This window comes from Pseudomonas sp. KBW05, assembly GCF_003852405.1.
Lineage (GTDB): Bacteria > Pseudomonadota > Gammaproteobacteria > Pseudomonadales > Pseudomonadaceae > Aquipseudomonas.
This window is the reverse complement of record NZ_QAJM01000047.1, coordinates 1-57671: the sequence shown is the minus strand read 5'-3', so window position 1 is coordinate 57671 and position 57671 is coordinate 1. Positions and strand designations below refer to the sequence as shown.

Below are 57671 nucleotides of genomic sequence, written 5' to 3'. Positions count from 1 at the left end.
TCCGCAAATAGTGATAAGCGTGACCTTGCGCAATCGCCTCCCGCTCAACCGGCGAAAACCCCGCGCGCTGCGGCCCATACACAGGCGTACGGTCCCCTATTCCCGGTCGGGGCGGTTCCGCACGTACAGCACGCAAACGTCGGGTTTGCAGTTGCTCGGCCAACGGGTCTGCCTCCATCCGCAACGTCATGGCCAATGGGTGCAGCCCCTCCAGACGAATCACGCCCTCGGCATCGCTGTATCCCACGAACGCAGGCACATAGCCCCCGCGCGAAGCCTCGTTCGACGCTCGATAAGGCAGATTCGCCAAAGGTTGGCCTAGTTCGTCCAGGAACTGGAACTCGACCCAATGCTGTATCTGTTTGCCGCCAATAAAGTCCTTGAAGGGATTAAGCGTATCCGTGTAATGCAGGGCGTCGTTCATTGTTCAAGACCTCTCCTGTGAGCCCGACTTGATCCATACGCGTTACGTTTGCCACCGCACGAAGGAACGACCTGGCTACCATCCGCCAAGAGCCTGTACTGAAGAAATTCCACAGCGCCCGTCGCCGTCTGCACAACACAAAAAATGGCTTCATAGCTATCTGTAGGATGGTCTGCGCTACTCAACGAAAAGACATAGGTTCGATTGACCGCAAGCACCTGAAGCGCTTCGTTAGTTTTAAAATCATTTAACTTGTACCCTTCAGGCAAGTGACCAAACACTAAACATGCGCCGGGCATTAGTTTCAGTGGCTCGCCCGCCGGTAGAAGTGATGCCCCCCAGGAGGGCGGGTTTCGCCTATAACTTTCGGTCAACGAAAACCCACCCACTGCAAATCCTTCACGCGCATTGTCAGGCAGACAAATTGCCGGTCTATCATTGATCGAAACAATATTGCCAACCTCCCTGCGCCCAAATGAAGTTGCATAGGCAATAGAGGAAACCATCCAGTAGATAACGAACATCAAAACCATCACATATTTCATACAACCCCCTTTCACCTTGGAAGATGCTTTTTATCCGCAGGATTTCTCAAGAACGATTCAAGCGTTGCAGCAAGGAGTTCCGGACTCTTGCTGCTATTGGAAGCGCTCCACACCGCACTGGGATTGCCCAACACACAGATCACGTAGTAATCCGAGATAATTTCGCCTTGCTGTTCCATGTTGTAGTCGCAAAGCGCACTGGTTTCAGTCAAGGTATAACGATAAGCCGGTGCTCCACGACTGGTAACAAACAGGCCCATTAACTTGACTGGATAACCCAGCTGGTATTGCCATACATGGGTCATTTCATGCATGAACAATGCTTTGTCTTTATCACTGGCCGTCGTGGAGAAGTCATCCCTGTAATACCCCGTACTGACGGGGTAGTACATTTCACCATTAGGCGTTACCGCTGTATTTTGTATGCCTGCGAACACCCACCAACCACTGTGATGCACCTTGACCTTGGTGTAATCGATGGCATCCCTGAACAGGGTGCCTGCCATTGCGATCTCTCCTGGCGTCAAAGAACGTTTTTTGCCTTTAGGCAATGACACCTCTTTGGTTGAACGTCCCACGTCAATGTCATTCGTGGAGACACTGCTGGATGCCAGGTCAATAACAATCGGCGCTTGATCGGTTAACGCCGCGCAACAGAAAACCCCGGCAGTCTCTGGCGGGTATAGCGCGACCTGGGTAATCGGCGTCGGCGTCTTGGTCTCGATGCGCTGCGTATAACCTTGAGTGTCCGTAACCCCCTCGAACGTCAGTCCATCTGCGAGCGTCGCCGAATACTTCAGTTCGCTGGCTGGCTCACCGTTCGGATCGACCAAGCGCAGTTGTTCGTCAAAGGTTGCCGAGTCTGGCAGTTCAATGCTCAGCGCCCCCGGCAAAAGCGTATGAACACTCATCGTCTTGCCGTCTTTATCCGTCACCCCACTGAACACCTCCCCTTGTGCCGTGGTAATCCGGTAACGGCTGAAGCGCATGACCGCCTCTGTCGCATCTTTCAGCGTGTAGCCACCGGCATAACCCGTTGGTAACGGCGATGCGGGCGCATCGAGGCGAGTGCCACCCAGTTTCTGTACGGCGGCGGCCTTCAGGTAGATATTGCCCGGAGCCCCCAGCTCGATATCGCCGCCCTTGAGGCGGATGTAAGCGCCGCCGCAATTGAGCAGCAGCTCATGTGGGGAGCTGATCTCAACGCGACCTGCAACGCTTTCGATCTTGATGTCGGTCTTGGCCAACGCGTGGAGGATGTTGCCTCGGGCATGCAATTGGACTTTGCCTTGATCCGCCTTCAGTTGCAGGTCGGCCTGTTGCGCAAGCACGCTGACACCGCCCTCCGCTGCGGCGGTGATGTTGCGCCCGGCGCTGATGTCGGTGTTGTGTGCAGCCATGATGCCGACGCTTTCCGTACCCGACGACAGGCAGACGGCCTTGGGGCTGAGCATGCCAATCCCCTCTGGCGCATGGAGCAACACACAGGGTTGTGCCAATCCGTTGAGGCGCTCGTGCAAGCCTTGTTGGCTGTCGATGTCACTGGCGGCCACTTGAGCGCTACTGGCGGCGTGGGCCATGGAGCGAGCCAGGGACAACGCGCTTTCAAGTTGCAAGACGGCGGCGGCCATATCGAGTTGTTGCCCCCCGGCCTGGCCTTGCTCATCCGCACTGATAAACACCCCTTTCCCACCCCGAACCGCCCCCCAGCCATCCGTGCGCAGCTCAAACCCTTCGCCGCGTTTTTGCTTGCGTGCATCCACCAAATGCCCCAGGTTCAACTGGCTCTTGCCACTGTGCTCCGTACTCAACTTGACGTGCTCCTGCCCCCGCGTGTCGTCCATGCGCAACTTATTGTTGGCCGGGGTGCGCAGCACGTTGCGTTTGTAGTTGCGCAGGGTCACGTGGTCGACGTGCTGGCTGTCATGCAGGGCATGGGCGATGTAGGGGCGGTCGGGGTCGCCTTGTTCGAAGGCGATGGCCACTTCGGTGCCGAGGATCAGGGGCAGGTGCAGGCCGTGGGTGTCGCCGGCGTAGGGGCGGGCCAGGCGTAGCCAGAGGCTTTCTTCGCCGGGTTTCCAGGTGTCGCGGTCGAAGAGGAAGCTCACGCGGTAGCGGCCTTCCAGGTCGATATGGGCGTAGGGGTCGTTCGCCTGGGGGCTGGTGACGCGGGCCGGGACGGTGCCGGCAATTTGCGGTCTGGCTTGTGGGGCTGGGCGAAAGCAGACGGTTTCTGAATAGGGGATCGCTTCGAATGTGCCTTCGAAGCTGCTGTCGCGCGCGGCCTTGGTGGTCAGGCGGGTAATGACTGCGCCGGGCTTGAACGCATGGGGGGAGCCGCCGCTGATCTTGAGGACCTGCCCCGGCGCCAGGGTGGCGCTGCTGCTGATCCCGCTCAAAAGCGTCTGCTGGTTCAGGTACTGTTCGTGGCGCAGGCGTGCGTAGAAGTAGCCGCTTTCACTTGGCAGGTCTTCGTTTTCATCCAGCCGATTGCCGAGGACCGTGTAGGGTTCGGCGTAGTGGTAGGCATCGCCGTAGGTAGTGGTGGCGCCACGGCTGTGGTCGATCTCGCCGTTGAGCTGGGCGCTGGCGTCACGGTGGTGGTAGGCGCGCACGCTGACGTGTTGCTCGACGACCTGGTGGCTGGATTGCAACGCCCACACACCGTCCTGTCCGCTGCTGCCGAGCCCGGATTGCGGGCGATGTGGCAGCTCAACGTCGAACTGGTAACCGCGCTGGCTATCGAAAAACTCGACGACATCGATGCGCAGGCGTTCGTCGCTGGTGAAGCGATACCAGATGCCCACGTCGGCCAGCAGTCGGCTGATGAAGGCCAGGTCGCTTTCGCCGTATTGCATGACGTGTTCGCGCCGGGGGTAGTCGCGCTTGAGGTTGAACAGGAAGTCCTGGCCTTCAAAACCGTGGCGGCTGCGCAGAATATGTTCGACGATTTCGGGCACGGATTGGTGTTGGTAGATGCGGAACTGTCGGCCGCGTTCAAGCAGGGCGATTCGGGGTTGCAGGGTGAGTGCGTAGGTGGCCTGGTCGTTGGAGCCGGACTGGCGCGCGAAGTGGGTGACCACGCCGTGCAGGGTGCGCAACGGTTTGATCTTGGGCGGGGTCACGCTCAGCAACGGGAGTTTTTGCGGTGGGGCGTACAGGCTGAAGCTGGCCGTTTTGCCAAGCATGGAGCCGGCGGCGAGGTCGAGGTCAGTGCTGGTGAACTCCACGCAGTAGCTAAAAGGTTGGCTGAGCCGTTCCTCGCCGTCGAAGGCCAAGACGTCAAGCTGCGCTGTAACCTTGGTCACCCACAGTGTGTGCCGGCTATGATCGAAGAAAACACTCATCCTCAGGCCTCCATGACGGCGGTTTGAGATTCAGGATCGCCATCCGTAAAGCTCAGGCTGATGCCGTCTGCTTCGCTGTACTCAACGCATACGCTTTGGCAGCGCTGTTGCGCCGCCCGCCGTTCCAGCAGTTGCTGGCTGAGTACGGGCAGGATCTGTTCGTTGAGCAGGCTGTCGATGTTGCGTGCCCCCGTGTCCGGCAGCAGGCAGGCGGCAACCAGAGCGTCGTTGAGTGAGTCGCCCAGCCGGCAGTCGAGGTCGTAGTGCAGGCGCAGACGCTTGGCCACCTGGGCCAACTTGAGCGCAACGATGCGTTTGAGGGCGTCGGCTTGCAGCGGGCGATAGATCAAGGTCTGGAACCGTGCGAGCAACGCCGGCTGAAAGTGCTCCCGCAGGATTGGCCGCAGTTGTTCGTGCAGCACGCTGTCGGGGGCGTCGGGTTGGGCCTGCAAGCAGTTGTGCAGGAGATCGCTGCCGAGGTTGGAGGTCATGAGGATGACGGTGTTGCGAAAGTCGATCTCGCGCCCTTCACCATCGCGCATGAAGCCGCGATCAAACACTTGATAGAACAGGTTGAGCACGTCGCGGTGGGCCTTTTCGACTTCGTCCAGCAGCACGACACTGTAGGGCCGCTGCCGCACGGCTTCGGTCAGGACACCGCCCTTGCCGTAGCCGACGTAACCGGGCGGCGCGCCTTTGAGTTGGCTGACGGTGTGGGCTTCCTGATACTCGGAAAAGTTAAGGGTGATCAGTGATTTTTCACCGCCGAACAGGCTGTCGGCGAGGGCCAGGGCGGTTTCGGTTTTACCCACGCCGCTGGTGCCCACCAACAGGAATACCCCCAGTGGCGCATGCTCATGGGTCAGCCCGGTCTTGGCTGCGCGCAGCCGTTGCGCCAATGCATTGAGCGCAGGGGCCTGGCCAATCACGCGTTGCGCCAGGTGTTGTTCCAACGCCAGGAGGTGGGTTTGTTCGTCCTTGAGCAGACTGCCCAGCGGAACCCCGGTCCAATCGGCAACGACGTGCGCCACGCTGCGCACATCGACATCCAGTGACAGCAACGGCTGAGCGCCTTGAAGGCTGTGCAGTTGTTGTTGCAACTGCGCACATTTGTCTCGCTGCAACGGCTGCGCTTGGCGCGCTTCAAGCAGTTGCTTGATCAGGTCGAGCTCTTGCCGGTGTTGCTGTTGCAGTGCGGTGTACGCACGTTGCAAATCCGCGTACTGCGCGTCAATCAACGCCAGGCGCTCATCGATGTTCTCGTCACCGAGGGCCTGCTCTTGCTCCAGTGCCTGGCGCTCCAGTTCCAACGCCATACACCGGGCGTGCAGACGCACAAGCGCTTGCGGCTCACAGTCCAGGCTCATGCGCACACGGGCGCTGGCGGTATCCAGCAGGTCCACCGCCTTGTCCGGCAGTTGACGCCCAGTCAGGTAGCGCCGCGACAGGCTCACCGCAGCCTGCACCGCCGCGTCCTGGATATGCACGCCATGATGGCTGGCGTAGCGCAACTTCAGGCCGCGCAGCATCAGGCTGGCGTTGGCGTCGTCCGGCTCATCGACCTTGACCATTTGGAAGCGTCTTTCGAGGGCCGCGTCGCGCTCGAAGTACTGCTTGTATTCACTCCAGGTGGTCGCGGCGATGGTGCGCAATTCGCCACGGGCCAAGGCCGGTTTGAGCAGATTGGCCGCGTCGGCACCGCCGGCCTGGTTGCCGGCGCCGATCAGGGTATGGGCCTCGTCAATAAACAACAGCACGGGGATCTCGGACTGTTGCACGGCATCGATGACGTTTTTCAGGCGTTGCTCGAACTCACCTTTGACACCGGCGCCTGCTTGCAACAAGCCCAGGTCCAGGGTGCGTACGCAGACTGATTTGAGGCTGTCAGGCACGCGCCCCTGGGCTATGTTCAAGGCCAGGCCTTCCACCAAGGCCGTTTTGCCAACCCCGGGTTCGCCCACCAGCAGCGGGTTGTTTTTCCGCCGCCGGCTCAGGATGTCGATGACCTGGCGGATTTCTTCGTCACGGCCAAACACCGGGTCGATCTTGCCTTGTGCAGCCTTGGCGGTGAGGTCTTGGGTGAACCGGTCGAGCGTTGCCTGCCCTGCGGTATTTTCCGTCGGTTCAATGGCTAGCGGTTCAGTGGCACTTCTTGATTCGGGGCACTCCTCAGAGGTTTGATCCAGCAGCACCATCAAGCGCTGCAGTTGCGCCTGGCTGAGACTGAGCAACGGCCATGCGGCTTCGCATGCCAGCAGGCTGGGCGTCTCCATCAAGGCCCCCAGCAGGTGTGCCGAGCGCAGGCTGTCGTTGTTATCGTCGAGCGAGGCAAGGAGCCAGGCATTCCTGATCAATTGCTGCAAAGGCTCGGACAACTGCGGCTTGCCCTGCATGCTGCGTGGCAGGCTGTCGAGGTGTTCAAGCAAGCCATGCCACAGCGCGTCCAGATCCCATTCGTAACGCCGCGCGATGACCGTCAGGTCGCCCTCCCCCTGGCCCAGCAGCTTGAGCAGCCAGTGCTCGATGGTGATCTGCGCGTGCGCACTGCCGTGGCACAACGAGGCTGCCGCACTCAACGCCTGGGCACAGTAGGGATTGAGTCGTCGCAGCAAACGGGTGGAGTGATGAGCCATACGAAATACGTCCTCGCCAAGGGGCTGGTTGTGTCATCCGTCTTGAAGCGCGATGTGTTCGGTTGAGCGCCCGCTTACGGACGCTCACCCCATCACCGCCATCAAGCGCTTTGGCGTTCGCTCCAGGCATCGGAGTGAATGATGTTGCCGTCCTTGTAGGTCCAGGTGACCTTCTCGTAGCGCAACTCGATCTGCTCAAGGTGGTTGTGTTTCTCTTTGCCGGGGTCTTTGACGTCATGCATTTTCGGCGCGACCTTCACCACCTTGACTTGCTCCAGCTTGGTGATGAAGTACTCGACCTCCTGCCCCGCATCGTCGATGCGGTACCACTTGAACTCGGCACTCTTGAGGGTTTGTCCGGTGGTGACCGCTTTGTAGAGGTACGGGCTGGAAGCATCGATCTCCTTGCAGAACAGGAACGGGGTATGCACCCGCGTCCCGGTCAACTTGCCGGTGTTGTTGTCCGTCGGGATGTAGAGGCTGTGGTCCTGGGCGATCACTTCGATACTGCCCTCGCGCTTTTGCACATCCACCGAACCTTTGATGTCTGCACCGCCGTCGTCTTGTAGCCAGAGGTAAACGGGAATTGCCATGTGAAGCTCCTTTTCTTGGGACTCAAACGTCGCGATAGGCGACAGGGGGTTGCCTGTCTGGTGCCTGCGTCGGGTGCGAACACGCCCCCGCCGAAGGCACCAGACGGATATCGACGCGGCGGTTGGCTGCTCGCCCCGCGTCAGTGTCGTTGCTTGCAATCGGCTGGCTGGCGCCGAAACCCTGCACCGCAAAGCAGCTGTCGGGGATCCCGCCCATTTGCTGCATCCAGCCATGGACGGCAGCGGCGCGGGCGTAGGACAGGCGGAGATTGTTCTGCGCATCGCCGGTGGCATCGGTGTGCCCGGCGATCACAATCAGCAGGCCTGGTTGCGCCTTGATGCCGACCAGAGCATTGATCAGGACCTTGGTCGACCCCGGCTTGAGCCGGGCGCTGCCGCTGGCGAACAGCGAAAGGCTGTCCAGCCGCACCACACGGGCCGGCCCCGTGGGCAAGGCAGTCAGGGGTGGCTCGACATGTGCAGCCAGCACGGCCAGCAAAGGCGCACGCAAATGCTCGCCGCGATACAGGCCCAGCCCCAGGGCCAGAGGCTCGCCCTGTCGGTAGTAGGTGTCCAGGCGCCGAGCCGCATGACGCAGTGCGGTGATGGCGTCTTCACGGAGCAGGAACGCGCGTTGTTCACGGTGTGTCGGTGGCGGGATCGAGGTATAGCGGCGCAGGTCATCGCTGACCTGGCGTAGCAAGAGCGTGTTCTGCCAAGCGGAGCTGGCCAGGGCAACGGCGCTGGCGATTCCCCATAACCACACCGCCACGACGCTTGCACGTTGCAGTGAGGTGTACGCGGGGTCGCGTTTGAACACGCTGAGCAACGCATCGGGAAAGGGCAATGCCGCGCTCGCATCGCTCACCCGGCTGTCGACCAGCGCCACCTTCTGCGCAAGCCATTGACACCACAGGTTCCCTTCCACCCCATGGGCAAGCGCCGGGACCATTTTGATCGCATACACACAGGCTGCATCCGTGTCGTGCTGACCGAGGCTGGGCAACACCCCATCGTGCAGCCACTGCGCGACACTGTTCAGTTGAATGCAGGCGTGCAGTCGTGCGGCGCGGGTGGGCGTATCAACGGCTTGCTGCTGCCACTCGTCCAGCGTGGCGCACTGGTTGTTGTCCCGGGCGCAAGGCTGGGCCTCACCCCGCTCCCAACTGAACCACGGATCAGCGCCTTGCGCGGTTTGCAGGTAACTCACCAGCAACAGCGGCAGCGCGATCCCTCGCTTGCGTGCCAGGGCAGCCTGGTAGCCAAAGGTTCGCACCCGGCCCTGCAACGCAGCGCTGTCACCATGGGCACTGGGGTTGACGACAAACATCACGCAAAGTTGAGCCCCCCAACCGGGACGCAATGCGAGGATGGCGTCGCTGATCGCCGGCAATTGTTCCAGGCTTGGCACGCGCACATAACAACCCGACGGAACCACCCGCAGGGCCAACCGATCGGCGCAGGCCGGGGTAAACAGTGCATCGAGCCCATCACCACAGACCAGCAGCACCGGATGCCGGAAGGACGCCGCCGGCAAGGCGGCTGTATCGTCAAACTGCACGGATGCGCGTAATGCGGCTGCCCTGCGGTTCACGGCGATCCAGGCCAAGCCGATGCCAGCCATCCCGAGCAAGACCCCGGTGGCGCGTGCCCAGACGGTGAGTGGAACGATGGCCAGCAGCGCCAGGAGCAATCCCCCAGCCCACAGGACGAGCATTCGGTGAGAAGTGATGCTCATCTGGCCCTCACGTTTGATCAGGCAAGAGCGAAACCACCATATCGCTCAACAGTTGATTCAATCCCCACCACATCGCCGCCAACACCACGGCGGCAGCGAGCACATGCAGCAACGGCGATTGCAGCCAGCCCAGCCCCGCGACAACGCCGCCACGCGCTTGGGTAATCAGGCCCTGGCTGGGCCTCAAGGGCGCGACATGGGCATTGAGCGCGTTCAACAGGCGTTCGCGCTCGGGGTCGTTCTGATCACGATAACGGCCCTGGAACCCGAGCATCAGCACACGCTGGAACACCGTCAGGACCTGCCGATCAGGCGCGGGTTCGCCTAATACAGCCTGCATGTCTTCGTATAAGAACTCGCCCGCCTGATGGTGGTTGAAAAACTCGGCCTGGAGCGGTTTTGCCCAAGCGGCCTGATCGTCCTTTTGCGCAAAGGTGAGCACCGTCTCGTCCAGCAACGCACATTGCGCGTGGGAGATGTAGTCGATGGCGCGCGGGGCCATGCCTGCCGATGCGAGACGCTGCCGCACCCGTTCGACCTGCTCGACGCAAAGCGGCCACAACTGCGGCTGCCCCTCGGAGCAAGCGCCCTGGCGCAACTCGACCACCAGTAGATAGGTGTCCTGTAACAGCTCATCGATGTCCACAGGCAACACATTGCGCCCGTTCGAATTGACCCGGCTCATGTGCGCAACACCGCAAACAGTTCGAGTTTGACCTCGACCAAAGTGCTGGGGACGTAGAACGCACACACCCCTTCGGCCAATACCGCCTGCCCTTTCGGGTGCGCGAAGTTGAGCGCGAAATACTGGTTTTCCAGACGCAGCGGAATCGCCGCTGGCACATGAGCGAGCGCCAGCAAGGGCACACCGTCGAGTGCCGCATTGATCAAGTAGTCGACTTCGTCCGGCGTGCCGACCTTGCACAGTTGCGGGAACTGCTCCTGCAACTGCGCAGCCGGCAAGCGGCTGCGCACTGACAGGTAGAAATCGGCGCCGTCCCGCTCGCGCAGGCGCGGGTCATTCAATTTCACCTGCCAACGATTGGCGCCGTGCACCTCCAGTTCCAGGGCCACCACCCGCGACGGCAGGCTGGCTTCCAGCAGCAACGAAATAGTGTTCATCAACGGCGCGAACACCGCTTCCAGCTCGCCGTGACGGTAGGCCGGTACCTTGTCGATATCGTGTTCCAACGAAAACGTCAGCAGGCTGCCTGCGAGCTTGATCAGTTCCCCATAGACCTGCTCGGGATGCCTGGCAGGAAAGTCCCGCAGATCGGCCAGGACCGGCTGATAGGTATTCAGCGCATTGAGCAGCCAGAACAACGAAACGTCAGCCACGGCAAAGTCGGCCATGCGTTGGTTGCTCTCACGCCGCATGCCCATGAGCCGTTGCCGTTTGGCAGCCAATTGCGTCAACAGGTTGTCCAGCTGGCGCAGCAAGCCTGGATGCGCCGCAAAGCTCAGCAGCGGCGGTACATAGACCGGGTCAAGGCACCAGGCGCCCTGCCCGTCGCGGGCCAGGCGTGCAACGGGACAGGTGACGTAATCGGCGTTGTCATCACTGTGCAGGCGCAGGCTCAGGGTGTGCTCCAGCACGCCGATGGACTGCTTCTCATCGGCGTAGAGGTCCTGGACTTCACGCCAATCCTGGCGATAACGGGTCGGCCGGTCGGGGTTGCCACCGTCAAACTGGCAGTTGTTGCCATTGGCCTGCTCCAGCGGCAACGCCACGTGCACGAGCAGCGCTTGAGCTTCATCGGCCGGCAACGGTGCCAACGCCAAGGCAGGTGGCAGGCGGTCCACAACATCGGTATCGACCCACGTCCCGTCAGGCAGCCGTACGCACAATCGGGTGGCCTTGAGTTTGCCCAGGCGCAAGGCGCCCAGATCAAACCCCACCGCCTGGACACCCCAAGGGTGCACCAGGCTCAGGTGAGCGAGTTGTTCGTGGGCCCAGGCCTCCCAACGTGCCTGTTGCTGAAATTGCTGCGCCGACAGCAATACGCCGCTGGCCCACAGTGGGCGATCGATCTTCATGGCATCGTTTCCCTACGATTGACTCAGGCCTTGGCCTTGGGCATTTGCGAAACCAGCGAGAGGTTCACGTCCATGCCCTCCACCTGAAAATGCGGCACGGCGTACAACTTGACGCGGAAGAAGCCCGGGTTGTCTTCAATGTCCTCCACCGTCACCTTCGCCTCGCGCAACGGGTGCGACGCCTGCAGGTCGTCGCCGGGATCGGTCATTTCGGTGACAAGCCCGCCAATCCATTTGTTGAGTTCCAGCTCCAGCAGGCGCCGGTCTTTGGTGGTACCGATGTTTTCGCGCTGGATCAACTTCAGGTAGTGGGCGATGCGCGACAGCAAAAAGATGTAGGGCAGGCGCGCGTTGATGCGACTGTTTGCCGTGGCATCGGCGGTGTCGTACAAGGCGGCTTTCTGCGCGGAGTTGGCGGAAAAGAAACACGCATAATCGCGATTCTTGTAGTAGGACAGTGGGATAAACCCGAGGTTGGCAAATTCGAACTCACGGGTTTCCGGGATCATCACCTCCGACGGAATCTTCACCTGGTTGCCAGTGCCCAGGTCGTACAAGTGAATGGGCAACTCCGTCACCGCACCACCGGACTGCGGCCCGCGAATCTGCACACACCAGCCATTGGCGATGAAGCTCTTGACCATGTTGGCGGCGAACGCGAAGGAGGCGTTGGTCCACAGGTACTTGTGGTGATCCGGCCCCTTGACGCTTTCGATGTAGTTGAAACTGCGCACGGGAACGGTGTCAGGACCGTAGGGCAGCCGCCCCAGCACACGCGGCATTGTCAAGCCGATGTAGCGCGCATCATCACTGTCCCGGAACGACTTCCACTTGATGTACTCGGCACGGTCAAAGTAATTGCCGATGTCCTTGATCGCGGCCACTTCTTCCATGGACGTCTTGCCAAAGAATGCCGGCCCCACAGCCCCCACAAAGGGCATATGGGCAGCGGCCGCCACTTTCGAAATATTGCGCAGCAGGGCGATGTCCTGGGGGCTGCGGTCGAATTCATAGTTGGAGATGGCGGCAGCGATGGGCTCGCCGCCCGGCGTGTCGTACTCCTGGGTGTAGGTATGCAGGTAGAGGCCACTCTGGGCAATTTCCGGCGCGTCTTCGAAGTCCTGTACCAGATGCTCTTTACTGATATCCAACAGTTCTATGCGCACGTTCTGGCGGAAATCCGTCTGGTCGATCAGCGATTTCACCCCTCGCCAGGTCGATTCGACGCGTTGAAAGTCCGGGTGGTGCATGATTGCATCGAGTTGACGGCTTATTTGCCTGTCCAGCGCGGCAATATGTTCATCCAACAGCACCTTGTCCAAGCGTTCGACTTTATGGGCGGACTGTTTCAGCAACTGCAGAAACACATTAACTGCCGCAGTAACCCGCTCATCAACAGAGACTTCGGAAAGTGCTTCAGTATTTTGAAACACATCAAGCCCGCCCAACTCCATCACGGGACTCAAGTTGATCTTGCTGAACAGCGCGGCGTAGACCCCGCCACTGTTTTCCGACACGACGGCACTACCGTGGGATTGAGAACCAGAATGTTCTACCGACATAGTCAAACCTCCCTTCAAACCGATAGAAGTGAATTAACGACTTGGCGCCAGTGCGGCCAACTCAGCCCGAAGTTCGTCACTGAGCGCGTCGTCCTTGAGGATGCGTTCCAACTCATGGCGAAAGGTCACGTTATCCAACAGGTTGGATTTGAGATCGCGCAACAGATTGCGCATTGCCAGCAGTGCACGTAACTGCGGGACCTGCCGCGCGACCTGCTCCGGCTCGAAATCCTTGAGGCGCTGGAAACTCAACTCGACGGTGGTGTCGACTGCCTCATCCGGCAAGGTGTTTTCCACCACCAGCTTGAGCCCGGGCGAGAACTCGCCGAGGACACTGTCAACGTTGTTCTTATTGATATTGATCTTGCCCCGCTCCGACAGCGGGCGTTGTTCCTTGCCGTTGCTGTAGTCGCCCATCACCATCAACTTCAAGGGCAACTCAACTTTTTTCTGGGCGCCGCCGGTATGTAAGTCCAGCTTGATATTGACCCGCGCCTTTGGCACTTCATTTTGAAAGCTATCGAGCGTCATAACCCCATCCTTGCCGTATGGCGAACTAATGATTCAGCCCGAGCAGACTTTTTCTGCCCCTGCCGCACCGATCTCTGTCGCCGCAAGAATGGAGTATCCCGGATATTTTTTACCAGCCCCCCGAATCACGTACGGGAACTTTCGCCAAAGCTTTGAGGATGCATCCTACAAATGACCCAGATAAACTTTATTTCATCTTTTCATTTATCCGCAAACAACAAATTGCGAAATATCTGTAAGAAGAAGAGCCATCCCCTAGATAAAAAACTACAACTCGATTATTAAATTTTGACATGAGCAGATCTTTCCTAATATCAACAGGCTTGAATCCTACAAATATAAGAAAGCTCAGCGAGGGGCAGCAGAGGGAGAGAATGACCGGCCACCTTTCAAAAGGTGATACACGACCGCTACCGCAGTGAGCACATTAACGCCCCACTGCGGTTCATTGACATCGTAATAGTTGTAGTTGGGTGCAGCGCAATCAGGCCTCTGGCCGCTTCACCTTCAAATGCCGCGCATACCAGGGCCGTTGCGGCACCCGCTTGAACAACCCTTGCAGCACGTCATCCTCCGCGCCAAACGTAATGCGCAACGCCAGCTTCATGGTCTCCGGGTCCATCTCCATCGACCGTCCCATCTGCAACCCCGGTGTGGTGCTGCACCCATGGGTATCCGGGCCCAGCCACGGGTCGCCGACTTCCACCCAGCGACCCGGCGCAAACCACGCCACGCCGTTGACCTCAAGGCGGCTGACTTCGCCCGGATTGAAGCGTTCATGGGCACGGAACCAGTCTTCGATACGGTCATCGATCCAGCCGTGGAAATGCCAGAACACCGGGTTCACATGGGACGAAAACGGGTCGCCGAGAAAGTCGTTTTCCGCCGCATACCACCGTGCGGCAAAGTCCGCGGGGTCGCGGGCGAACGGCACCGGGCCGCCGTTGGACGGGTCGCGCGGCACCGAGGCCCAGCGCATGTGCAGCCAGTCGTGCAAGCCCAGTTCCATTTCGGAGCCGAGCTGGCCCAGGGTCAATTTGGCCAGGTAGCGCGGGTCGCGGTATTGGGATTCCCACACCTGGAAATTGCTGTGGTAGGTCTCGGCCGCCTTGATGTCGCTGACCCACTGGGTGTAGTCACCGTCCTCCGGCGCCGACCAGGTGGGGGGCAAGGCGAAGCCGTCGTGGTTGTCGAAGTAACGCACAAACCCCAGGCGATCGCGCTCCAGCGCCGGCTGCGGCTCGGGAAACTGCGGCCAGGAAGGCAAGTCTTGCATCGAACGCGCGGTGCCGAGCATATGGCGGTGCATAAAGAAGAAGTCGATGCCCGAGCCGTTGCGGTCCTTGCGTTTGCCCCGTGCATCACGCTCCTGGCCACGCGGGCCGGGTTGCCAGCCGATGCCGCGCAGGGCGTCGCGCTTTTCTTCAGAGAGCTTGTGCCATTGGTCACGGGTCGCGTGCCACAGTTGGTGGAACAAGCGGTGTTCGGCGGAGATCAGCCAGGCCAGCAGCGGCGGATTAAGGCCAATGCGCTCGCGGGCTTCGGGGAACAGTTGCTTGTGCGCGACGAAACGGTTGTCGCGCTCGGTCAGGGCCAGCGGACGATCAAGGTTGAGGATCTGCCCGCTGAGGGTGCCGCTACCGGCGTTGCCGAACACGCCCCAGACTTCGTCGAGGGTCATCTTGAATTCATAGGCGGGCACGCCGCCGGGGGCGTCGCGGTCGATCAGGCGCCAATAGAGCGTGGCGCCCTCCCCTGTGAGCAGGTCGCCGAGGATGCGGTAGCGTGGTTCCCCGGCCGCGCGCAGGTTGACGGCGGTGTCGAGGTAACCGCGCAGGCCACGGCCACGCGGGGCGATGTCCAGCAGCAGCTCCAGTCCTTGCAGCGGCAGGCCCTCAAGGCCGGCATCGCGACCTTCCAGGCGCAGGCTCCAGACCCCGCGCAGGCTGTTCGCCAGGTGCTGGCCGGCGGTGTCGGCCAGGTCCACCGTGGCTTCGCCGGGGGTGATCGGGAATTCTTCTTCACGCGTCAGCTCGCGATGGGCATAGAAGGCCGCCGGCACGGCCGCGCCGGTCAGGGCCAGGCCTGCGATGAACCCACGTCGAGAGATCGTCATTGTCTACCTTAGGAAACGGCTTAATCAGAGCTAGAACGTTTGCTGGCCAGGGAAATTTACCGCGCGCCCTGCGGCGCCTAAATTTTTGTGCGCAGCGCTCGTTCTTCCCTGATAGCAAAGGCCTCAACTGACTGAGATGGCAATGACAAAACCACGTTCGAAAAAGGCGCTGTACATCGGCTTGCCGCTGGCACTGGCCATCGGCGCCGGGGCCGGTTTCCTGGCCTGGGATCACTGGTTCAGGGGCAACGCCGGCTACCCGCTGGAGGTGATCAAGCAGGCCAATGAGATGCAGGATCGCCTGTTGTCGTTCGACAGCCATATCACCGTGCCCCTGGATTTCGGCGGCGTCGGCAGCGAGGCCGACAAGGATGGCAGCGGCCAGTTCGACCTGGCCAAAGCGGCGCGCGGGCGTTTGTCGGGCGCGGCGCTGACGATCTTCGGCTGGCCGGAAATCTGGAACGGCGACAACGCGCCACACAAGCCCACCGAGGGTTTTGTCGAAGAGGCCCGCCACGAGCAGGAGGTGCGTTACAAGATCATCTCCGGCATGGTCCGCGACTTTCCCAACCAGGTGGGCATCGCCTACACCCCGGACGACTTCCGCCGCCTGCATGGCGAAGGCAAGTTCGCGATCTTTATCAGCATGCTCAACGCCTACCCGCTGGGCAATGACCTGAACCAGCTGGATTTCTGGGCGGCGCGCGGCATGCGCATGTTCGGCTTCAGCTATATTGGCAACAACGCCTGGTCCGACTCGTCGCGGCCGCTGCCGTTTTTCAATGACTCCACCGATGCCCTTGAAGGCCTGTCGCCGATTGGCCAGCAAGCCGTGCACCGCCTCAATGACCTGGGGGTGATCATCGATGTGTCGCAGATGTCGACCAAGGCGCTGGAACAAGTGGCGCAACTGAGCCGCACGCCGATGGTCGCGTCCCACTCGGCGCCACGGGCGTCGGTGGATATTCCACGCAACCTCAGCGACAAGGAACTGCAACTGATCAAGCACAGCGGCGGCGTGGTGCAAGTCGTCGGCTTCCCGGCGTACCTGCGCCCGTTGAGCCAGCCGACCCAGGACAAGCTCAACACTTTGCGCGCGCGTTTTGATCTGCCACCGCTGCCCAACCTGGCGATGGCCTTGATGCCCGGCGACGCAATCATCGCCGCCTGGCCCGAGCAGAAGTTCGGCCAGTACGCCCAAGGGCTGTACGGCATCCTCGAGGAGGAACCCAAGGCCAGCCTCAAGGATTGGGGCGACGCCATCGACTACACCGTGCGCAAGATCGGCATCGATCACGTCGGCATCTCGTCGGACTTCAACGACGGCGGCGGCATCGACGGCTGGGAAAACGTCGGCGAGGTGCGCAACGTCACCGCCGAACTGATCCAGCGCGGCTACTCCGAAGCCGATATTGCCAAGCTGTGGGGAGGCAACTTCCTGCGGGTGTGGGACCAGGTACAAAAAGCCGCCAAGCCCTTGGCCAATCGCTAATCAGCCATGAAGTGAGTCCATGACCGACCGCCGTACGTTTCTCAAGCAGGCCGGCGTCTTTGCCGCCAGCCTGCCGCTGCTGCCCCAGGCGCTGGCTGCCACGCCCGTACCCTCGACACAGGCGCCATGGACGGACCTCAAGCAACTGTTCAACCAGGACCCGAACTACCTGCACTTCTCCAACTTCCTCGTCGCGTCGCACCCAAAACCGGTGCGCGACGCCATCGAGCGTTACCGCCAGCAGATCGACCGCAACCCCGGGCTGGCGATGGATTGGGGCCTGGAGGAAACCTGGAAACGCGAAGGCCAGGTGCGCGAATGGGCCGGCCGCTATTTAAAGGCCGCACCCACGCAGATCGCCCTCACCGGCAGTACGTCCGAGGGCCTGGCGATGATCTATGGCGGCATCCAGCTGCGCGCCGACCAGGAAATCCTCACCACCGTGCACGAGCACTATGCGACCCAGAACGTGCTGGATTTTCGCGTACGCAGGCAAGGCACCCAAGTGCGCCGGTTCCAGCTGTTCGAGAGTGCCAACCGCATCTCGGCCGATGAAGTGCTCGGCAATATCCAACGCAACATCCGCCCCAACACCCGCGTGCTGGGCATGACCTGGGTGCAGTCCGGCAGCGGCGTGAAGCTGCCCATCGGTGAGATCGGCCAACTGATCAATGAACACAACCGCCACCGCGACGACAACGACCGCATCCTCTACGTAGTCGATGGCGTGCACGGCTTTGGCGTGGAAAACCTCGATTTCCCGGACATGCACTGCGACTTTTTTATCGCCGGCACCCACAAATGGATGTTCGGCCCGCGCGGCACCGGGCTGGTCTGCGCCCGCGACAGCCAGAACAAATACGTCACGCCGATGGTGCCGACCTTCTCCGAAGACACCAACTTCGCCACCACCATGACCCCCGGCGGCTTCCATGCGTTCGAACACCGCTGGGCGGCGGATGAGGCCTTCAAGCTGCACCTGCAATTGGGCAAGGCGCAGGTGCAGGCGCGTATCCATGCCCTTAACACTGAATTGAAAGAGCACCTGCTGGCCCACCCGCAGATCGAACTGGTCACGCCGCGTAGCCCTGAGTTGTCGGCCGGTTTTACCTTCTTCCGGGTCAAGGGCCGGGACAGCAACGACATCGCCGATTACCTGATGAAACAGCGCGTGGTCATCGATGCAGTGAACCGCGATGCCGGCCCGGTGATCCGCACCGCACCTGGCTTGCTCAATTCCTCCGACGAGATCCAGCGCTTCATGGCGCTGTTGAGCCCGCGCCTGTGACGCCCATTTTTCCTGTTGACGAGAGGCCCCTATGATTCCATCCCGATTCAAACCCCTGGCCGCCCTGACGCTGGCGACCCTGTGCGGCGCCCTGTTGCCGGGCCTGGCCCAGGCCGCCACGCCGCAGCCGGGCAAGGTGTTCAAGGACTGCAAGGACTGCCCGGAGATGGTCGTGCTGCCCGCCGGCGCTTTCACCATGGGTACGCCCGAGGAAGAAGTGGGCCGCGAGCCCGACGAGGGCCCGATGCATGACGTGACCTTCGCCAAGCCCTTCGCCATGAGCCGCTTCCATATCACCGCCGGCGAGTGGGACAGCTACGTGCGCCAGACCGGCGTGAAGATCGCCAACGGCGACACCCGCCCCGGCCGCGAATGCATCGCCAGCAAACCCCGCTACCCGCAAGGGCCGCGCCAGCCGGCGGTGTGCATGGACATGGACGACATCAAGCAGTACGTCAGCTGGCTGTCGAAAAAGACCGGCCAGCAGTACCACATGGTCAGCGAAGCCCAGCGCGAATACGCCGCGCGGGCCGGGACCAAGGGGCCCTTCCCGTTCCCGTTTGACGCAGGCAAGGGTTACAGCATCGCCGAGCATGCCAACACCTACGGCCCGGCGGACGGCTACAGCTATTCCTCGCCAGTGGGCAGCTACGCGCCGAATGGGTTTGGCATGTACGACATGCACGGCAACGTCTATGAACGGGTTGCCGACTGCTACCATGAGAACTATGTGGGCGCGCCGACCGATGGCAGCGCCTGGTCGGAGCAGACGTGCGAGGCCTACATTATTCGCGGTAATGACTGGGGCGAGGCGCCGGTGTTTTCACGTTCGGGCAACCGCAACAATATCTACCCGCAGACGCGGGGGGATTGGATTGGCTTTCGGGTAGTGCGCGACCTTTGAGCCACTGAAGATTCAAATGTGGGAGCGGGCTTGTGTGGGAGCGGGCTTGCTCGCGAAAGCGGTACATCAGTCACTATTTCCGGTGACTGATACACCGCTTTCGCGAGCAAGCCCGCTCCCACACTTTAGAACGGTACCCGCTTTAGATTTTTGCCAACAGCTCCAAACCTTCATGCAACGCCGGAAACAGGCTGTTATTGAAGTTGTTCCAGCGCAATTCAAGAATCGTATCCTCAGGCGAAATCTCCGTCTTCAACACGTCGTGAAACACCTCCCCCGAATCAATGCCGTTATCCACGTAATGAAACGATGCACCCGTGAGGTACAGCGGCTCCGACGGCGTGGTGGCCTTGGTCGCCCAATCCGTCACTGTCAGCCCGCGCGCGCCGTACAGCGCATTCCACGTGGCATACGCGCCGCGACGCTCGTAAGGCGATTCGATGCGAGTAATGCCCGGGTGGATATTCATGATGCGCCGCGCAAATGGCGCACCCGGCCGCACCAGCTCATCGAGGATCACCAGCAGACCATCCAGCACCACGATGTCAGCCTTCAATTCCACCAGCGTGTCATGCAGGCGGCGTTCGAAGTCCTGTTTGCCGGCGATGTGTTCCGCGCTGCCCCGTGGCAAGCGGCGATAGGTGGATGGCACGCTCAGCAGCAGGTCGTTGACCAGATTGCCCTGCACCCGCAAGTCCGCCGGGTACAGCCACTGGCGGCCAGGTTGGTAGGCAAACCCGTAGTCCTTGACCAGTTGCTGGTCCCGTGGGTTCTGCTCGTCATCGTCGTACACCACGCCGACCAGGTTGTAGGCCTCGCCCAGCGGCGTGTCGTTCAGCGAGCCCGCGAGGAACTCCAGCACCGACTTCATATACCGCTCGTGGTCCTTGTAGGCCACCGGCTGCCCAGCCTTGTCGGCGGCGGCGTTTCTCAGGGACCACACGTACACCAGATTCTTTTTCGTCATTGTTTCGCTCTCGCTGGATGGACTGCGCGCTGCGTCGGTACGCGTGCGCCTACACCACAAGAACGAACCAGCCCGCCGCCAATTTATCCACGCCGGCCACCGCCTGGCACGCCGCGCTAAATACTCGCCCCGATGCTTCGTTTGTCATGGGTAAGGGTCTGTGTGCCCAGCCCCTCTATTCACTCTCCGGGAAGTATTTATGACCGACCCCAAGCGCGGCGCCTTCAATGGTCTGCTCGCATTGCTCAGACCCTTTCGAACCCTGGTGACGGTGTCCGTCGCCCTGGGCATGGCGGGTGGCCTGGCCATCACCTTCTTGCTGGCCACCATCAACAACGCCCTGCACTCCTCCACCGGCATGACCCAAGGCGTGGTGCTGACCTTTGCCGCCCTGTGTGTGCTGGCCCTGACCAGTTCGATCGTGTCCGACATCGGCACCAACTATGTCGGCCAGCGCATCATCGCGGCGTTGCGCAAGGAGTTGGGTGAAAAGGTGCTGTCGGCGCCGATTGAACAGATCGAACGCTATCGCTCCCATCGCCTGATTCCGGTGCTGACCCACGACGTCGATACCATCAGCGATTTCTCGTTCGCCTTCACCCCGTTGGCCATCGCCACCACCGTGACCCTCGGTTGCCTGGGTTACCTGGCGTACCTGTCGGTGCCGATGTTCCTGCTGATGATCGTTGCCATCGCCATCGGCTGCAGCGTGCAGTTCATCGCCGGAGCCAAGGGCATCCGTGGCTTTGACGAAGCCCGTGACCTCGAAGACGAACTGCAGCGCTACTACTCGGCCATCGCCTCGGGGGCCAAGGAACTGCGTATCCATCGGCCACGGCGCTACCGCATGAACACCCACCGCATCCAGGAAACCGCCGACCGGATCAGCGACATCCAGGTGCGTTCGGTGAACATCTATATCGTCGCCAAGACCTTTGGCTCGATGCTGTTCTTCGTGGTTATCGGCCTGGCTCTCGCCCTGCAGGCCTACAGCCCGAACCCGGACCCGGCGGTGATCACCGGTTTCGTGCTGGTGCTGCTGTACATGAAAGGCCCGCTGGAACACGTGGTGGGTTATCTGCCGATCATCGGCAAGGCGCGGATCGCCTTTGCGCGCATCACCGAACTGGCCGACCGTTTCTCATCGCCGGAACCGCACTTGCTGATGGACGCCAGCGAAGCCCCACACCCGCAGGTGCACAGCCTGGAACTGCGCGACGTGCGCTACAGCCCGCCGCCGGTGGAAGGCAGCGAGCCGTTCCACCTGGGGCCGATCAACCTGAGCATCAAGCAGGGCGATATCGTGTTTATCGTCGGCGAAAACGGTTGCGGCAAGACCACCCTGATCAAGCTGCTGCTGGGCCTGTACCAACCCCAGGCCGGGGAAATCCGCCTCAATGGCGAAACCGTGACCGACCCGGTGCGCGACGACTATCGCCAGTTGTTCACCACGGTGTTTGCCGACTACTACCTGTTCGATGACCTGGTGCAGGGCAGCGCCACGCAGTCGCTGGACAGTGCGACCAAATACCTGGAGCGCCTGGAAATTGCGCACAAGGTCAGCGTCAAGGACGGCGTGTTCAGCACCACCGACCTGTCCACCGGCCAACGCAAGCGCCTGGCCCTGGTCAACGCCTGGCTCGAGGAACGCCCGGTGCTGGTGTTCGACGAATGGGCTGCCGACCAGGACCCGGCCTTCCGCAAGATTTTCTACACCGAGCTGCTGCCGGACCTCAAGCGCCTGGGCAAGACCATCATCGTGATCAGCCACGACGACCGCTATTTCGACATCGCCGACCAGTTGGTACGCCTGCGCGCAGGCAAGGTCGTGCACGAAATGGAGCCGGCGTGAAAAAAGTTTTCCGGTTTCTACAAGTAGGAACGTCTCACTAGTGGTAATGAGAATCTAACTCAATAAACATCTATAATCTGCCCACTAAAACATAGAAGAGAAAGCATTCATGTCAGTACGACTCGGTCTGAGCCCCCTGAGCAAAGCGCTATCCATGCGCCGGGCCCTGCACTTCAACCTGTTGCCCAGCGCGCTGGCCCTGGCCGTGTCGTTGCCGATTGCTGGCTATGTGCAGGCACAGGAACTTGAGATCGACGTGCCGGCCCAGTCCCTGGGTAGCGCACTGCAAGAGTTCGGTCGCCAGACCAACCTGCAAGTGCTGTACAGCCCGACGGATGTGGAAGGTAAACGCAGCAACGCCGTCAAGGGCAAGCTCGACCCGGACCGCGCCATCACCACCCTGCTCAAAGGCACCGGCGTCGGTTACGGCCTGCAAGGCAACACCATCAGCATCAGCGCCCATGCCGCTTCCGGCATGGAACTGGGCGCGACCCAGGTGACCGCCAACCAACTCGGCACCGTAACCGAAGGCACCGGCTCCTACACGCCGGGCACCATCGCCACCGCCACGCGCCTGGTGTTGACCCCACGGGAGACGCCACAATCGATCTCCGTGGTCACCCGCCAGGCCATGGACGACTTCGCCCTCAACTCCATCGACGATGTGATGCGCCATACCCCTGGCATTACCGTGTCGACCTATGACAGCGAGCGCACCAACTACTACTCGCGCGGCTTCTCCATCAACACCTTCCAGTACGATGGCATCCCGACCCTGCGTGACGCCCAGTACTCCGCCGGCCAGACCCTCACCGACATGGCTCTCTACGACCGCGTCGAAGTGCTCAAGGGCGCCACCGGCCTGCTCACCGGCGCCGGCGGCGTAGGCGGCACGCTCAACCTGATCCGCAAGAAACCGACGGCCGAGTTCCAGGGCAATATCGAGCTGGGCGCCGGTTCCTGGGACAACTACCGCTCGCAGATCGACGTCAGCGGCCCGTTGACCGAATCCGGCAACATCCGCGCGCGCGCGGTCGCGGCCTACAACGACAAGCACTCGTTCCTCGACCACTACACGCGCAAGACCAGCGTGTTCTACGGGATTCTTGAAGCCGACCTCGACGAAGACACCCTGCTGACCGTCGGCGCCGACTACCAGGACAGCGACCCCAAAGGCTCTAGCTGGACTGGCAGCCGCATGATCTTCGACGCCGAAGGCAAAGAGCTGGACTTGCCGCGCTCGTTCAACAACGGCCCGAAATGGGGTTCGTGGGCGCAGTACACCCGCACCGCCTTCGCCACCCTGGAGCACAACTTCAGCAACGGCTGGGTTGCCAAAGGCCAGTACAACCACCAGATCAACGGCTACCACGCGCCGCTCGCCGCCCTGTCCCAGGATCGAGGCAGCCAAAGCTCGCTGTACGCACGCAAACACGTCGGCGAAACCACCAGCGACAGCCTGGACGGCTACGCCACCGGGCCGTTTGAACTGTTTGGCCGCGAGCACGAACTGGTGGTGGGCCAGTCGATCTCGATCAGCAAATGGAAAGGCAAGAGCTACGACGCCACCTTTGCGCCGGGCACCAACTCTGCGGACTTCTACAACTGGAACGGCGACATCCCGGAACCGGCATGGTCCCTCACCCGCGTCCTCGACCAGACCAGCCGCCAGACCGGCAGCTACGTGACCAGCCGTTTCAGCCTGACCGACGAAATGCACCTGCTGCTCGGCGCACGCCTGGCCAACTACCAGGTCACCGGCACCAGCCGTTCGACGGAAAGCGGCAAAGTCGTGCCGTATGCCGGCCTGACCTACGACCTGAACGACAACTTCACCGCTTACACCAGCTACACCGAGATCTTCCAGCCACAGACCGACTACCGCGACCGCAACGACCAGATGCTCGAACCGGATGAAGGCAAAAACTACGAAGTCGGCATCAAGGGCGAGTTCTTCAACGGCGCCCTGAACACCAGCCTCGCCTACTTCGAAGTGCACGAGACCAACCGGCCGGAAGTCGATACCTCGGAAGGTGCCAGCCTGATCAACGACTCGCCGTACTACGGCATCAAGTCCAAGACCAAGGGCTACGAAGCGGAAATCTCCGGCGAAATCGCCACCGGCTGGCAATTGCAGGCGGGCTACACCCACAAGGTGGCGCGCGACGACAGCGGCAACAAGATATCCACCTGGGAACCGGAAGATCAGGTCAACCTCTACACCACCTACAAACTCACCGGTCCGCTGGACAAACTCACGATCGGCGGTGGCGCGCGCTGGCAAAGCGAAGGTTGGAAGTCGATCCGCAACTCCGGCCTGCGACGCTCCGAAATCCTCACCCAAGACCCGTACTGGCTGGTGGACCTGATGGCCCGCTACCAGATCACCAAGAACCTGTCGGCCAGCGTCAACGTCAACAACGTGTTCGACAAGAACTACTACACCAACATCGGTTTCTATGACTCCGCCTACCCGGGCGACCCGCGTAATTTCATGGTTACCACCCGCTACAACTTCTAAACCCGGCGTCCAAACAAAAGCCCCGTATCGCGAGATACGGGGCTTTTTTTGTGCCTGCAATAAAACGGTGAGTCAGGTAACAAGGATGTCGTCTGTGCAGGCGCTTTCGCAGCGATGCGGCGACCCGACAAGCCAGCTCCCACATTTTGAACGGTGTACACCTGACACAGCCTGTAAACCCATTCCCTGTGGGAGCTGTCGAGCTTTAGCGAGGCTGCGAAGGCGGCGGTACAGGCGATAGAAATATCGCCTGTACCGCCGTTTTTATGCCAGCGCCGCCACCAGGCTCTTGAGGAACTCGGCATTATCGACAATCCGGTGGTGAGTGGTATCAATCACCACCGAACGCTCGATCCCCGCCTGCCCAATCACCTCACGCAAGCCACTTTCAATCAACGCCTGGTGCATCCCCGCTTCACTGCGCGCCGCCCACCAGCAACTGACCGGTGCCTTGATGGCCCGGAAGTCGGTGGCTTGCAAACGCTCATCGAGGATCTGCTTGATCGCCCATGACCGCTCGGTTTCACCGCCGCTTTGCAGCTCGGTCTTGAGCGCCTGGAAGCTGGCGCCCAATGCCTCATCCGCCCAGTCGCACAGGTGCTGCCACTGCTGCTCTTCATCGCAATGTGCCTGCTGAGCCTGCTGCCACTGCGCCTGGATCTGCTCGGCATACGCCGGGAACATCACTTCCAGCATCTGCGCCCGGCGCTCAACCGCACTCGGCTCCGGTTGCGACTGTGCAGCGCCCTGCTCCCAGAACGCGGTAAACCGCGCCGGCGGTGGCGCATCGATCCAGCCGACAAACTCCACCGTACGACCGGCTTGCTCCAGCAGGTAAGCCACTTCCATCGCCAGGTTGCCACCCAGTGACCACCCCGCTAGGCGGAAAGCCCCCTGCGGCTGCGCGTCCAGCAGTTGCTGCGCATAGTCCTCGACCATCTGCGCCCAGCCCGGCACCGTGCCGTCCTCTTCCACCAAGGCCCGGCAAATGATGCCGAGCACCGGCCGTTGCTCACGCAACGCCAAGGCAATCGGCTTGTAGCAATGCACCGAGCCGAAACTTGGGTGGAACAGGTACAGCGGTGTGCCTTGCGTCTGGCTATTAAGCGGCACGATCAATGAACTGGGCGCATCACCTTCGATGCAACGGGCTTGCCCGGCCACCGTGGGGTTGAGCATCAACTGGTTGACCGCCAGCGCGGCGCCGCAGAGACGGTTGATCCGTTCCTTGAGCAGCAACACCAGCAACGAATGGCCACCCAACTCAAAGAAGTTGTCGTGCACACCGACGCGCTCAACCTCCAGCACCTCGGCCCAAATCCGCGCAATCTGCTGCTGCAACGCGGTTTGCGGCGCCGCGAATTCACGGCCTTGGCCAGCGGCATCCGGCTTGGGCAGCGCCTTGCGGTCCAGCTTGCCGTTGGGACTCAACGGCATCTGCTCCAGCACCACCCATTGCGCGGGCACCATGTAATCCGGCAAGTGTTTGGCCAGGTGCGCGCTGACGTGCGTGCGCCACTCAGCGTCAGCCGCGTGCAGCACCACATAGCCCACCAGCTGTTTGTGATCGACCACCAGCACCGTGGCTTCGCGCACCGACGGGTGTTCCAGCAGACGCGCTTCGATTTCACCCAGTTCAATACGCAGGCCGCGCAACTTGACCTGATGATCGAGGCGCCCAAGGTATTCGATCACCCCGTCGGCACGCTGGCGCACACGGTCGCCGGTGCGGTACAAACGCGCGCCGCTGTGGAATGGACACGGCACAAAACGCTCGGCCGTCAACGCCGGACGCCGATGATAATTGCGCGCCAGGCCTTCACCGCCCAGGTACAACTCGCCGGCCACACCGACCGGCACGGGCAGCAGCTGCCCATCCAGCACATGGGTGCGCAGGTTGGCGATGGGTTCGCCGATGGGCACGGTGTCGCTGCCTTCATCGACACACGTCCAATGGGTCACGTCGATCGCCGCTTCAGTCGGGCCATACAGGTTGTACAGGCCGGCAGCAGGCAGTTTCGCGAAGACCTGCTGCTGGGCATCCACCGGCAACGCTTCGCCACTGCACACAATGCGTTGCAGGCTGTGGCAGGTGGACACGGCCGGGTCTTGCAGGAAGGCCTGCAACATCGACGGCACAAAGTGCAACGTAGTGACGTGCTCCGCGTTGATCAGGCTGACCAACTTGGCCGGATCGCGATGATCACCCGGCGCGGCCACCACCAGACGGGCGCCGGTCATCAGCGGCCAGAAGAACTCCCACACCGACACGTCAAAGCTGAACGGGGTCTTTTGCAGCACCGTGTCCCCCGCGTCCAAGCCATAGGCCTGCTGCATCCAGCACAGGCGGTTGGTCAGTGCCGAATGACGGTTGCCCGCGCCTTTGGGTTGGCCGGTGGAGCCGGAGGTGTAGATCACATAGGCGAGGTTTTCCGGATCAATCACGACGCCCGGATTGTGCTCGCCATAACCGTCAAACCACGACTCCCCCAGCACCAGGCTGTGCAGCCCCGCCGGCATCGGCAGTTGCTCCAGCAGATGCGCCTGGGTCAGCAGCAGCTTCACGCCGCTGTCTTCCAGCATGTAGGCCAGGCGTTCACGGGGATAGTCCGGGTCCAGCGGCACATAGGCACCGCCCGCCTTGAGGATCGCCAGCAAGCCGACGACCATTTCGATGGATCGCTCCACCGCCACGCCCACCAACACATCCGGCCCCACGCCCGCTTCGATCAAGCGATGGGCCAGGCGGTTGGCGCGGCGGTTCAGTTCGGCGTAGCTCAGACGGGTGTCACCAAAGGCCAGCGCTGGAGCATCCGGGGTGCGGGCAGCCTGTTCTTCCATCAGCTGGTGTACACCGCGTTGCAGCGGATACGTCTGTGCAGTGGCGTTCCAGTCGTGGACCAACACCTGCTGCTCGGTCGCGTCCAGCAACGGCAACTGGCCGATGTGCTGCTGTGCATCGCCGGCCATGCCTTCCAGCAGGTTCAGCCAGTGGCGCGCCATACGCGCCGGGGTGGCCGCGTCGAACAGGTCAGTGGCGTAGATCAGCGAGGCAAACAACGCGTCACTGGATTCCTGGGTGCTGAGGCTCAGGTCGAACTGCGCGGTGCGGGTCTCCCACTCCAAGCCGCTGACGTGCAGGCCCGACAGTTGTTGCAGTTGGTCAGCGCTGTCGGTCTGGTGGTTGAACATCACCTGGAACAACGGGTTGAAGCTCAAGTTGCGCTCGGGGTGCAACGCCTCGACCAACTGTTCGAACGGCAAATCCTGGTGCGCCTGGGCTTCCAGCGCCCGTTGCTTGACCTGTTGCAGCAGTTGGCTGACGGTCAGTTGCCCGTCGATGTCAGCCTTGAGCACCTGGGTGTTGACGAAGAAGCCGATCAGGCGCTCGGTTTCCTCACGGTTACGGTTGGCAACCGGCACGCCGACGCGGATATCTTGCTGGCCGCTGTAGCGGTGCAGCAAGGTCTGGAACGACGCCAGCAGCAGCATGAACAGCGTGACTTCCTCACGCTGCGCCACTTGCCGCAGCTTCGCCAGCAAGGCCGGCGGCACGCTGATGTCGAGGCTCGCGCCACGATGGCTTTGCAGGGTCGGGCGCGCATGGTCCAACGGCAATTCCAGCACCGGCTGCTCACCACCCAGGCGTTCGCGCCAGTAGTCGAGCTGGCGGTGCTTTTCGCCGGCCTCCATCCAGCCACGCTGCCAGCTCGCGTAATCGGCGTATTGCAGCGCCATGTCCGGCAATTGCGGGGCCTGGCCCTGGCTGTAGGCCGCATACAGTTGCACCAGCTCATCGACCATCACCTGCATCGACGCGCCATCGGAGACGATATGGTGCTGCACCAGCACCAACACATGCTCATCCGCGGCCAGACGCAGCAGGCTCACGCGCATCAGCGGGCCGTGTTGCAGGTCGAACGGTGCGGCGATCTGTGCTTCCACCAGCGCCTGCAAGCCCGCCTCATCGGCATCAAGTCGCAGGATCTGGACGTCGGCGTGCGCGGCAATCACCTGCACCGCGCGCTCGCCGTCCTGTTGCACGTGGGTGCGCAGGCTTTCATGACGGGCCACCAGGGTGTCGAAACTGCGCTGTAATGCGGCCGTGTCGAGGTGCCCCTTCAGGCGCAGGGTGCCGGGGATATGGTAAGCGGCGCTGTGCGGGTCCAGTTGCCAGAGGAACCACTGGCGCTCCTGGGCATAGGACAGCGGCAACGGCTGCCCGCGCCCCACCGCCAGCATCGGCGGTGCCAACGGCTGCGCGTTCACGACATCGGCCAGCACGCTGGCGACAAACCCGTGCAGGCGCGGCTGTTCAAACAGGCTGCGCAGCGGCACCTCGCGACCGAGCAGGTTGCGCAGGCGCGAGATCACTTGCATGGCCAGCAACGAGTGGCCGCCCATTTCAAAGAAGTGGTCGCTCAGGCCGACGCGTTCGGCGCCGAGGATGTCGGCCCAGATCGCGGCGACTTGTTGCTCCAGCTCTGTAACCGGTGCGACCCACGCCTGTTGCGCTTGGCTGGCGTCCGGCTTCGGCAGCGCCTGGCGGTCCAGCTTGCCGTTCGGGTTGAGCGGCATGCGGTCGAGGAAGATCAGGTGCGCGGGCACCATGTAGTCCGGCAGTTGCTCGCGCAGCACGCTTTTCAGGGCTTCAGCATCTGTTGAGGCGGCGACAAGATAGGCGACCAGTTGATTGTCAGCCGCCAACACCAGGGTTTCGCGCACGCCGCCCTGGGCCAGCAACAGCGCCTCGATTTCCCCCAGTTCGATACGGAAACCACGGATTTTCACCTGATGGTCCACACGGCCGACGTATTCGATCACGCCATCGGCGCGGTAGCGGGCCAAGTCGCCAGTGCGATACAGACGGTCACCGCCGAAGGGATCGGGGACGAAGCGTTCAGCCGTCAGCAACGGGCGATTCAGGTAAGCACGAGCGAGGCCGCACTCGCTGCCGATGTACAGCTCGCCGACGGCGCCCAACGGTGCCAGATTCAAATCACGGTCTAACACGTACAGCGCACGCCCCGGCAACGAACGGCCAATCGGGCTGGCGGTGGCGCCGATGGTTTCGGCGCCGCTGGTGCAATCCAATACGCTCGACACCACGGTGGCTTCGGTCGGGCCGTAGGTGTTGAGCAGACGTACATGACCAAGGCCAGCCTTGAGCCACTGCGCCGGGCCATCCAACGGCATCGCTTCCCCGCCGATATGAATCTGACGCAACGCCCCGTAAGAGCGCTGCCCCGCTGCCAGGCAATCGAGCAGGAACAGGTTCCAGTAAGCCGTCGGCAAGTCCGCCAGGGTGATCCCTCGGCGGATGATTTCCGCGTACAAACGGCCGCTGTCCCAGAGCTCTGCACCACGCAAAACCACCGTGGCGCCATGGGTCAGCGCCGGATAAAGCTGCTCGACGAAACCATCGAAGTTCAACGTGGCGAATTGCAGGACACGATCATCCTCGGTCAACCGCAAATAACCCGCCGCGATGCTGGAAAACTCCGTCAACGCCGCGTGGTTGATCGCCACGCCTTTCGGTTTGCCGGTGGAGCCCGAGGTGTAGATCACATAGGCCAGGTTCTGCGGTGCAACTGCTACCTGTGGATTGCCTTCAGCAAACAGCGCCACCCGATCAATCGCCACGCTACGCAGCCCAGCGGGCAACGGCATCGGCACATGGGACTGGGTCAGCACCAGGCTGACGCCGCTGTCTTCGAGCATGTGCAACAGGCGTTCGCGCGGGTATTGCGGGTCCAGCGGCACGTAGGCACCGCCGGCCTTGAGGATCGCCAACAGGCTGACCACCATGGCAAACGAACGCTCCACCGCGACACCGACCAACACTTCGGGGCCGACGCCTTGGGCGATCAGATAATGCGCCAACTGGTTAGCCTGGCGATTCAGCTCGGCGTAAGTCAGCGTCTGTTCATCGAGGCATAGCGCAATGGCGTCGGGACGCTGTTGCGCCTGCAGCTCAAACAGCCCGTGCACACCCAACGGGCTGTGGAACGCCGCAGCGCCGTTGTTCCACTGCACTTGCTCGACACCGGCCAGCAGTGGCAACTCGGCGACCCGTTGGTGCGCATCTGCGGCCACCGCGTGCAGCAGGTGCTGCCAATGCTGCGCCATGCGCGCGATGGTCGCGTCGGTGAACAGGTCGGTGGCGTAAGTCAGCGTCGCAAACAGGCCTTCCGCTGAGGCCTGAGTGTCCAGGCTCAAGTCGAAATGTGCCGGATGGTTGCTGGACTCCAGCCCCTCCAGGCGCAGGCCCGGCAATTGTTCGCCACGCTGCACACGCAATTCGGACTGGTGGTTGAACATCACCTGGAACAGCGGGTTGTGGCTCAGGCTGCGCTCCGGCTGCAGCGCTTCCACCAGTTGTTCGAACGGCAGGTCCTGGTGCGCCTGGGCTTCCAGCGCGCGGCGCTTGGCCTGTTGCAGCACCTGGGCAAAGCTCATCTGCCCATCGATGTCGGCCTTGAGCACCTGGGTGTTGACGAAGAAACCGATCAGGCGTTCGGTCTCCACGCGGTTGCGGTTGGCAATCGGCACGCCGACGCGGATGTCCGACTGGCCGCTGTAGCGGTGCAGCAAGGTCTGGAACGAGGCCAGCAACAGCATGAACAGCGTCACGCCTTCGCGCTGCGCCAAGGCCTTGAGGCCGGCGACCACATTCGCCTCCAGCGCCACGTCCAGGCGCGCACCGCGATAGCTCTGCACGGCCGGGCGTGGATGGTCCAGGGGCAACTCCAACACCGGTTGTTCGGCGCCCAGCAGCTCGCGCCAATAGTTCAGCTGGCGTTGCTTCTCGCCGGCGTCCATCCAGGCGCGTTGCCACAGGGCGTAGTCGGCGTATTGCAGGGGCATGGCCGGCAACTGCAGGTCACGGCCCTGGCTGTAGGCGGCATACAACTGCACCAGCTCATCGACCATCACCTGCATCGACCAGCCGTCCGAGACGATATGGTGCTGCACCAGCACCAGCACATGTTCCTGCGCGCTCACTTGCAACAGCTTGACCCGCAGCAACGGGCCCTGGCGCAGATCGAACGGCCGGGCGATTTCCGCTTCTACCAGCGCTTGCACCTGTTCGGCGCTCGGCTTGTCGAGGGCCACGCTGTCGATGTGCAGCGTGGCCACCGGCAGCACCCGTTGCAGGGTGCGCTCGCCGGCGCTGACAAACACAGTGCGCAGGGTTTCGTGGCGCGCCAGCAGGCTGTCGAAGCTGCGTTGCAACGCTGCGCGGTCCAGCTCACCGCTCAGGCGCAAGGCGTTGGGCACGTGATAGGCGGCGCTTTGCGGCTCCAGTTGCCAGAGGAACCACTGGCGTTCCTGGGCGTAGGACAGGCTCAACGGTTGATCGCGCCCCATCGCCAGCATCGGCGGTGCCAACGGCGTTTCATCGGTTTGCAGGGCCTGCAAGGCGAGTACAAAACCTTCCAGTTGCGGCTGTTCAAACAGCGTGCGCAAGGCAATTTCCCGCGCCAGCAATTGACGCACCCGCGAGATCACTTGCATGGCCAGCAGGGAATGCCCGCCCAGCTCAAAGAAGTGATCGGTCAGGCCAATGCGTTCGGCGCCGAGCACGTCGGCCCAGATCGCGGCGACTTGCTGCTGCAACGCAGTGACCGGCTCGACCCACACGCCTTGGGACTGTGCCGCGTCGGGTTGCGGCAGGCCCTTGCGGTCGAGTTTGCCGTTGGGGGTCAGCGGCATTTTGGCGAGGAACATGAAGTGCGCGGGCACCATGTAGTCCGGCAGGTGGGTCTTCAGGGCGCGGCGCAGGGTTTCGCGGAACTCGGTTTCGTTGGCGAGCGGTGCGTCGGCGGGCACGACGTAGGCCACCAGTTGCTTGCCGGTGGGGCTGTCCTGCGCGACGACGACGGTTTCACCGACGCTGTCTTGTTCGCGCAGGCGCGCTTCGATTTCCCCCAGTTCGATGCGGAAACCACGGATTTTCACTTGGTGATCGACACGACCGAGGTAATCCACCACGCCGTCGGGGCGGCCACGGGTCAGGTCGCCGCTGCGGTACACACGGCTGCCGGGCTTGCCGAACGGGTCCGGCACGAAGCGTTCGGCGGTGAGTGCTGGGCGCTCCAGGTAACCCCGCGCCACGCCCTCGCCGCCCAGGTACAACTCGCCGGCGACGCCGATGGGTTGCAGGTTGAGTTGGGCATCCAATACGTAGCCGCTGCGGTTGCCCAGCAGTGTGCCAATCGGTGCGTAAACGGCGCCGCATGGATCGCCACGACGGGCCTTCCACAGCAACGGCGTGACCACGGTTTCCGTCGGGCCGTAGCCGTTGAACAGGTACGTCGGCTTGAGCGCACGCCAGGCCAGATCGTAACTGGCCTGCGCCACTGCATCCCCGCCGAAGCAATAAACCCGCACGGCCGGTGGATTGCCGTCGCGTTCGGCATGTTCGGCCAGCTGTTGCAGGTACACCGGCGGAAATACAGCCATGGTCACGTTGTGCCGATGCATCTGTGCGTAGGTGTATTCCGGCAACCACAGGCTGTCGTCGCGGATCAGCACGCTGGCGCCGTTGATCAGCGGGTGCATCCAGCCTTCGTGCGAACCGTCGAAGGCGAAGGACATGAAGTGCAGTTCGCAATCGGCCGGGCGGGTTTCGTAGCGTTCACCCGTGGCAATGATGTGCGCCACCAATGGACCATGGGAAACCGCCACACCTTTGGGCATGCCGGTGGAACCCGAGGTGTAGATCACGTAGGCCAGGTTATCGCCGTCCAACGCCACTTCCGGCGCTGTCTCGGCGTAGTCCTCGGTGTGGTCAATCGACAGCACCTCAAGTCCCTGAGGAATCGGCAGTTGCTGCAACGCGCTGCTGTGGGTCAACAGCAATTTCGCGCGGCTGTCTTCCATCATGTACAGCAGGCGATCACGCGGGTATTCGATATCCAGCGGCACATACACACCACCGGACTTCATCACGCCGAGGAACGCCACGAGGCTCTCGGCACAACGCGGCATGGCGATGGCCACGCGTACTTCGGGGCCGACGCCACGGGCGATCAGCGCGTGGGCCAGACGGTTGGCCTGACGGTCCAGTTCGCCGTAGCTGAGGGTTTGCGCGTCGAACTTGACCGCCACGGCCTGGGGGTTTTCACGGGCGCGGTCAGCGAACAGTTCATGCACCAAACGGGCACTTGAGAAGCCGGACTCGCTGCGGTCCCACAGTTGCAGGATATGTTGCTGCTCGTCGCTATCAAGCAGGTTTAACTGCGCCACGTTCTGTTGCTGGTCGGCAACCATCGCCTGCAACAGGTTCTGCCAATGCCGCGCCATGCGCGCGATGGTCTGTGCGTCGAACAAATCGGTGCTGTAGCCCAACGACGCCCACAAGCCGTCGCGGCTGTCGTGGGTGTCCAGGTCAAGGTCGAAGTGCGCGGTGCGCCGCTCCCAGGCCAGGTTTTCAATGCTCAGCTGCGCCAACGCCAACGGCTCGCGCGGCCCGTCGGTCTGGTAGTTGAACATCACCTGGAATAGCGGGTTGAGGCTCAAGCTGCGTTCCGGTTGCAGGGCTTCCACCAGTTGTTCGAACGGCAGGTCCTGGTGGGCCTGGGCGTCCAGCGCCCGTTGCTTGACCTGTTGCAGCAGCTGGGCAACGGTGGTTTGCCCGTCAATATCGGCCTTGAGCACCTGGGTGTTGACGAAAAAGCCAATCAGGCGCTCGGTCTCGACCCGGTTGCGGTTGGCGATGGGCACGCCGACGCGAATGTCCTGCTGGCCGCTGTAGCGGTGCAGCAAGGTCTGGAACGACGCCAGCAGCAGCATGAACATCGTCACGCCTTCGCGCTGGGCCAGGGCTTTGAGACTGGCCGCCAGCGCCGCCGGCAACGGCACGTCGAGGCGTGCGCCGCGATGGCTTTGCTGGGCCGGGCGCTGGTTATCGAACGGCAATTCCAGCACCGGTTGCTCGCCGCCCAGCAAGTCGCGCCAGTAGCTTAACTGGCGTTGCTTTTCGCCAGCCTCCATCCACTCGCGTTGCCACAGCGCGTAGTCGGCGTATTGGATCGGCATCGCCGGCAACTGCGCCACCTCGCCCTGGCTGTAGGCGCTGTAGAGCTGCACCAGCTCGTCCACCATCACGGCCATTGAGCCGCCATCGGAGATGATGTGGTGCTGCACCAGCACCAGCACATGCTCATCGGCCGCCAGGCGCAGCAAGGTCACACGCAGCAGCGGGCCCTGTTGCAGGTTGAACGGGCGCGCGATTTCGGCGGCGACCCGCGCCTGCAAGTCAGCCTCGTCGATATCGGCCAGCTCGATGGGCAGCGTGACCTGCGCACCAATCACCTGCACCGCGCCCTCACCGTCCTGTTGCACATAGGTGCGCAGGCTTTCGTGGCGCGCAATCAGGGTGTTGAAGCTGCGCTGCAAGGCCTCGCTGTCCAACTGACCGCTGAGGCGCAAGGCGCTGGGGATATGGTAGGCGGCGCTGTCAGGGTCCAGTTGCCAGAGGAACCACTGGCGCTCCTGGGCGTAAGACAGCAGCAGCGGTTGCAGGCGATTGCGCGCCACCAGCGGTGGCGCTTGTTCGACGCTTTCCAGCGCCTGCACTGCCGCAACAAAACCGGCCAACCGGGGTTGTTCGAACACCAGCTTCAACGGTACTTCCTGCGCCAGGGCGTGGCGCAGGCGTGAGACCACTTGCATGGCCAGCAACGAGTGGCCGCCCATTTCAAAGAAGTGGTCGCTCAGGCCGACGCGTTCAGCGCCGAGGATGTCGGCCCAGATTGCGGCGACTTGTTGCTCCAGTTCGGTGACTGGCGCGATCCACGCCTGTTGTGCGTGGCTGGCGTCCGGTTTCGGCAGCGCCTGGCGGTCCAGCTTGCCATTCGGGTTGAGCGGCATGCGGTCGAGGAAGATCAGGTGCGCGGGCACCATGTAGTCCGGCAGTTGCTCGCGCAGCACGGTTTTCAAGGCTTCGGCGTCTTGCTCGACAGCGACCAGATAGGCGACCAGTTGATTGTCAGCCGCCAACACCAAGGTTTCGCGCACGCCGTCCTGGGCCAGCAGCAGCGCCTCGATTTCCCCCAGTTCGATACGGAAACCACGGATTTTCACCTGATGGTCCACACGGCCGACGTATTCGATCACCCCGTCGGCGCGGTAGCGTGCGAGGTCACCGGTGCGATACAGGCGGTCGCCGCCGAAGGGGTCGGGCACGAAGCGTTCAGCCGTCAGCAACGGACGATTCAGGTACGCACGGGCCAGACCGCACTCGCTGCCGATATACAACTCGCCCACAGCGCCCAACGGCGCCAGGTTCAAATCGCGATCCAGCACGTACAACGCACGCCCCGGCAACGAACGGCCAATCGGGCTGGCGGTGGCGCCGATGGTTTCTGCGCCGCTGGTGCAATCCAGCACGCTCGACACCACGGTGGCTTCGGTCGGGCCGTAGGTGTTGAGCAAACGCACGTGGCCAAGGCCAGCCTTGAGCCACTGCGCCGGGCCGTCCAGCGGCATTGCTTCGCCGCCGATGTGGATCTGGCGCAACGCCCCGTAAGAACGCGGCCCCGCTGCCAGGCAATCAAGCAGGAACAGGTTCCAATAGGCGGTCGGTAAGTCGGCCAGGGTGATGCCTTGGCGGATAATCTCGGCGTACAACCGACCGCTGTCCCACAGCTCTGCACCACGCAAAACCACGGTGGCGCCATGGGTCAGCGCCGGGTACAGCTGTTCGACAAAACCATCGAAATTCAGCGTGGCAAATTGCAGGACACGATCATCCTCGCTCAACCGCGAATAACCCGCCGCAATGCTGGAGAACTCGGTCAGCGCCGCGTGGTTGATCGCCACGCCTTTCGGTTTGCCGGTAGAACCCGAGGTGTAGATCACATAGGCCAGGTTCTGCGGGGCAATCGACACCTGCGGATTGCCCTCGGCACAACGCTGCAAGGCGTCTGCGGCGTTGTCGATATCCAGCCGCGCCACGTCGGCGGGCAACGGCAATTGCTGGGTGGACTGGCACAACACCAGGCGCACATGGCTGTCTTCGAGCATATGCAGCAGGCGTTCGCGCGGGTATTGCGGGTCCAGCGGCACATAGGCGCCACCGGCCTTGAGGATCGCCAACAGGCTGACCACCATGGCAAACGAACGCTCCACCGCGACGCCAACCATGACTTCCGGGCCAACGCCCTGGCCGATCAGGTAATGGGCCAACTGGTTGGCCTGGCGATTCAGCTCGGCATAGGTCAGTGTCTGTTCATCGAGGCACAGGGCAATCGCATCGGGACGCCGTTGTGCTTGCACCTCAAACAGGCCGTGCACACCCAGCGGGCTTTCGAAGGCCGCGCCGCCGCTGTTCCAGGCGTTCAGCACGTTGCGCTGTTCAGCGTCGGCCAGCAACGTCATTTGCGCGAGGCGACCGCCGGCGCTGGCGACCATCGAATGCAGCACGGTTTGCCAATGCGCTGCCATGCGCGCCACGGTGGTCGCTTCGAACAGATCGGTGGCAAAAGTCCAGGAGGCCCACAGGCCGCTGTCGGTTTCTTCGGTGTCCAGGCTCAAGTCGAACTGCGCGCTCTCGCTGGCCCACTCCAGTGAGGTCACGGCCAGCCCCGGCAATTGCTGCGCGCCGGCGTTTTTACGGGTTTGCGCCTGATGGTTGAACATCACCTGGAACAGCGGGTTATGGCTCAGGCTGCGTTCCGGTTGCAGCGCTTCCACCAGTTGCTCGAACGGCAGGTCCTGGTGACTCTGGGCCTGCAACGTGCGCTCCTTGACCTGGGCCAGCAACTGGCGAAAGGTCATCTGGCCGTCAAGGTCGGCCTTGAGCACTTGGGTGTTGACGAAAAAGCCGATCAGGCGCTCGGTCTCGGCGCGATTGCGGTTGGCGGTCGGCACGCCGACACGGATGTCCGACTGCCCGCTGTAGCGGTACAGCAGGGTCTGGAACGACGCCAGCAACAGCATGAACAGGGTCACGCCTTCGCGCTGCGCAAGGGCCTTGAGGCCAGCGACCAGCGCCGGTTCCAGCGCCACGTCTTGACGCGCGCCGCGATAGCTCTGCACGGCTGGACGCGGATGGTCCAGAGGCAGTTCCAGCACCGGCTGGCTACCACCGAGTTGTTCGCGCCAGTAACCGAGTTGGCGCTCCTTCTCCCCCGCTTCCATCCAGCGCCGCTGCCACAGGGCGTAGTCGGCGTATTGGATCGGCAGTGTGGCGAGCTGGCAGTCCTGGCCCTGGCTGTAGGCGGCGTAGAGCTGCATCAATTCCTGCACCATCACACCCATCGACCAGCCATCGGAGACGATATGGTGCTGCACCAGCACCAACACCTGCTCGTCTTCGCCCAGGTTGAGCAGGTTCACCCGCAGCAAGGGCCCCTGCTGCAAATCGAAGGGCTCGGCGATGAGTGCCTGCACCCGCGCTTGCAGCTCGGCTTCGCTGACCGCGCTTTCAACGATCTCGACGACGGCGTGGGCCAGCACCACCTGGGAGCGGTTGTCGCCGTCCAGATGCAGGCGCGTGCGCAGGCTTTCGTGGCGCTCCAGCAGGCTGTCGAAGCTGCGCTGCAAGGCGCTTTTATCCAGGCGCCCGCTCAGGCGCAGCACGCCGGGGATATGGTAGGCGGCGCTGTGCGGGTCCAGTTGCCAGAGGAACCACTGGCGTTCCTGGGCGTAGGACAGCGGCAGCGCTTCACCGGCCTCGCGGGCCGTGGCAATCGGCAGTTGCCCGAAGCTCATGCCACGGGTTTGCAAACGTTGGTAGAACTGCTGGCGTTGTTCCAGAGGCAGGCGAAGAAAGCGCGACACCAGGTCGATATTAGGGTTGGAAAGCATGGTTCAAATCGCCTCTAGTTCGCTCAAAAAGTCACGAAGATCATCAAAGTCTTCCGCGCTGCCGGCACGGAAGGTTGCGGCGGCCTGGACGTAGGCGCGCAGCGTTTCGGTCTGGAACACTTCCACCAGCGGCACTTCCAGGCCCAATTCGGCCTGCACCCGCGAGGTGATCTGGATCGCAAGCAGCGAATGGCCGCCGACTTCGAAGAAGTTGTCGTTCAGGCCCACTTGCTCAAGGCGCAGCACGTCGGCCCAGATGGCGGCGATCTGCTGCTCCAGCGCGGTTTCGGGGGCCACGTAGTGTTGCTGCAACTGGCTGGCGTCCGGCTCGGGCAAGCCCTTGCGGTCCAGCTTGCCGTTGGGGGTCAGCGGCATCTGCGCGAGGAACATGAAGTGCGCGGGCACCATGTAGTCCGGCAGGCGGGTTTTCAGGGCGCGGCGCAGGGTGTCGCGGAAGGCGGCGGTGTCGGCCAGGTTGGCGTCGGCCGGGACCACGTAGGCCACCAGTTGCTTGCCGGTCGGGCCGTCCTGGGCCACCACCACGGTTTCGCCGACGCTGTCCTGTTCGCGCAAGCGCGCTTCGATTTCCCCCAGTTCGATACGGAAGCCACGGATTTTCACTTGGTGATCGACGCGGCCGAGGTAATCGACCACGCCGTCGGGACGGCCACGGGTCAGGTCGCCACTGCGGTACACGCGGCTGCCGGGCTTGCCGAACGGGTCCGGCACGAAGCGTTCAGCGGTGAGCGCCGGACGTTCCAGGTAACCCCGCGCAACGCCCTCGCCGCCCAGGTACAACTCACCGGCCACGCCGATGGGTTGCAGGTTGAGTTGGGCGTCCAATACGTAGCCGCTGCGGTTGCCCAGCAAGGTGCCGATGGGTGCATAGACGGCGCCGCAGGGATCTTCTTTGCGGGCTTTCCATAGCAACGGCGTGACCACGGTTTCAGTCGGGCCGTAGCCGTTGAACAGATAAGTTGGCTTGAGCGCACGCCAGGCCAGGTCGTAACTGGCCTGCGCCACTGCATCACCGCCGAAGCAGTAAACCCGCACCGCCGGTGGATTGCCGTCACGCTCGGCATGTTCGGCCAGCTGTTGCAGATAGACCGGAGGGAACACCGCCATGGTCACGTTGTGCCGATGCATCTGTGCGTAGGTGTATTCCGGCAGCCACAGGCTGTCGTCACGGATCAGCACGCTGGCACCATTGATCAGCGGGTGCATCCAGCCTTCGTGGGAGCCGTCGAAGGCGAAGGACATGAAGTGCAGTTCGCAATCGGCCGGACCTGTTTCGTAGCGTTCGCCGGTGGCGATGATGTGCGCCACCAATGGGCCGTGGGACACCGCCACGCCTTTAGGCATGCCGGTGGAACCGGAGGTGTAGATCACGTAGGCGAGGTTGTCGCCGTCCAACGCCACTTGCGGCGCGGTCTCGGCGTAGTCCTCGGTACGATCAATCGCCAGCACCTCAAGGCCCTCGGGAATCGACAATTGCTGCAAGGCACTGGAGTGCGTCAACAGAAGTTGCGCGCGGCTGTCTTCCATCATGTACAACAGGCGGTCACGCGGGTATTCGATGTCCAGCGGCACATACACACCACCGGATTTCATCACACCAAGAAACGCCACCAGGCTCTCGGCACAGCGCGGCATGGCAATCGCCACGCGCACTTCCGGGCCAACGCCACGGGCGATCAGCGCATGGGCCAAACGGTTGGCCTGACGCTCCAGCTCGCCGTAGCTGAGGGTCTGCGAGTCGAACTTGACCGCCACGGCCTGGGGGTTTTCATGGGCGCGATCAGCAAACAGTTCATGCACCAAACGGGCACTTGAGAAGCCGGACTCGCTGCGGTCCCACAGTTGCAGGATGTGCTGCTGCTCGTCGCTATCGAGCAGGTTCAACTGCGCCACGCTTTGCTGCTGATCGGCAACCATCGCCTGCAACAGGTTCTGCCAATGCCGCGCCATGCGTTCGATGGTCGTGACATCAAACAGGTCGGTGGCGTAGCTCAGCGAGGCGCGCAGTTGCGCCGCCGACTCTTCGATGTCCAGCGTCAGGTCGAACTGAGCGACCGCTTCATCCCAAGCGACCGGGCTGATATCCAACTCGCCCAGGCGCTGCAAATGCCCGCCCGCGAGGCTGATATGGTGGTTGAACGCCACCTGGAACAACGGGCTCAGGCTGAGGCTGCGTTCCGGTTGCAGCGCTTCCACCAGTTGCTCGAACGGCAAGTCCTGATGGGCCTGGGCATCGAGGGCACGCTGTTTGACCTGGGCCAGCAGTTCACGCACGGTGGTGTGCCCGTCGATATCCGCCTTGAGCACCTGGGTGTTGACGAAGAAGCCGATCAGGCGCTCGGTCTCGACCCGGTTGCGGTTGGCGATGGGCACGCCGACGCGGATGTCTTGCTGGCCGCTGTAGCGGTGCAACAGCACCTGGTAGGACGCCAGCAACAACATGAACAGCGTCACGCCTTCGCGCTGGGCCAGGGCTTTGAGGCCGTCCAGCAAGGGCGCTGGCAGCGGTACATTGAGGCGCGCGCCACGATGGGTTGGCACCGCCGGGCGTTGGTGATCGAACGGCAGTTCCAGCACTGGCTGTTCGCCGCCGAGCTGTTCGCGCCAGTAATCGAGCTGACGGGCCTTCTCCCCCGCTTCCATCCACTGGCGTTGCCATGCCGCGTAGTCGGCGTATTGCACCGCCAGCGCCGGCAGTTGCAGGGTTTGCCCCTGGCTATAAGCGGCGTAGAGCTGCACCAGTTCATCCACCATGACTTGCATCGACCAGCCATCGGAGATGATGTGGTGCTGCACCAGCACCAATACATGCTCGTCCGCCGCCAGACGCAACAGGCTGACGCGCATCAGCGGGCCTTGGCGCAGGTCGAACGGCGCGGTGATGCGCGCTTCGACCAACGATTTCAAGCGGGCCTCATCGGCCTCCACCACCGTGAGTTCGATCGCCACGTGCGGGCGGATCACTTGTACGGTGCGGTCGGCGTCCTGCTGCAAATGGGTGCGCAGGCTATCGTGGCGCGCGGCCAGGGTGTCGAAGGCGCGCTGCAAGGCGGCGTGATCCAGCGGGCCCTTGAGGCGCAAGGCGCTGGGCACGTGGTAGGCGGCGCTGTGGGGGTCCAGTTGCCAGAGGAACCACTGGCGTTCCTGGGCGTAGGACAGGGCCAGCGGCTGGTCGCGTTCGATGGGTTGGATCTGACTGATCTGAACCTGTGTTTCACCCAGTGCGCGGACAAAATCGCCAAGCACGGGTTGATCGAACAGGGCTTTCAAGCCCACCTCGAGACCGAGATCGTGGCGGATACGCGACACGGCCTGGGTCGCCAGCAGGGAATGCCCGCCCAGTTCGAAGAACTGATCGTTGAGGCCGACCTGCGCCACGCCGAGCACCTCGGCCCAGATCGCGGCGACCTGTTGCTCCCGCTCGGTGTGAGGCGCGAGGTATTCACGCGCCTGCACGTCGACTTTCGGCAGGGCCTTGCGATCGAGCTTGCCGTTGGGGCTCAGGGGCATGCGCTCAATCGCCAGCCATTGCGCCGGGACCATATAGTCCGGCAGGTGCGCGGCCAGGTGAGCGCCCAGCACTTCACGCCAGTCATCAGCGGCGTCATGCAGCACCACGTACGCCACCAGGTATTGGCCACCGACCGCCAGCACAGCGCTTTCACGCACCGCGTCGTGTTCCAGCAGGCGCGCTTCGATTTCCCCCAGTTCGATGCGTTGGCCACGCAGTTTGACTTGATGGTCGATGCGCCCGGCGTATTCGATCACGCCGTCTTCGCGATAACGCGCCAGGTCACCCGTGCGGTACAGGCGCTCACCTGCGACAAACGGATGGGCGATAAAACGCTCGGCCGTCAGCGCCGGGCGACGGTGATACCCGCGCGCCAGGCCGACGCCACCGAGGTACAACTCGCCCAGCACGCCAACGGGCGCGGGCTCGAAGTTGCTGTCGAGGATGTAGCAACCGAGGTTGGCAATCGGCCGGCCAATCGGCACCGCATCGCGGCGTTCATCGACACAGGTCCAGTGGGTCACGTCGATGGCCGCTTCGGTCGGGCCATAGAGGTTGTAGAGCCCGGCCTGGGGCAGCTTGGCGAACACGTGCTGCTGGGCGTCCACCGGCAGGGCTTCACCGCTGCACACGATGCGGTGCAAGGTGTGGCAGGTGGCAACGGTCGGCTCTTGCAGGAACGCCTGCAACATCGATGGCACAAAGTGCAGCGTGGTGATTTGTTCGGCGTTGATCAGGCTGACCAACTTGGCCGGATCACGGTGATCGCCAGGCGCTGCCACCACCAGGCGTGCGCCGGTCATCAGCGGCCAGAAGAACTCCCACACCGATACGTCGAAGCTGAACGGAGTCTTTTGCAGCACGCTGTCACTGACGTCCAGCGCGTAGGCTTCCTGCATCCAGTGCAGGCGGTTGGCCAGGGCGGCATGGCGGTTGCCGGCACCTTTGGGCTGGCCGGTGGAGCCTGAGGTGTAGATCACGTAGGCGAGGTTTTCGCCGTGCAGTTCAATGCCCGGATTGACGTCGCTGTAGCCTTCGAAGGTTGACTCACCCAACACCAGGGTTTCGAGGGTCGATGGAATCGGCAGCTGTGCCTGCAGATGCGCCTGGGTCAGCAGCAGTTTGACGCCGCTGTCCTCCAGCATGTAGGCCAGGCGTTCGCGTGGGTATTCCGGGTCCAGCGGCACGTAGGCGCCACCGGCCTTGAGCACGGCGAGCAGGCCCACGACCATTTCAATCGAACGCTCCACTGCCAAGCCGACCAGCACGTCCGGGCCCACGCCGGCTTCGATCAAGCGGTGGGCCAGGCGGTTGGCACGGCGATTCAGTTCGGCGTAGGTCAAGCGTTGTTGTGCGAAGACCAGCGCTGGCGCATCCGGTGTGCGCGCAGCTTGCTCTTCGATCAGTTGGTGCACGCACGTTTGCAACGGGTAGTCGCGGGCGGTGGCGTTCCAGGCGTAGAGCACCTGTTGGCGTACGGCGTCGGTCAGCGCCGGCACATCCCCCAGGCGCTGAGGTGTTGGCTGGCTCAAGCCGTGCAGCAGGTGCTGGAAGGACTCGGCCAGTTGGCGGATCTGATCTTCGCTAAACAACTGCACGTCAAAGCTGAACTCAAACGCCAGCGTCGCCCCCGCGCCGAGCAACACGGTGAGTGGATAGTGGGTCTGCTCCAGGTTCTGCACATTGCTGAACGCAAGCCCCGCCGGCGTGCCGTGGGCCAACGCCTCGGAGACCGGATAGTTTTCCACCACCAGCAGCGTGTCGAACAACGCCACACCGCCCGCCCCCGCCCAGCGCTGGATATCGAACAGCGGCGTGTGCTCGTGCTCGCGCAGGCTGAGGTTGAGGGCCTGCACCTGTTGCAGCCACTCGCCGACCCACAGTTGCGGGCTCGGCGTGGCAATCACCGGCAAGGTGTTGATGAACAGGCCGACCTGCTGTTCCACGCCGGGCAAACCGGCCGGGCGCCCGGAAACGGTAGCGCCAAAGGCCACGGTGGCCTGGCCGGTGTGGCGTTGCAGCAACAGCAGCCAGGCCGCTTGCACCAGGGTGTTGAGGGTGACCTTGTGCGACTGCGCGAAGGCTTTGAGCTGCGTGCTGTGCGCCGGGCTCAGGTGCAGATGTTGGCTGCCCTTGGGCGCTGCGGGCGCCGTCGAGACGCCGCGCGCCAATTGCGTCGGTGCGTGCAGGGTTGCCAACTGGCCTTTCCAGAACGCTTCGCTGAGGGACGCGTCCTGCGCCTGCAACCAGCCGATGTAGTCGCGGTAATGCCCGTGGATCGCCGGCAACGGCTGGCCGGCATAGTGCTGCAAGACTTCGCCGAACAACTGCGCACGGCTCCAGCCGTCCAGCAGGATGTGGTGGTTGGTGTAGATCAGATGGAAACGGTCGTGCCCGGTGCGCACCAGTTTCAGGCTGAGCAGCGGCGCCTGATCCAGCACAAAACCCTGGGCGCGGGTGGATTCGCTCAGTTCGTCCAGCGCTGCTTGCTGGTCGGGACGCGCCTGCCAGTCGTATTCGGCGAACGGCAAGGCAACATCACGATGGACCGCTTGCAACGCTTGGGCCTGCGCGTCCTGCCAGAGGAACCCGGTGCGCAGCATGTCGTGCCGGGCCAGCACCTGTTCCCAGGCCCGCTGGAAGCGCGGCACGTCGAGGCCGTGGATGTCGGCGCGCAACTGGCTGACGTAGATGTCGTCCTGGCCTTGCTGGTACAGGCTGTGGAACAGCATGCCTTGCTGCATCGGCGACAGCGGGTACAGGTCCTGCACGCCACGGGGCGCCAATGCCAACTCGTCCAGTTGCGCCTGGGTCAGGCGGGCCAGGGGCACATCGGCCGGGGTCAGTCCACCGTGTTGCGGGTTGAGGCAGTGGGCGATCAGCGCCAGCAGCTCCTGCTGGTAATCGTCTGCCAGGCGTTGAATGGTCGAGGCCTGGAACATCTCGCGGCTGAAACCCCAGCTCAGGCTCAGTTCACCGCCGTACACCTGCCCTTCCAGCGTCAGCCAGTTGGCCAGCGGCGCCTCGGCATCCTGGGCCTGGCCGCTGCCTTGCGTGGCCGGGACGAACAGCGCGGACGCGTCGAACTGGCGGTCGAACTGCCCCAGGTAGTTGAAGGTGATACGCGGCGGCGCCAGGCCGGCCAGGGCGTCGCGGGATTCGGCCGTGCCCAGGTAGCGCAGCAGGCCGTAGCCCAGGCCCTTGTCGGGCACGGCGCGCAGTTGTTCCTTGACCGATTTGATCGCGTTCGACAGTTCGCCGTCGGCCTGCAAACGCACGGGGAACAGGCTGGTGAACCAGCCGATGGTGCGGCTCAGATCAACGCCGTCGAACAGGTCTTCGCGACCATGGCCTTCCAGCTGGATCAGCGCCGCGTGCTGGCCACTCCAACGGCTGATCACCCGCGTCAGTGCGGTCAGCAACAGGTCGTTGACCTGGGTGCGATAGGCCGCCGGGGCGTCTTGCAGCAGTTGACGGGTGTGCTCGGCGTCGAGGCGGATTTCGAGCTTGTCGCCCAGGCGGTTTTGCAGACCGCCCTGGGGGTTGTCACACGGCAGGTCGGCGTCGACCGACTGCGCCTGCCAGTACGGCAGTTGCGCGTCGAGGCTGTGTGCGTGGGCCTGCAACTGCTGCGCCCAGGTTTGATAGGCGCTGGTTTTTGCCGGCAAGGCTACTTGGTTGTAAGCCTCTTGCAGGTCTTCCAGCAGGATGCGCCACGACACGCCATCGACCACCAGGTGATGGACCACCAGCAGCAGGCGCTGGGCGCCATCGGCCAGCGTGATCAAGGCGGCACGCAGTAGCGGGCCGTGTTCCAGGTCGAGGCTGCGCTGGGCTTCATTGCACAGGACGGCCAGTTCGGCATCGTTGCTGGCGTGGGACTGCCACAACGCCGAGTCGGTGACGGCTGCGGCATGGCTTTGCTGCCAGCCATCGGCCTGCTGGGCGAAACGCAGGCGCAAGGCGTCGTGATGGTTGATCACCTGGGTCAACGCCGCGGCAAGACGCGCAGGCTCCAGGGCCTCGCGCGGGGTCAACAGCAGCGATTGGTTCCAGTGCTGACGCGCCGGGATCGCCTGGGCGAAGAAGGCGTGCTGCACCGGGGTCAGGATCACGGCGCCGCTGACCGGGCCTTGATCGATCAGCGTGGCCTGCTCGAAGCTCGCCACCAGTGCCAGGCTGCGCACGTTCTGGTACTGGAACAGGTCGCGCGGGCTGAGGCGAATCCCTGCTTGCCGGGCACGGCTGACCACCTGGATGGAGATGATGGAGTCGCCGCCCAGTTCGAAGAAGTTGTCGTCCAAACCGACTTGCGCGACCCCCAGCACATCGCTCCAGATCGCCGCCAAAGCGGTTTGCAAAGGGTTTTCCGGCGCGCTGTAGGCCTTTTGCGGCGCGGCGTCCGGCAGGGGCAGCGCCTTGCGGTCGAGCTTGCCGTTGGCGGTCACCGGCAGCTTCGCCAGGGCGATGAAGTGCGTTGGCACCATGTATTCTGGCAGGCTGTTGAGCAGCCAGGCCTTGAGGTCGGCGGGTTCGTCCTGCTCGTGGACGAGGTACGCGACCAGTTGTTTGCCGCCGTGCACCAGCACCACGGCTTCACGCACCGCGGGGTGTTGCATCAGGCGCGTCTCGATTTCACCCAGTTCGATGCGCAGGCCGCGCAGCTTGACCTGATGGTCGAGGCGGCCGAGGTATTCGATGACGCCGTCGGCGCGTTGGCAAACACGGTCGCCGGTGCGGTACAGGCGCTCGCCAGCCACGAACGGGCTCGGCACAAAGCGCTCGGCGGTCAGCGCCGGGCGCCGGTGATAACTGCGAGCCAGGCCCGTGCCGCCCAGGTAGAGCTCGCCGGAGACACCGGCCGGTACCGGGTTGAGCTGGGCGTCGAGCACGTAGGTGGCGAGGTTGGCGATGGGCCGGCCGATGGGCACGCTGTCGGCGCCTTCATCGATACAGGTCCAGTGGGTCACGTCGATGGCGGCTTCGGTGGGGCCGTAGAGGTTGAACAAGCCGGCCTGGGGCAGCTTGGCGAAGACCTGGGTTTGCGCATCCAGCGGCAAGGCTTCGCCGCTGCACACGATGCGCTTGAGGCGGGTGCAGGCGTGCACGCCCGGCTCATGGATAAACGCCTGCAGCATCGACGGCACAAAGTGCAAGGTGGTGATGCCTTGGCGGCCGATGGTCTCGATCAGCCGCGCCGGCTCGCGGTGTTCGCCAGGGGCGGCGACCACCAGGCGCGCGCCGGTCATCAGCGGCCAGAAGAACTCCCACACCGACACGTCAAAGCTGAACGGGGTTTTCTGCAAGACCGCATCGCTGCCGTCCAGCGTGTAGGCCTGCTGCATCCAGCACAGGCGGTTGACCAGCGCGCGATGGCTGTTGCCGGCGCCCTTGGGTTTGCCGGTGGAGCCGGAGGTGTAGATCACGTAGGCGAGGTTCAGCGCCTGGATGGCCACGGCGGGTGATTCGGTGCTGAAGTCGTCAAGCCACGGCGCGGGCTGGTCCAGGGCGATCACCTGGATGCCCGCGGTCGGCAGTTGCGCCAGCAGGCTGTGCTGGCTGAGCAGCAGCGTGATGCCGCTGTCTTCGATCATGTACGCCAGGCGCTCCTCGGGATACTCCGGGTCCAGCGGCACGTAGGCGCCGCCGGCCTTGAGAATGGCGAGCAGGCCCACCACCATGTCGATGGAGCGTTCGATGCAGATGCCTACCAGCACGTCCGGGCCGACGCCCCTCTCGCGCAGCAGGTATGCCATCTGATTGGCGCGGGCGTCGAGTTGGGCGTAAGTCAGCGTGATGCTGGCGAACGTCAGCGCCGGGGCATCTGGCGTGCGCTGCACTTGGTCTTCGATCAGGTGATGAATGCCGCGCTCGGTCGGATAGGCCTCGGCGGTGTGGTTCCAGGCGACGACCTGCGCGTGGTGGTCCTCGGCGCTGAGCATCGGCAACTCGCCAATGCGTTGCTCGCCATCGGCAACCATGGCCTGCAACAGGCTGATCCAGTGCGCAGCCATGCGCGCGACGGAGGGCGCGTCAAACAGGTCGTTGGCGTAGGTCAGCGCCGCATGCAGGGTGCCGGACTTTTCGTAGGTGTCGAGGGTCAGGTCGAACTGGGTGGTGCGGCCCTGCCACTCCACCAAGGCCAATTCCAGGCCGGAGGCGGTGCGGATGCTGGCGATGTCCGCCACCAACGGCTGGTGGTTGTACATGACCTGGAACAACGGCGTATGGCTGAGGCTGCGCTCGACTTTCAGCGCTTCCACCAGGCGCTCGAACGGCAACTCCTGATGATCCTGGGCACCCAGCGCGTGCTCCTTGATGCCTTGCAGCAACTCGCCAACGCGGGTTTGCCCGGTGAGTTCGGTGCGTAGCACCTGGGTGTTGACGAAAAAGCCGATCAGGCCTTCGACTTCACTGCGGTTGCGGTTGGCGATAGGCACGCCGATACGGATATCGCCCTGCCCGGTATAGCGATGCAACAGCACGTTGAAAGCGCCGAGCAGCAACATGAACAGGGTGACGTTGTGCTGCTGGGCACAGCTGCGCAGTTGCACGGCCAGCGCCGGGTCGATCGCGAAGTTGTGCCGCGTGCCCTGGTAGCTGGGCATGGCCGGGCGCGAGCGGTCGGCGGGCAATTCCAGCACCGGGTGTTCGTCGCCCAGGCGCGCCTGCCAGTAGTCGAGTTGGCGCGCCTGCTCGCCCGCTTCCAGCCAGCGGCGTTGCCATAGGGCGTAGTCGCTGTATTGGATCGGCAACGGCGGCAGCTGCGGCGCTTCGTTACGTTCGTGGGCGTCGTAGAGGCGGATGAATTCGTCGATCAGCACGTTCATCGACCAGCCATCGGAAACGATGTGGTGCAAGGTCAGCAACAGCACGTGTTCTAGCGTGTCGAGCTTGAGCAGTTGCACGCGCAGCAGCGGGCCGTGTTCCAGGTCGAACGGTTGCAGCGATTGTGCGGTCGCGGCGGCGCTGACGGCGGGCTCGCGCTCGGCGGCAGGCAAGGTACTGAAATCCAGGTGGTCGATGACCAGCGAGGTCGGTGTGGCGACTTGCAGCAGCCGCTCGTCGGCCTGGCGCTGGAATACGGTGCGCAAGGTTTCGTGCCGCGCCACCAGGCTGGCGAAGGCCTGCTCCATGGCCTCCAGGTTCAGCGCGCCCTTGAGCCGCACCGCGCCTGGCAAGTTATAGGCGCCACTGGCCGGGTCCAATTGCCACAGAAACCACATGCGCTGCTGCGCGTAGGACAGCGCCTGGCGATCCTCCGTCTCCACCCCTGCCGGAATCGGAAACCTTGAAAAATCCACGCCTTCTTTCTGCAAGGCTTGCAGGAACAGTTGGCGTTTTTCCAGGGGCAACCCGATAAACCGGCGAGCAAGTTTCAAGGAGTCTTCAGCATTCATTTCTTGGAGTCCGGGGCAATAGGCGGGAAGCACAAAGGCACGTCGTCCCTATAAAACGAACCGGAGAGGGAAAAATTAGCGCGGGGTAGAAGGCGTGCAGCCGGGTGTCATCAAGGGTTACATCAATCCTGGGAAAGGCTGGCGAAGCCGAGCTAGCATTGACGAACACCACTTTTTGCAACTACATTTAGTCGCACGCAGGGAACGCCGTGTCCAAAAATGAAAAGCTGCTCGCCAAACTGCTCAACGAACACATGACATTCACTTGGCCCGAGCTCGTGACGCTGCTGCGTCGGCTGGGCTACACACAGATTGAGGGGGCCGGAAGCCGCGTCAAATTCGACATCGGCGACCCGACGGCAATGATCACATTGCACAAGCCTCACCCCGGCAACGAACTGAAACACTACATTCGGCGCCAGATCATCGAACAATTGAAATCAGGAGAACTGATTCAGTGAACAACCAACTGAAACACAAAGGCTACATCGGCTCTATCGAGGCCAGCCTCGAAGATAACTGCCTGTTCGGCAAGATGCTGTTTATCAAGGCACTGATCAGCTACGAAGGGAAAACCGTCGCCGAGCTGGACGCGGCCTTTCGCGAGGCCGTGGACGACTATCTCGCTACGTGCGAAACCCTTAGGCAAACACCCGAAAAACCGTGCAAGGGATCGTTCAACGTTCGGGTCGGCCATGACCTGCATTTGGCAGCGGCCCTGGCCGCGACCCGCAAAAAAGTCACACTCAATGATCTGACACGCCAGGCATTGAACGAGTTTTTACAACATCACTGCGCGGAGCCGTTCCCAACGATTGGCTGACTACCCCAACCGCCGATACCCCAGCACCGCTGACCCCAACACCACCGCCCCCGCCACCAGCGCCACCCAGAACCCGCTGGGGGCGCCAAAGTGGTCGATCATCCAGCCGGAGCTGGCGGCGCCGATGGCCACGCCGATGCTCAGGCCGGTGATTAGCCAGGTCATGCCTTCGGTCAGGCGGCTGGGTGGGACGATGCGCTCCACCAGGGCCATGGACACAATCAGGGTCGGCGCGAAGAACAGGCCGGAAATGAAGATCGCCACCGCCAGGCCGGGGATGTTGGTCACCAGCAACAACGGCAAGGTGGTCAACGCCGTGGCCACGCCGCAGCACAGAAACTGCCGGGGCAGTGGCGCCTTGAGCTTGAGCGTGCCAAAGGCCAGCCCCGCCAGGCACGAGCCGATGGCGTACACCGACAACACGATGCTCGCCGCCGCCGGCTGGCCCTGGTGCTGGGCGAAGGCCACGCTGACCACATCCACCACGCCGACGATCACGCCCATGGCCAGCAGCAGGATCATCAGGATCAGCACCGAGGGCGACGCGATCAGCCAGCCGCTGTGGTGGTCGTGGTGCGCATGCACGGGCGGCTCGGTTTCGCGTTGCAGCACAAAGGTGGTGACGCCCACCGCCAGCAACACCGCGGCCACCAACGGCCCGGCTTCCGGGAACAGCACCACGCTCAGGCCCACCGAGATCGGCGGGCCGATGATGAAGCACACTTCATCCAGCACCGATTCCAGGGCAAACGCGGTTTGCAACTGGGGTTGCCCGCGGTACAACTCGGTCCAGCGCGCCCGCACCATGGCTGACATGTTCGGCATGCAGCCGGCCAGCGCGGCGAACAGGAACAACGTCCAGCTCGGCGCCTGCAAGCGGGTACACAACAGCACCATCAACAAACCGCCGCCACCGATCAACGCGGCGATGGGTAGCACCCGGCCCTGGCCGTAACGGTCCACCAACCGCGAAACCTGCGGCGCGCAAAACGCCGTGGCCAACGCAAACACCGCCGCCACCGAGCCCGCCAGGCCGTAGCCGCCATGCACTTGGGCGAGCATGGTGATCAGGCCGATGCCGGTCATCGACACCGGCATGCGCGCAAGCATCCCGGCCAGTACAAAAGCCCGCGCGCCTGGGACCTGGAACAACGCGGCGTAGGGGTTTGCCATCTCTCTTGACCTCTTCCTCTGTGCCTTGGGGCTTGCCATCTGAAGCCAGCAAGGCAGAATACATACGGTGCGTATGTGGCGAATCATGCTTAACATACGCAGCGTATGTCAATCACTCACTTGCCCATAACGAGCCACCCCATGAGCCGAGCCCGCGCTGAAATGATCGAAGACACCCGTGCCCGGCTGATCGCCAGCGCGCGCCAGGCATTCGCCACTCAGGGGTACGCCAACACCTCGATGGACGACTTTACCGCCCGCGCCGGGCTGACCCGCGGTGCGTTGTACCATCACTTCGGTGACAAGAAAGGCCTATTGGCCGCCGTGGTCGCGCAACTCGACAGCGAGATGGATGTGCGCTTGCAGTACATCACCGACCAAGCCCTGGACCCCTGGGCCGGTTTTTGTGAGCGCTGCCGGACGTATCTGGGCATGGCCCAAGACAGCGAGATCCAGCGCATCGTATTGCAAGACGCCCCTGCCGTGCTGGGAGACACCGGCTCCCAGCAACACTGCGTGGCCTCGTTGCGCCAATTGCTGGAAGACTTGATGCACGCCAAGGTGATCCACCCGGTTCCGAGCCAGGCGCTGGCGCAACTGATCAATGGCAGCCTGGTCAGCACCGCGTTGTGGATCGCCCGGGATGAAGACCCGGACGCGCGCCTGCAAGAGGGTTTGCTCAGTCTGGAGCTGCTGCTGGGCGGCCTGAAACTCACACCAACCGCGTGATCTGCTTGTGCCGCCAGACCAGCCGGTAATACGCGACCTGCAACCCGAGCATCGCCAGGTAAGTCACCGGAAACGCCATCCACACGCCTTCCAGGCCAAAATGTGCGTTGAACAGGTACGCCATCGGCAGCTCCACGCACAGCACGCAGAAGATCGAAATCGCCACCGGCATCAACACCACGCCGCTGGCGCGCATGATGCCGCCGACCACCGCCTGGAAGCCAAACACCAGGATGCTCCACAGCATGATATGCAGCAGGTGCTCGGCGTTGACCCGCGCCACGTCGTCGGTGATGAACAAACCGAGCAACCAGTGCGACAGCCCATAACCCAGCACGATCAGGCCGCCGGTGAGGCAGGTGTTGATCAGCAGCCCGGTGCGCAGGATCGGCCCGATGCGCTCCAGGCGCCCCGCGCCAATGGCCTGGGCACCGAGGATCGACGCGGTGATGGCAATCGACAACGCCGGGAACTGCACGTAATTGACGATCTGCGTCACCGCACCATAGGCCGCCGTGGCTTGGGAGCCGTGGCCGTTGACCAGGGCGAGGATGACCAGTTCCGACAGCGACAACACCACCATCTGTAAGCCGGTAGGCAGGCCGATACGCAGGACTTTGCCGAGGATCACGCGGTCCAGGCGCAAGGCGGCGAGCAGTTCGCGGTCGGGCGCCATCACGTGGTTCTTGTGACGCAGGCGCAGGACCAGAAACAGCATGGCCAGGGCATTGCCCACCAGCCCGGCAAACACCGCGCTCTGGATGCCCATGGGCGGCAAGCCGATCCAGCCGCGAATCAGCGCCGGGGTCAGCAGCAGGCCCACCAGGGTGGAAACCACCAGCGCCAGCAACGGCGAAACCGTATCGCTGACACCGCGCAACAACTGGGTATACAGGATAAAAACCAGCAGCAGCGGCATGATCAACATCATCATCTGCGCATACCCCACCGCATCGTCCAACACGTCAATCGGCGTGCCCAACGCTTGCAACGCCGGGCGCGCGAACAGGCTGCCAAGCACCGCCGCGACTACCCCCACCAACGCACCCAGGGTCAGGGTTGCGCCGGTTATCACCTTGACCAACCCGGTCTCCTGCGCACCCCAGGCCTGGCCGATCAGCACCGAGGCACCGGCCCCCAGGCCAATCACCAGGGCGATAAAGAAAAACACAATGGGGAACATCCCCGACACGGCCGCCAGCGCCTGGGTGCCAAGCATTTGCCCGACGTAGATACCGTTGAGGGTGCCGGAAAAGCTTTGCAGGAAGTTGGACAGCACCATCGGTGCCAGAAAGATCAGGTAGATCTGCCACAACGGCCGTTGTTGGGTGACTTCCATGGGGGTTCGAATCCGTGAATTATGGTTGGGCAGTAAAGGCATTGCGCGACAGCCAGGCCAGGTACGTCTGCACGTCCAGCGGCCAGTGCGCGATCTTGTGGGCAAAGTCTGCGGCGTCCTGGGCAAACAGTGCACGCGAGGCGTCTTCAAAACCGGGCAGGTTGCCAGCGATGGCACTCATGAAACGATAGCTGGCCTCCTTGGCCTGGCGTATCTGATCACGGGAGACGTGCAGGTTGCGAGCGTCATCCACCAACCGGCGCAAAGCGGCCGAGGCGCCACCCCGTTGCTGGCCCAGCCATTCCCAGTGGCGTGGCAACAAGGTGACTTCGCGCGCGACCACGCCCAGCTTTGGCCGCCCCACCGAGGGCACGGCGGGCGGCTCGTCAGCAGCCACGACCGGCTCTGGCTGAGCCGGCGCATAACCCGCCGGCCAGGGGTAATCGACCTGGGTGCCGGTGGCATCATCGAAGATCAGGAAACTGCCGGTTGCCAGGTCAAGGCCTGACAGCGTGTGGGCCACGTGGGCGTAGGAACCCGCCGCCACGCGTTGATGGCTGGCGAAGGCGGTGCACAGGGGAATGTTTGGCGTAGACATCGGTTATCACCCGGGTATTATTTGTTTTACCCGGGTTATATTAGTCGGAATTTTGCAACTTGCAAGCGCAATAACGCAGACGCGGAGCGTCAAGGGCTGCATTCCCACGCAGAGCGTGGGAACGATCATTGGCCCGGGGTAATTGGCAGCGCGCGTTTATGGGTGGTATTGGCATACGCGGCTTCGACGATTCCCCTCACCCGCTCGCTGACCGGCTCCCCCATCAGGTAGGCGTCGATCTCGGCGTAGGTGCAGCCATAGGCGTGTTCATCCAACTTGCCCGGCAGCAACTCTTCCAGGTCGGCGGTCGGGTGTTTGTGCACCAGATTGTCCGGCGCGCCCAGGGCCGTGGCCAGCAGGCGCACTTGGGTCTTGGTCAGGCCGGACAGCGGCGCGAGGTCGCAGGCGCCGTCGCCGAACTTGGTGAAAAACCCCATCAACGCTTCGGCGCCGTGGTCGGTGCCGACGACCAGGCCGTGGTGCAGATTGGCCACGGCGTACTGCGCGATCATCCGCGCGCGCGCCTTGACGTTGCCCTTGATGAAATCGACGTGGGCGACACTGGCTTCGCTGGCGGTCAGGTTGGCCATCAGGCCGTCGACGCTGGCGGCGATATTCAGGGTGTCGATCTGGTCCGGGGTGATAAAGCCCAGGGAGGCCTGGGCGTCGCCCTCATCGGCCTGGGTGTTGTAGGGCAAGCGCATGGCGATAAATCGCGCGGCGTAGCCTTCACTGCGCATCTGTTCACAAGCCAGCTGGCACAAGCGGCCCGCTGTGAGGGAGTCAACACCGCCACTGATGCCCAGCACCAGGGCCTTGCAGCCCGACTGGCGCAACGTGCTCTTGATGAAGTCGATGCGCCGTTGAATCTCGTGGGGCTCGCCGCCCTTGACCAGCGCGCGGTCGATATTCAGTTCCTGGGCGATACGTTCTTGGGTTTGCATGTCACACCTCCACGCTGGCGACATTGAACACCTTGGCGGCGTACTGCAAAAACGAGGCGTCTTCGCAGACGTTCTTGATCGGGTCATCGGAGAACTTCACCACCGGCTCGCCATGCACTCGCACCAGCTTCATCACGATGCTCAACGGTTCCACACCGTCGACGTCGCACGCCAGGCTGGTACCCATGCCAAAGCCGAACCGCGCCTTGCCGCGCACGTGGCGCAGGATCGGCAGGCATTTTTCGAAGTTCAGGCCGTCGGAGAACATCAGGTCCTTGGTCATCGGGTCGATGCCCAGTTGCTTGTAGCGGGCCAGCACCTTGTCGGCCCAGGCGATGGGATCGCCGGAGTCCTGGCGCAGGCCGTCGTAGAGCTTGGCGAAGTACAGGTCAAAGTCTTTGAGGAAAAACTCGGTGCTGATGCAGTCGGTCAGCGCGATACCGAGGCGCCCACGGTATTCGCGCACCCAGTTTTCCAGGGCGGCGTTCTGGCTCTCGCGCAGGCGGCCCAGTTGCTGGTGCACCATCAGCCATTGGTGCGCCATGGTGCCGATCAGCGGCAGGTCGAACTCATAGGCCAGGTGCGCGTTGCTGGTGCCGACGAACTGGCCGGGGAAGTCGCGGCGCATGATGTCGATCACTTCGCGCTGGGCCTTGAACGACAGGCGCCGGCGCGTGGAAAAGTCGGACACCCGCAGGTCGGCCAGTTCCTCGCGGCCGAGGTTTTTCTCCAGCCAATCGAACTTCTGATAGAGCTTGCGGGTGACGTCTTCGAGCGTCACATCAGGGTATTTGTCGCGGTTGCGCAGTTCGCTGACCAGGGCCAGCACCGGTTGTTCGAACATGATGCAGTGCAGCATAGGGCCAATGACGCGGATGTTCAGTTGGCCGTCGACTTCGCTGACGTGGATATAACGCAGGTTGAAACGGAACAAGCCGAGAAAGCGCTCGTAATCCGGGGTGAGGTATTCGCGAAAGCGCGGGTTGAACAGAAAGCGCAACTCGCCTTCACGCATGTGCAGGCCGGCGAGCTTTTCCAACTCATCGCGCAGTGCCGGGATCAAGTGACCGAGCTTTTCCCGCGAACGCACGATGAAGTTGTATTCCACATCGACGTTGGGGTGCTGGTGCAGCACGGCCTGCATCATGGTGAAGGTGTAGTAGTCGGTGTCGAGCAAGCCCTGAATCACCGGGGCGTTGTAGTCGTAGGCACTTTCCATGGTGGGTCTCCTTAACGCGTGGCCATCGCGGCCAGTTCTTCGCGGGTACTACTGATTGCAGCACCGGCCTTACGCAGATCATTGAGCGCCTGAATGCCGCCCTCCTCGCTGATCCCCCGGCACGCCGGCACGTGCAGGACCACCTCCAGGCCAGCCTTGAGCAGCTGCAACGCGGTGGTCTTGACGCAGTAGTCCAAGGCCAGGCCGCCGACAATCACGCGCACCACGCCGTGGGCTTTCAGGTACTCGATAACGCCGGTGGAGAGTTTGTCGTGCAGGTCGTGGTAGCAGGCGCCGTAGGGATGCAGGTCCGGTTCGACACCCTTCCAGATGAAGTAGTCGTAGTCGTACGGGGTTGGCAACTCGTCCAGCAGCGTGAAGCCCTCGGTACCCGGGACGCAGTGGCTGACCCAGGTCACATCGGCGTGGGCCAGGCCGGTGGGCTGGAGCATCTCGCTGTGCTGCGCGACGACCCAGGGCGCGTGCGGGGTGTGGGCGTCCTTGCTGCCAACGCGGTGGCCGGCGAGGCTGGCCATGTAGTTGAGCTCGGCGCCGATGCGGTCACCGCCGGCCACCGGCAATTCGTTGGGGCACAGGGGCGTGAAGCTCTTCTGGGCATCGACGTCGAATGAAGCAATGGCGGTTTTTGCGAGGGTCATGGCGGTTCTCCTGTGGCCTGGAAACAAAAGTACACGTCATGTACTTTCATGGCAAGAAACATTTATTTATATAGGCTTGTATCAGTTCATGACATATCTGTTCGTTCCGTTAGACTGTGCCCTGCCACTGCTTATAAGGATGTCCCATGCCACTTAGCGCCTACCTGCATACCGTCGACCTTTGCGTCCTGTCCTACTGCCGCGCGTCCGGCGAATTGAAACTGCTGCTCAACAGGCGCGACGCCGAGCCCTTTGCCGGGCATTGGGCGCTGCCGGGGGTGGTGGTGAATGGCGGCGTGCAGGATCTGAGCCTCAAGGATGCCGTGGAGCGGTTGCGCGCCAGTGACAAGGTGGGGTTTGAGCTGGCCTGGAGCGAACAGGTGGGCACCGTGGGGGATGCGTTTCGTGATCCGCGTTGTTGGTCGTCGTCCACCTATTACCTGGCGATTGTGGCGGATGAGGTGGCTCTGGCCGAGCATCAGGCCTGGTTTGCGCTGGATGCGGTGGCGGATGGGAGTATCAAGCTGCCGTTCGATCACAACCTGATCGTGGCGGCGGTGCAGGAGCGGTTGTTGTCCAAGTCGCTGTACAGCAGTTTGCCGTTGATGTTTTTGGGGGGGGAGTTTAGTGCGCCGCAGGCTACTACGATTTTTTCGGTGGTGCTGGCGCGGCCGGTGTTGAAGACCAGTGTTCGCCAGCGGTTGTTGAAGTTGGCTGAAGCGGGGTATTTGCGGGAGACGGGGCGCAAGAAGCCTGGGGAAGGTGGGCGGCCGCAGGCGACGGTGGAGGTTTTGAAGGTTGGGGAGGTTTATTTTTTTGATCGGAGTTTTGCGGAGTAGTGGTTTGGTGGGGTACATATCCGTTTCTTCGGTAACGGCCACTTATGGTTC

Annotated in this window: 29 protein-coding genes (1 of these 29 running past the window's edge); 9 read left to right on the top strand and 20 right to left on the bottom strand. The window is 62.7% G+C overall.

Annotation, left to right across the window (positions count from 1 at the left end):
• The 11 genes from DBR46_RS28265 to DBR46_RS28215 form a co-directional block, all read right to left on the bottom strand.
• On the bottom strand, positions 1–424 hold the start of the coding sequence (locus tag DBR46_RS28265) for a lipase family protein (RefSeq protein WP_124529437.1). The gene continues 1613 nt to the left of window position 1, outside the view; 424 of the gene's 2037 nt are visible here — the first part of the coding sequence; the start codon lies at positions 422–424; its stop codon lies beyond the left edge, outside the window.
• Complete coding sequence (locus tag DBR46_RS28260; protein WP_124529435.1) at positions 421–969, bottom strand: hypothetical protein; 549 nt, start codon at positions 967–969, stop codon at positions 421–423. The genes DBR46_RS28265 and DBR46_RS28260 overlap by 4 nt, the downstream gene beginning before the upstream one ends.
• Before the next feature lie 11 nt (positions 970–980).
• A complete protein-coding gene (locus DBR46_RS28255) occupies positions 981–4316 on the bottom strand; it encodes a type VI secretion system Vgr family protein (RefSeq protein ID WP_124529433.1) in 3336 nt (1111 codons plus the stop codon).
• Between the two features lie 2 nt (positions 4317–4318).
• Positions 4319–6949 (bottom strand): type VI secretion system ATPase TssH, encoded by a 2631-nt coding sequence (tssH, locus tag DBR46_RS28250; protein WP_124529431.1) that lies wholly within the window; start codon positions 6947–6949, stop codon positions 4319–4321.
• Between the two features lie 101 nt (positions 6950–7050).
• Positions 7051–7542, bottom strand: a complete 492-nt coding sequence (locus tag DBR46_RS28245) for an Hcp family type VI secretion system effector (protein ID WP_017735580.1) — start codon at positions 7540–7542, stop codon at positions 7051–7053.
• Between the two features lie 22 nt (positions 7543–7564).
• A complete protein-coding gene (locus tag DBR46_RS28240; protein ID WP_177414136.1) occupies positions 7565–9280 on the bottom strand; it encodes an OmpA family protein in 1716 nt (571 codons plus the stop codon).
• Positions 9281–9287: 7 nt separating this feature from the next.
• Positions 9288–9965, bottom strand: a complete 678-nt coding sequence (gene tssL, locus DBR46_RS28235) for a type VI secretion system protein TssL, short form (RefSeq protein ID WP_177414135.1) — start codon at positions 9963–9965, stop codon at positions 9288–9290.
• Positions 9962–11317, bottom strand: a complete 1356-nt coding sequence (gene tssK, locus DBR46_RS28230; protein WP_124529429.1) for a type VI secretion system baseplate subunit TssK — start codon at positions 11315–11317, stop codon at positions 9962–9964. Before tssK ends, tssL begins: the two co-directional genes overlap by 4 nt.
• Before the next feature lie 23 nt (positions 11318–11340).
• Positions 11341–12879, bottom strand: a complete 1539-nt coding sequence (gene tssC / locus DBR46_RS28225) for a type VI secretion system contractile sheath large subunit (protein WP_124529427.1) — start codon at positions 12877–12879, stop codon at positions 11341–11343.
• A 33-nt stretch (positions 12880–12912) separates the two neighbouring features.
• A complete protein-coding gene (gene tssB, locus DBR46_RS28220) occupies positions 12913–13410 on the bottom strand; it encodes a type VI secretion system contractile sheath small subunit (protein ID WP_124529425.1) in 498 nt (165 codons plus the stop codon).
• A 484-nt stretch (positions 13411–13894) separates the two neighbouring features.
• Positions 13895–15526, bottom strand: coding sequence for a PvdJ/PvdD/PvdP-like protein (locus DBR46_RS28215; RefSeq protein ID WP_124529423.1), 1632 nt, complete (start codon positions 15524–15526; stop codon positions 13895–13897).
• 142 nt (positions 15527–15668) lie between these two features.
• Between DBR46_RS28215 and pvdM the strand changes: the two genes are divergently transcribed.
• The 3 genes from pvdM to DBR46_RS28200 are packed head-to-tail and all read left to right on the top strand — an operon-like array spanning position 15669 to position 19210.
• Entirely contained in the window at positions 15669–17018 is a 1350-nt protein-coding gene (pvdM, locus tag DBR46_RS28210; RefSeq protein WP_124529420.1) for a pyoverdine-tailoring dipeptidase-like protein PvdM, read from the top strand.
• Positions 17019–17037: 19 nt separating this feature from the next.
• Entirely contained in the window at positions 17038–18306 is a 1269-nt protein-coding gene (locus tag DBR46_RS28205) for an aminotransferase class V-fold PLP-dependent enzyme (protein WP_124529418.1), read from the top strand.
• Between the two features lie 31 nt (positions 18307–18337).
• Positions 18338–19210 (top strand): formylglycine-generating enzyme family protein, encoded by an 873-nt coding sequence (locus DBR46_RS28200; RefSeq protein WP_124529416.1) that lies wholly within the window; start codon positions 18338–18340, stop codon positions 19208–19210.
• Between the two features lie 142 nt (positions 19211–19352).
• Here the strand turns inward: DBR46_RS28200 and DBR46_RS28190 are convergent, their stop codons facing one another.
• Positions 19353–20177, bottom strand: a complete 825-nt coding sequence (locus DBR46_RS28190) for a N(5)-hydroxyornithine transformylase PvdF (RefSeq protein ID WP_124529415.1) — start codon at positions 20175–20177, stop codon at positions 19353–19355.
• Positions 20178–20376: 199 nt separating this feature from the next.
• On the opposite strand from DBR46_RS28190, the gene DBR46_RS28185 reads away from it, so the two are divergent.
• Together DBR46_RS28185 and DBR46_RS28180 are read left to right on the top strand one after the other, a co-directional pair.
• Positions 20377–22029 (top strand): cyclic peptide export ABC transporter, encoded by a 1653-nt coding sequence (locus tag DBR46_RS28185; protein WP_124529413.1) that lies wholly within the window; start codon positions 20377–20379, stop codon positions 22027–22029.
• A gap of 154 nt (positions 22030–22183) precedes the next feature.
• Positions 22184–24550: a TonB-dependent siderophore receptor gene (locus DBR46_RS28180; protein WP_124529441.1), complete on the top strand. Its 2367-nt coding sequence runs from the start codon at positions 22184–22186 to the stop codon at positions 24548–24550.
• Positions 24551–24814: 264 nt separating this feature from the next.
• On the opposite strand, the gene DBR46_RS28175 is transcribed toward DBR46_RS28180, so the two are convergent.
• Positions 24815–38368: a non-ribosomal peptide synthetase gene (locus tag DBR46_RS28175; protein WP_124529411.1), complete on the bottom strand. Its 13554-nt coding sequence runs from the start codon at positions 38366–38368 to the stop codon at positions 24815–24817.
• A gap of 3 nt (positions 38369–38371) precedes the next feature.
• On the bottom strand, positions 38372–49297 hold the full coding sequence (locus DBR46_RS28170) for a non-ribosomal peptide synthase/polyketide synthase (RefSeq protein ID WP_124529409.1): 10926 nt from the start codon (positions 49295–49297) through the stop codon (positions 38372–38374).
• A gap of 209 nt (positions 49298–49506) precedes the next feature.
• Between DBR46_RS28170 and DBR46_RS28165 the strand changes: the two genes are divergently transcribed.
• Positions 49507–49758 (top strand): type II toxin-antitoxin system HicA family toxin, encoded by a 252-nt coding sequence (locus DBR46_RS28165; RefSeq protein ID WP_124529407.1) that lies wholly within the window; start codon positions 49507–49509, stop codon positions 49756–49758.
• Positions 49755–50120, top strand: a complete 366-nt coding sequence (locus tag DBR46_RS28160) for a type II toxin-antitoxin system HicB family antitoxin (protein ID WP_124529405.1) — start codon at positions 49755–49757, stop codon at positions 50118–50120. The genes DBR46_RS28165 and DBR46_RS28160 overlap by 4 nt, the downstream gene beginning before the upstream one ends.
• Here the strand turns inward: DBR46_RS28160 and DBR46_RS28155 are convergent, their stop codons facing one another.
• Positions 50121–51293 carry an MFS transporter gene (locus DBR46_RS28155; RefSeq protein ID WP_124529403.1) on the bottom strand — a complete coding sequence of 391 codons (1173 nt, stop codon included), beginning with the start codon at positions 51291–51293 and terminating at the stop codon, positions 50121–50123.
• Positions 51294–51434: 141 nt separating this feature from the next.
• Here DBR46_RS28155 and DBR46_RS28150 point away from each other — a divergent pair, with 141 nt between their 5' ends.
• Positions 51435–52022: a TetR/AcrR family transcriptional regulator gene (locus DBR46_RS28150; RefSeq protein ID WP_124529401.1), complete on the top strand. Its 588-nt coding sequence runs from the start codon at positions 51435–51437 to the stop codon at positions 52020–52022.
• On the opposite strand, the gene DBR46_RS28145 is transcribed toward DBR46_RS28150, so the two are convergent.
• From DBR46_RS28145 to DBR46_RS28125, 5 genes are all read right to left on the bottom strand, one after another.
• On the bottom strand, positions 52006–53361 hold the full coding sequence (locus DBR46_RS28145; protein WP_124529399.1) for an MATE family efflux transporter: 1356 nt from the start codon (positions 53359–53361) through the stop codon (positions 52006–52008). The genes DBR46_RS28150 and DBR46_RS28145 overlap by 17 nt on opposite strands.
• 19 nt (positions 53362–53380) lie before the next feature.
• Positions 53381–53959, bottom strand: a complete 579-nt coding sequence (locus tag DBR46_RS28140; RefSeq protein WP_124529397.1) for a DUF2239 family protein — start codon at positions 53957–53959, stop codon at positions 53381–53383.
• 125 nt (positions 53960–54084) lie between these two features.
• Entirely contained in the window at positions 54085–54903 is an 819-nt protein-coding gene (gene nadE, locus DBR46_RS28135; RefSeq protein WP_124529395.1) for an ammonia-dependent NAD(+) synthetase, read from the bottom strand.
• A gap of 1 nt (position 54904) precedes the next feature.
• Positions 54905–56122 (bottom strand): nicotinate phosphoribosyltransferase, encoded by a 1218-nt coding sequence (gene pncB, locus DBR46_RS28130; RefSeq protein ID WP_124529393.1) that lies wholly within the window; start codon positions 56120–56122, stop codon positions 54905–54907.
• An 11-nt stretch (positions 56123–56133) separates the two neighbouring features.
• Positions 56134–56781: a nicotinamidase gene (locus DBR46_RS28125; RefSeq protein ID WP_124529391.1), complete on the bottom strand. Its 648-nt coding sequence runs from the start codon at positions 56779–56781 to the stop codon at positions 56134–56136.
• Positions 56782–56927: 146 nt separating this feature from the next.
• Here DBR46_RS28125 and DBR46_RS28120 point away from each other — a divergent pair, with 146 nt between their 5' ends.
• Entirely contained in the window at positions 56928–57620 is a 693-nt protein-coding gene (locus DBR46_RS28120; protein WP_124529389.1) for an NUDIX hydrolase, read from the top strand.
• Positions 57621–57671 lie beyond the last annotated feature (51 nt).

Coding starts and splice junctions, on each gene's coding strand:
- DBR46_RS28180 (WP_124529441.1), top strand. CDS start 22,184: ATGCGCCGGGCCCTGCACTTCAACCTGTTGCCCAGCGCGCTGGCCCTG.
- DBR46_RS28175 (WP_124529411.1), bottom strand. CDS start 38,368: ATGCTTTCCAACCCTAATATCGACCTGGTGTCGCGCTTTCTTCGCCTG.
- DBR46_RS28215 (WP_124529423.1), bottom strand. CDS start 15,526: ATGACGATCTCTCGACGTGGGTTCATCGCAGGCCTGGCCCTGACCGGC.
- tssL (WP_177414135.1), bottom strand. CDS start 9,965: ATGAGCCGGGTCAATTCGAACGGGCGCAATGTGTTGCCTGTGGACATC.
- DBR46_RS28260 (WP_124529435.1), bottom strand. CDS start 969: ATGAAATATGTGATGGTTTTGATGTTCGTTATCTACTGGATGGTTTCC.
- DBR46_RS28245 (WP_017735580.1), bottom strand. CDS start 7,542: ATGGCAATTCCCGTTTACCTCTGGCTACAAGACGACGGCGGTGCAGAC.
- pncB (WP_124529393.1), bottom strand. CDS start 56,122: ATGGAAAGTGCCTACGACTACAACGCCCCGGTGATTCAGGGCTTGCTC.
- nadE (WP_124529395.1), bottom strand. CDS start 54,903: ATGCAAACCCAAGAACGTATCGCCCAGGAACTGAATATCGACCGCGCG.
- DBR46_RS28185 (WP_124529413.1), top strand. CDS start 20,377: ATGACCGACCCCAAGCGCGGCGCCTTCAATGGTCTGCTCGCATTGCTC.
- pvdM (WP_124529420.1), top strand. CDS start 15,669: ATGACAAAACCACGTTCGAAAAAGGCGCTGTACATCGGCTTGCCGCTG.
- DBR46_RS28170 (WP_124529409.1), bottom strand. CDS start 49,297: ATGAATGCTGAAGACTCCTTGAAACTTGCTCGCCGGTTTATCGGGTTG.
- DBR46_RS28120 (WP_124529389.1), top strand. CDS start 56,928: ATGCCACTTAGCGCCTACCTGCATACCGTCGACCTTTGCGTCCTGTCC.
- DBR46_RS28200 (WP_124529416.1), top strand. CDS start 18,338: ATGATTCCATCCCGATTCAAACCCCTGGCCGCCCTGACGCTGGCGACC.
- DBR46_RS28150 (WP_124529401.1), top strand. CDS start 51,435: ATGAGCCGAGCCCGCGCTGAAATGATCGAAGACACCCGTGCCCGGCTG.
- tssK (WP_124529429.1), bottom strand. CDS start 11,317: ATGAAGATCGATCGCCCACTGTGGGCCAGCGGCGTATTGCTGTCGGCG.
- DBR46_RS28140 (WP_124529397.1), bottom strand. CDS start 53,959: ATGTCTACGCCAAACATTCCCCTGTGCACCGCCTTCGCCAGCCATCAA.
- tssB (WP_124529425.1), bottom strand. CDS start 13,410: ATGACGCTCGATAGCTTTCAAAATGAAGTGCCAAAGGCGCGGGTCAAT.
- DBR46_RS28145 (WP_124529399.1), bottom strand. CDS start 53,361: ATGGAAGTCACCCAACAACGGCCGTTGTGGCAGATCTACCTGATCTTT.
- tssH (WP_124529431.1), bottom strand. CDS start 6,949: ATGGCTCATCACTCCACCCGTTTGCTGCGACGACTCAATCCCTACTGT.
- tssC (WP_124529427.1), bottom strand. CDS start 12,879: ATGTCGGTAGAACATTCTGGTTCTCAATCCCACGGTAGTGCCGTCGTG.
- DBR46_RS28240 (WP_177414136.1), bottom strand. CDS start 9,280: ATGAGCATCACTTCTCACCGAATGCTCGTCCTGTGGGCTGGGGGATTG.
- DBR46_RS28190 (WP_124529415.1), bottom strand. CDS start 20,177: ATGACGAAAAAGAATCTGGTGTACGTGTGGTCCCTGAGAAACGCCGCC.
- DBR46_RS28205 (WP_124529418.1), top strand. CDS start 17,038: ATGACCGACCGCCGTACGTTTCTCAAGCAGGCCGGCGTCTTTGCCGCC.
- DBR46_RS28255 (WP_124529433.1), bottom strand. CDS start 4,316: ATGAGTGTTTTCTTCGATCATAGCCGGCACACACTGTGGGTGACCAAG.
- DBR46_RS28155 (WP_124529403.1), bottom strand. CDS start 51,293: ATGGCAAACCCCTACGCCGCGTTGTTCCAGGTCCCAGGCGCGCGGGCT.
- DBR46_RS28125 (WP_124529391.1), bottom strand. CDS start 56,781: ATGACCCTCGCAAAAACCGCCATTGCTTCATTCGACGTCGATGCCCAG.